Below are 57671 nucleotides of genomic sequence, written 5' to 3' on the forward strand. Positions count from 1 at the left end.
GTGGCGGCTTAGTGGTGTTGGGTGTTGGCGCGCCCTGCCCCCCGCGCCGGGGGGGGGGCGCGGGGAACTGCGCGACAAGCCCCCACCGGCCCGCGGCCGAAGAACTACGCCTCCGCCGCTTCGACAAGCTCCCGGGACTTCTTCACGTCGTCCGCCATGGCAACCAGCAGCGAATCGATCGAGTCGAACTTCGCCTGCCCCCGCACGAAGGCCAGGAAGTCCACGGCCACGTGCAACCCGTACAGGTCAAGGCCGACGCGGTCGATCGCGTACGCCTCGACGGTCCGCGCGGTCCCGTCGAACGTCGGATTCGTGCCGACGGAGATCGCCGCGGGCATGGCCTCGCCCTCGACGTGCAGCCACCCGGCGTAGACGCCGTCGGCGGGGATCGCGGTGTGCGGCAGCGTCTCCACGTTGGCGGTGGGGAAGCCCAGCTCGCGCCCGCGCTGGGCGCCGCGCACGACGACGCCCTCGACGCGGTGCGGACGGCCGAGGATCTCCGCGGCGCCCGTCACGTCGCCCTCGGCGACCAGGCGCCGGGTCAGGGTGGAGGAGAAGGGCTCGCCGCCGCCGGCCTCACCGCTGACGTACAGGTCGATGACGTCGACCTCGTAGTCGTACGTACGACCGAGCTCGGCAAGGAAGTCGACGTTACCCGCGGCCTTGTGACCGAAGCGGAAATTGGGGCCCTCCACGACCACACGCGCGTGCAGCTTGTCGACGAGGACCTTCACCACGAAATCGGCGGGCGACAGCTTCGAGAACTCGGTGGTGAAGGGGAGGATCAGGACCGCGTCGACGCCGAGCTCGGCCATCAGCTCGGCGCGGCGGTGGTGCGGGGCGAGCAGCGGCGGGTGGCTGCCGGGGCGCACGACCTCGCTGGGGTGGGGGTCGAAGGTGACGACCACGGCGGGCACGCCGAGCTCGCGTGCCCGCTCCACGGCACGCCCGATGATCAGCTGGTGACCGCGGTGCACACCGTCGTAGGAACCGATGGTGACGACGCTGCGCCCCCAGTCCTGGGGGATGTCCTCCAAGCCACGCCAGCGCTGCACTTCTTTGCTCCTCGCCGAACCCGTGTACGTCACGTACGTCTGTACGTTCCCATTGCCGATAACGCAGGACTAAGACTGCCATGCCGACGGGTCCCGGCTCGCATCGGAGGGGGTGGCGGGGGTCACTCCAGGCGTCGCTCCAGGCGTCACTCCTGGCTAGGCGGGGATCCGCACACCTCCCGCGAGGGACTCGATCGTGCGGCGGGCGCTGGGGCCGACCAGCGCGGCCCACTCCTGCGGGGCGCTCTCCAGCCAGCCGGCGACGAGCGCGGCGAAGCACGGCCTGGCGCCGGCGAGTTCGACCAGGCGGCGGTCGAAGCAGGACGCGCCCTCCGGGGTGCGCACGAGCAGCAGCCCGACGCGGTGCACGCGCTCGCGGGTACGGGCCTCGCCGCACTCCTCCGCGGCGTCTGCCACCGACCGCAGGACGCTCTCCAGGACGGCGGCGTCGCGCTCCTGGCTGAGCAGTACGTCGAGCAGCTCGCCCCGCAGGGCGCGCGAGGCGGCGGTGCCGGGGGCCGCGAGCACGGGCGCGAGGGCGGCCCGGACCCGCGCGGGACGGCTGTGCAGCAGCCCGGCCACCAGGGGGTAGAGGACGGCGCGCACTCCGGGGCCGTGTTCGAGCCGCCGGTCGATGTACGCGGCGGCGGGTTCCGCCGCTTCGGGGCGGGCCTCCAGGAGGTCGTGCACGAGGGTGGCGACGCGGCGCGCGAGGGCGGGCGTGGTCACGTCGGCGAGGCCGCACAGGACGTCGGAGGCGCCCGCACCCGGGTCGTGCAGCCGGGCCCGGAAGGCGGCGAGCACCGGCTCGGGGTGGGTGGTCAGGGCGGCGGCGAGCGCGCTCGCCGGCAGCTGCGGGTCGCCCGCGGCGAAGCGGCGCAAGGCATGGGGCAGGTGGCGGGAGCGGGTCTGCGGGTCGCGGACGAGCAGGGCGAGGGCGGCGCCGTGCAGGGTGTCGTCGGCGGGGCGGGCGAGCAGCGCGAAGGCGGCGTACCGCAGGAGCTCGCGGTCGGCCTCGGTGGTGGTGTGCGGGGCGGTGCGCAGGCCGTACGCCGCGGCGGCCACGCGCCGCCCCGGGCGCTCGTCGTGGGCCCAGCGATCGACGGCGCGGCAGATGGCGGAGGGCTCGTCCTCGCAGAGCGCGGCGAGCAGTTCGTCGGCGCGGGCGTGGGCGCAGTCGACCAGGGCCTCGGTGAGGTCGTCGATGGCGCGGTGCCGGTGGGTGTGGAGCAGCGCCTGCGCGGCGGAGGCGACGGTGGCGTCCGGGGCGGAGTCCAGCGGCCGCTCGTCGGTGAACCAGCGGGCCAGGTGCGGCTGCACGGCCGCGGGGTCGGCGGCGAGCAGCTCGGCCACGGCGTCGAGGCAGCGGTTCCCCGTCCCCGGCGGTCCGTCGTGCGCCACGAGGCGCCGCAGCAGCGGGAACCGCTCGGCCTCCCCGAGCGGCAGCCGCAGCCAGAACGCGGTCCCGAACTCCCCTCGCTCGGCGAGCGGTTCGAGCACCGCGAGGTAGGGGGTCGCGTCGGGCAGGCGCAGGAGCACTTCCCCCAGCAGGCGCGAGGCCCACCATGCGGCATCCGACACACCGGGCTCCACGCCCGGCCCTCCACCGCCCACAGCCTCCGGACACCCCACGGATACGGCCTCCGGGCACCCCTCCCCCGCCGCGGGATCCCCCCGCGAAGCCCACGCGGCATCGGACGCACCACGCCCCGGGCTCCGCCCTCCACCACCCGCAGCCTCCGCCTCCGGACACCCCTCACCCACCGCACGACCGCGGACACCGGGCCCCGCGGCACCGCCGCAGCCGTCGTCGGGCGCCCCCGGCCGACCGGTCGCCGCGAGGTCCGTCAGTGCGTCCATCAACTCCCCGAGCCGCGCAGCCAGTTCGGCCGCGCCCCGCTGGCGTCCCAGCAACAGCAGGGCCTGGACCACCGGGCCGATCCGGTGCCGGGGCACCGGCAGGGGGCGGCCTGTATCCGTGGCGGGGCGGCGTCGGCGCTGTTCGGGGACCGCCGGGACCCGGGACGCGTCGCGGTGCCGGTGGACCAGCGTGGCCAGCGCCCCGTCCACGTCCAGGTGCATTCCCTGGATCCAGTCGGCCAGTTCCTCGTGCGCGAAGCGGTAGCCCGCCCCGGCCGGCACGAGCAGCCCTTCGGTGAGCACGGCCGACGCCCATCCCGTGCAGCGGTGGAACTCCCGCCCGCCCCTCTGCACCGACAGCGCACCCCACGGGAACACCGCCTCGAAGGAAGCCCGGTCCAACTCTCCCTGTCCTGGCCCCAGACACCGCCGCGCGGCCTCGTGGACCTGCCCGGACACCTTCGCCGCCAGGCGGCGTACGGCATTCCCGCGCAGCCCGTTCGCCGCCGCGAGCCGCACCGCGACGCGCAGGCACAGCAGGTCCAGATAGGCGGCGAAGATCTCCTCCCGGCCCGGCGTGCCCGGCGGCGGCGCGTCCGGCCTGGCGGCCCGCACCTCGCAGAGCAGCCGCATCGCCAGCGGATGGCGCGCGTCGGCTCCGGTGAGCGCGGCGTCCGGAATCGCGTACCGCGCGCGGGCCCTGCGTGCCTGCGGCTCCGGCAGATCACCGAGGCGTACGCAGCCGGGGAGACCGGCGGCTGCGTCCGTGCCGTGCAGCGAGGCCGCGTCGAAGTACGCCCCCGCCTGCTCCCAGTACTCCGAGCGGCAGGCCACGACGAGCCGCGTCCCCGTGTCCCGCAGCCACTGATCGGTGCCGCCGCTCCACTCCGCGAGACGGTGCGCGAGCACGGGCGGCATCTCCTCGGGCCCGTCCAGCAGCAACAGCAGCGGCCGCCCCGCCCTCCGCACGACCCGCGCCACCCGGCCCGCCGAGATGTCCCCGAGGTCACGCCCCTCCAGCGCCGCTTCGGAAGGCGAGGAACCCGACTCCGCTTCCCCTGAAGCCGACGCCGACGCCGACGCCGCAAGAATCCGCCCCGCCCGGTCCAACGCCCGCTCCACCGCGTCGGCCACCGAGGCGTCCGTGGCCCACAGGTCGGCGCCGCGCAGCCACAGCGTGGGGACGGGTGCGGCCCCCCTGGCCCGCCGCGCGGCGAGCGCCGCCAGTTCCGTCGTCCGTCCGGTGCCGGGGTCTCCGACCAGCGCGAGCACCCGGGCGGGCCCCGCGGTGAAGGCGTCGAACTCCCTTGCCGCATCGGGCCGTTCGACCGGCTCGACCGGCTCGCGCGGCTCGGCGCACGGCCCGTCGGAGCCGGTCGACGTGGCCGTGAGGTGCAGGGCGCCCGCGAGGTTGAGGTCCGTGCCGTACGCGGGCACGGTCGCCCCATTGCGCGCGAGGAGCTCCGCGAGCGGCCCGTCCGGATCGGCGGCCGCCGCATCCCGCAGCGGCACCGCATAGCCGGCGGGGCGGTGTGCGAAGGGGGCCTGCCCCGCGGGGGCGGGGCCGAGGCTCTGGGGCAGCAGCGCGGTGCCGAGGACGGCGATGACGGCGCCGGACGAGGCGTCCACGACGGGACCGCCCGCGGCCCCGCCGCCGAGCCGCAGCGCGTCGGCGCCGTCCGTGCCGATCGCCAACTCCAGGGCGGCGCCCACCAGATGGAAGCGGTCCGTGGCCGTGTACGTCACCGGGGACGAGCCGAGGACGCGGGCCTCGCGCCAGCCGCGCGCGGCGATGCGCACATAGGCGCCGGTCGCCACCGAGTCCCGCTCCGCGATGGGCAGGGGGCGCAGGCCGAGCCCTTCGGTGCGGACGAGGGCGAGATCGGTGCCGGGCAGGGGCACCACGGCGTCGGCGGGCACCACGCAGGTGCGCTCGCCCGGTGCGTGCAGGACGATGCGGGCCAGGCCGTCGACCGCTTCATGGCTGGTGACGACCGTGCCGAGCTCGTCGGCGGCGAACCCCGTGCCCCTCGGGCGCCCCGCGAGGTCGCATATCCGCACCAGGGCCCGGTCGAGCACCGTGGGCCCGCTCCGCTCCCCCGTGTCCCCGGTGCCCCTGGCCCGCGGACCCCGTCCCGCCATGCTCGAACCTCCCCGGCGTGCCCCGTCCCTCCGACCGTAGGTCGGCGGTGATCAGCGGGACAGAACGCGGAGCGAACGCGCCCCCTTCCGCTCCCTCGGTTCACTCCGAGCGCCTGCTCGAAGGGGTGAATCGACGGGAGCCGATGGATACACCTTTGAGTGGGGGGATCGTGGAGCGGCGGACCTGGGTCCGCCGCTCCACGACGGGCGTCACGCGAACACGACGGGCGTCACGCGAAGACGGCCAGGCTCTTGGCCTTGCCCCTCGACTCCTCCGCCAGGACCAGGAAGCGGCCCTCCGGATCGAAGACGGCGACGGCGCCCTTGCCCGCGTACTCCTCGGGCATGTCGATCCGTACGCCGTTGAGGAGCAGCTTGCCGCGCTTCTCGTCCACGTCCCAGCGCGGGAAGGCCCGGCCCGCCGCCTCGGCCACGGGCATCACGGTCAGCTCCTCCTGGAGCTGGTCGAGGGTCTTGGCCGAGTCCAGCTTGTAGGGGCCGACGCGGGTGCGGCGCAGCGCGGTCAGATGACCGCCGACGCCCAGGTCAGCGCCGAGATCGCGGGCGAGCGCCCTGATGTACGTCCCCGAGGAGCAGACGACCGAGACGACCAGGTCCAGGACGGGCGTGCCGTCCTCGGCCACGGCGTCGCGGACGTCGTACACGGTGAAGGCGGAGATCGTCACGGGCCGGGCCGGAATCTCGAAGTCCTCGCCCTTGCGGGCGCGCGCGTACGAACGCTTGCCGTCGATCTTGATCGCGCTGACCTTCGACGGCACCTGCATGATGTCGCCGGAGAGCTTGGCGATGCCCGCGTCGATCGCCGTACGGGTGACCCGCGAGGCGTCCGCGGACGAGGTGATCTCGCCCTCGGCGTCGTCGGTGAGCGTGTTCTGCCCGAGGCGGATGGTCCCCAGATACTCCTTCTCGGTCAGCGCCAGATGGCCGAGAAGCTTGGTGGCGCGCTCCACGCCGAGCACGAGGACGCCCGTCGCCATGGGGTCGAGGGTGCCCGCGTGACCGACGCGGCGGGTCTTGGCGATCCCGCGCATCTTGGCCACCACGTCGTGCGAAGTGAAGCCGGACGGCTTGTCGACGATGACAAGTCCGTCCGGCGTGGTGCTGCTCTTGCTCATGCGGGGGCGTCGCCGTCCGTCTCATCGTCCTCGGGCTTCTTGTACGGGTCCGCGTCGCCCGCGAACTCGGCGCCCGCGGAGACCTCCCGCACCTTGGCGTCGTTGAGACGCGCCTTGTCGAGGAGGTCCTCGATGGCCCTGGCGTTGTCCGGCAGGGCGTCCGCGACGAAGGCCAGCGTCGGGGTGAACTTCACGCCCGCGGCCTGGCCGACCGCCGAACGGAGGACGCCCTTGGCGCTCTCCAGGCCCGCGGCGGCGGCCGCGCGGTCCTCGTCGTCGCCGTAGACCGTGTAGAAGACCGTGGCCTCCCGCAGGTCACCGGTCACCCGGGTGTCCGTGATCGTCACGTGCGTCCCGAGCCGCGGGTCCTTGATCCCGCGCTGCAGCTTCTGAGCAACCACCTCTCGGATGAGGTCCGCCAGCCTTTTCGCCCGCGCGTTGTCGGCCACTGCTCCGTCTCCCTTATCCCCGGGCATTCCCTGGGCTTGTCTTGCCTTGTTCAATCGTCGTCGCCGTGCAGCCGCCGCCGGACCGACAGCAGCTCCACTTCGGGCCGGGCGGCGACGAGACGCTCGCACCGGTCCAGTACGTCCGTGAGATGGCCCGCGTCACCGGACACCGCCGCGAGGCCGATCTCGGCCCTCCGGTGCAGGTTCTGACCGCCCACTTCCGCCGCGCTCACCGCGTATTTGCGCTGGAGTTCGGCGACGATCGGACGGACGACGGAGCGTTTCTCCTTCAGCGAATGTACGTCGCCGAGGAGCAGATCGAAGGACAGAGTCCCCACATACATGTGTGTCCGGATGTCCCGCCGGTACGGGGTCGAGGCCCCGCCAACCGCTTGGCAGGGACACAAGAACCGTACACGGAACGGCCGGGGCCGATCGACGGGATTTTCCCCGCCGACCGGCCCCGACACTCAACCGCGCAGATCGGACTGCTGTGGTGCAGCCGATCAGCCGCGCGGCTTCTCGCGCATCTCGTACGTCGCGATGACGTCGTCGACCTTGATGTCGTTGAAGTTGCCGAGGTTGATACCGCCCTCGAAGCCTTCGCGGATCTCGGTGACGTCGTCCTTGAAGCGGCGCAGGCCCTCGATGTTGAGGTTCTCCGCGATGACCTTGCCATCGCGAAGCAGACGGGCCTTGGTATTGCGCTTGACCTCGCCGGAGCGGATGAGCACACCCGCGATGTTGCCGAGCTTGGACGAGCGGAAGACCTCGCGGATCTCCGCGGTGCCGAGCTCGACCTCCTCGTACTCCGGCTTGAGCATGCCCTTGAGGGCCGCCTCGATCTCCTCGATGGCCTGGTAGATCACCGAGTAGTAGCGGACGTCGACGCCCTCGCGCTCCGCCATCTGCGCGGCACGACCGGCCGCACGGACGTTGAAGCCGATGACGATGGCGTCGGAGCCCATCGCCAGGTCGATGTCCGACTCGGTGACCGCACCCACACCGCGGTGCAGGACGCGGATGTCGACCTCTTCGCCGACGTCCAGCTGGAGCAGGGAGGACTCGAGGGCCTCGACGGAACCAGAAGCGTCACCCTTGATGATGAGGTTGAGCTGCTGGATCTCGCCGGCCTTGAGCACCTTGTCCAGGTCCTCGAGCGAGACACGGCGCACGCGCTTGGCGAACGCGGCGTTGCGCTCACGGGCGGCACGCTTCTCGGCGATCTGACGGGCCGTACGGTCCTCGTCGACGACCAGGAAGTTGTCGCCGGCGCCCGGGACGTTGGTGAGACCGAGCACGAGGACGGGGGTCGAGGGACCCGCTTCCTCGACGTTCTCGCCCTTGTCGTCGAGCATCGCGCGGACGCGGCCGTAGGCGTCACCGGCGACCATCGTGTCGCCGACGCGGAGGGTACCGCGCTGGACGAGGACGGTCGCGACGGCGCCGCGGCCCTTGTCGAGGTGGGCCTCGATGGCAATACCCTGCGCGTCCTGCTCCGGGTTGGCCCGCAGGTCGAGCGAGGCGTCCGCGGTCAGGACCACGGCCTCGAGCAGCTGCTCGATGTTCTGGCCCTGGCGCGCGGAGATGTCGACGAACATCGTGTCGCCGCCGTACTCCTCGGCCACCAGACCGAACTCGGTGAGCTGACCGCGCACCTTGGTCGGGTCGGCACCCTCGACGTCGATCTTGTTGACCGCGACCACGATCGGCACGTCGGCCGCCTTGGCGTGGTTCAGCGCCTCGATCGTCTGCGGCATCACACCGTCGTTGGCCGCGACCACGAGGATCGCGATGTCGGTGGACTTCGCACCACGGGCACGCATGGCGGTGAACGCCTCGTGACCGGGGGTGTCGATGAAGGTGATGGCGCGCTCTTCGCCGTTCACCTCGGTCGCGACCTGGTAGGCACCGATGTGCTGGGTGATGCCACCGGCCTCGCCCGCGACGACGTTCGTCTTGCGGATCGCGTCGAGGAGTCGGGTCTTACCGTGGTCGACGTGACCCATGACGGTCACTACCGGCGGACGGGCGATGAGGGCCTCTTCGCCGCCCTCGTCCTCGCCGAACTCGATGTCGAAGGACTCGAGCAGCTCGCGGTCCTCCTCCTCGGGGCTGACGATCTGAACCTGGTAGTTCATCTCGTCGCCGAGGAGCTGCAGCGTCTCGTCGGAGACGGACTGCGTGGCCGTGACCATCTCGCCGAGGTTCATCATGACCGCGACGAGCGACGCCGGGTTGGCGTTGATCTTCTCCGCGAAGTCGGTGAGGGAAGCACCGCGCGACAGGCGAACGGTCTCGCCGTTGCCGCGAGGCAGCATCACGCCGCCGACCGACGGGGCCTGCATGGCCTCGTACTCCTGGCGCCTCTGCCGCTTCGACTTGCGACCGCGACGCGCGGGACCGCCCGGACGACCGAAGGCGCCCTGCGTGCCACCGCGGCCACCCGGACCACCGGGACGGCCACCGAAGCCGGGACGACCGCCGAAGCCGCCGCCACCACCGGGACGACCGGCACCGCCGCCGCCACCGGGACCGCCGGGACGGCCGGCGAAGCCGCCGCCACCGCCACCGGGACGACCCGCGAAGCCGCCGCCACCGGGACGACCGCCGCCGCCCGGACGACCGCCGCCGCCGGGACCGCGGCCACCGCCGGGGCCACCACCGGGACGCGGGCCCGCAGCGGGACGCTGCGGCATCATGCCCGGGTTCGGACGGTTGCCGCCGGGGCCGCCGCCGGGACGCGGGGCCTGCGGACGAGGCATGCCGCCCGGGGTCGGACGGGCGCCGCCCTGGCCCTGCGGACGGGGAGCGCCACCGGGGCCGCCCTGGCCCTGCGGACGCGGGGCGCCACCGGGGCCACCCTGGCCGCCGGGACGCGGGGCACCGCCCGGACGGGGCGCCTGCGGGCGCGCCATGCCGGTGGAGCCACCAGAGGTGAAGGGGTTGTTGCCCGGACGCGGACCCGCGGGACGGGCACCGCCGGGACGGGGAGCACCCTGGCCACCGGGGCGCGGGGCACCACCCTGACGGTCACCACGACCGCCCTGGCCCTGGCCACCCTGACCCTGACCGGGGGCCGGACGGCCACCGGGCTTCGGGGCACCCGGGCGAGCGCCCGGACGGGGGGCCTGCGGCGCCGCGGGAGCGGCGGGCGCGGCCGGCGGAGCGGTGAACTCCGGGGCGGACGGCGCCGGGGATGCCGGGGCCGGCTTGGGCGCGGGCGGCTTCGGTCCCGGCGTCGGGCGCGGGCCGGGGGTCGCCGGGGCCGCGGGCTTCTCGGCCGCGGCGGGCTTGGGCGCCGGCGGCTTCGGGGCAGCCGGGCCCGGACGCGCGGCCTGCGCGGGAGAGGGTGCCGACGGGGTCGGCGGCTTGGGGGCGGCCTTGCGCGGCGCCCCGGGCTTGGCGGCGGACTTGCCGTTGCCGTTGCCCTGCTGGAATGCGTCAGTCAGTTTGCGTACCACGGGCGCCTCGATCGTCGAGGACGCCGAACGTACGAATTCACCGAGTTCTTGGAGCTTGGCCATGACGACCTTGCTCTCTACGCCGAACTCCTTGGCGAGTTCGTATACCCGGACCTTAGCCACTTCGCTCCTTTTAGGTCCGGGTTACGCCGGACCGTCGCTACTTCATGGGCGTACTCATCGCGTACTCATCGAGTGCTCATCGCAATCTCGACCTACTTCCAACTCGCGAGGTACCAGGGACGCACGGGGTTCCGTGCGACCACGTCTTACGGTGTTGCCTGCTGGGCAACTGTCTCGACAGACCGGCGCAACGCCTCCGTGTCGAGCGCACCCTGGGCGCGAAAGGCCCGCGGGAACGCCCGGCGGCGGACCGCCAGGTCTAGACAGACCAGGGCGGGGTGTACATAGGCACCCCGGCCAGGCAGCGTACCGCTTGGATCGGGGACGCAGGCGCCCTCTTTCGCCACGATGCGCAGCAGATCGCTCTTGGCCGCTCGCTCCCGGCACCCCACACAGGTGCGCTCAGGGCATGCGCGGGCATGCGTCCGGCCAGACACGCTTAAGTCTACCTCCCCGCACCGACCTCACCCCTTTGGGGCAAGAATCGAACGGCTACTCGCCACATACTGTCGTGATCCAAGCCATGGCCGCCCGGAATTTATTCCCGGCGGCCATGCCGCGGCCGCCGCGCTACTGGTCGGCGGGCTGCTCGGTGTCGGGCCTGATGTCGATGCGCCAGCCCGTGAGCCGCGCGGCCAGGCGGGCGTTCTGCCCCTCCTTGCCGATCGCGAGCGAGAGCTGGTAGTCCGGGACGGTCACCCGGGCCGAGCGGGCGGCGAGGTCGACGATCTCGACCTTGCTGACGCGGGCCGGGGAGAGCGCGTGGGCGACCATGTCCGCCGGGTCTTCCGACCAGTCGACGATGTCGATCTTCTCGCCGTTGAGCTCGGCCATGACATTGCGCACGCGGCTGCCCATCGGGCCGATGCAGGCGCCCTTGGCGTTCAGGCCCGAGCGGGTCGAGCGGACCGCGATCTTGGTGCGGTGGCCGGCCTCGCGGGCGATGGCCGAGATCTCGACGGAACCGTCGGCGATCTCCGGGACCTCCAGCGCGAAGAGCTTCTTCACCAGGTTCGGGTGCGTGCGCGACAGCGTCACGGACGGGCCGCGGACGCCCTTGGCCACCCGGACGACGTAGCTGCGAAGGCGCATCCCGTGGGGGTACTCCTCGCCCGGCACCTGCTCCTGCACGGGCAGGATCGCTTCCAGCTTGCCGATGTCGACCAGCACGTTCTTCGGGTCGCGGCCCTGCTGGACCACGCCGGTGACGATGTCGCCCTCGCGCCCGGCGTACTCGCCGAGGGTCGCGTCGTCCTCGGCGTCGCGCAGGCGCTGCAGGATGACCTGCTTCGCCGTCGTCGCGGCGATGCGACCGAAGTCGGACGGTGTGTCGTCGAACTCCTTGGGCTCCTGGCCCTCTTCGAGGTCGGCCGGGTCCTCCGTCGCCCACACCGTCACATGGCCGCTCTCGCGGTCCAGCTTCACGCGTGCGCGGCGGAAGCTGCCGTCGGTGCGGTGGTAGGCGATGAGGAGGGCCGACTCGATCGCCTCGATGAGGAGGTCGAGGGAGATCTCCTTCTCCCGGACCAGACCCCGCAGGGCACTCATGTCGATGTCCACGGCTACGCCTCCTCTTCCTTCTTGTCCTTGCGGTTGAACTCGACCTGGACGCGCGCCTTGGCGATCTCGTCGAAGGCGATGCGGCGCGAGGTGGGCTTGCGGCCCTTCACGCCGGGCACCTCGAGGTCGAGCCCTTCGTCGTCCACGGTGAGGATGCGGGCGGTCAGTTCGCCGCCCTCGGTCAGCTGGAACTTGACGAGACGGTCGACGGCGCGCACGTAGTGGCGGTGCTCGCTCAGGGCGCGCTCGGCGCCGGGCGAGCCGACCTCCAGGTCGTACTCCCCCTCGCCCATGGCGTCGGTCTCGTCGAGCTTCGCGGAGAGCACACGGCTCACGTCCGCGATCTGGTCCAGGTCCACGCCGTTCTCGGAGTCGACGACGACTCGCAGCACTCGCTTGCGCCCGACCGAGGCCACTTCGATCTCTTCGAGATCCAGCTCCTGGGAGGTGACGAGCGGTTCCAGTAGTTGCCGCAGCCTCTCGCTCTGGGTGGTGCTCATCCGGGTGACTCCTCGGCCGCGTGTGCTGTTGTGGGATCGTCGCGTGTCAGGTCAAAGGGTATCCGGTCCGGAGGGGTGTTGCCGCCCACAGGCGGGGCGATACAGGGCTCCGGTCCGAGCCGCTCGCGAGGAGCGGGACGGTCCGAAGGTACGGTGATCACCGGGCCCGCGCCCACCGATCTTCCTTCCTGTTCCTTTCTCGTTCACGCCTTTTGGCCTTCCTTACGAGGATGTCTGCCGTGCCGTCGTATCCCACCGCCCCGCGGTCCCGCCCGGGACCGCGTCGAAGGAGTCTGCTCGCCGGGGCCGCCGGCGTCGCGTCGGCCGCGCTGCTCGCGGGCTGTACGGACTCCGCCGACTCCGACGAACGCCCGTCCGCCGCCCGGCGCCTGCGGGCGAAGGCCGCCAAGGACAGCAGGGAGCTCCTCGGGCGCTACGACGCCGTGCTCGCGGCGCACCCCTCCCTCGCCGACCGGCTCCGGCCGCTGCGGCAGGAGGTGGCGCGGCACGCGGAGGCGTTCAGGGACGGCAGTCCCTCGCCGTCCCCCAGCGCGTCGTCCTCGTCGTCGGAGGGGCCAACGCCCGCGCCGTCCCCGTCGGTGCCCGCGGACGAGAAGGACGCCCTGCACGAGCTCGCCGAGGCCGAGCGCGCGCTGTCCGACCGCAGGGGCGAGGCCCTGCTCGACGCCCCGGCCGAACAGGCCAGGCTGCTCGCCTCGGTGGCCGCCGCGGGGGCGGCCCACGCGTATCTGCTGACGGAGGGGGACAAGTGAGCGGCTCGACGGACGATTCCGGGAACGGCTCCAAGAGCGGCTCCAAGGACGAGGAGCTGAAGGCCGTGCAGGCCGCCCTGGGCGCCGAGCACGCCGCCGTGTACGGCTACGGGGTCGTCGGCGGCCGGATCGGCGACAAGCGCAGGGCCGAGGCCCGTACGGCGTACGACGCACACCGCGCCCGGCGCGACGAACTGCAGCGCGCGGTCCGCGACCTGGGCGGCGAACCACAGCCCGCCGACGCGGCCTACGCCCTGCCCTTCCCCGTGCCGGACTCCGCCGCGGCCGAGCGCCTCGCCACGGAGCTGGAGGACCGGGTCGCGGGCGTCTACTCCGACCTCGTACGCGCCTCTTCGGGCACCCGGCGCCGCAGCGCGGCCGCCGCCCTGCGCGAGGCGGCGGTCCGGGCGGCGCGGTGGCGGGGCGGGAGCGTAGCCTTCCCTGGGCTCGCCGAGCGGTCCACCGCGTCCGGCACGTCGGCGCCGGCGACCCCCAAGGCGTAACCGTAGGGAAGTTCAGGAAGGAACGACTCGCGCATGGCTTTCGAACCGCCCCAGCGCCTCGTCACAGCACTCGGCGAGACGGCGCAGGACGGCGACGACTGGCTGGAGAAGCTGCCCGAGGCAGCCGAACAGGCCGTCGCTCTACGCGGGTTGACCGTCGAGCGGATGCATGTCCCCGGCGGGCGCAGCGGCCTCGTCCTGATGGTGCGGCAGTCCGACGGGACGCCCGCCGTGCTCAAGCTCGTGCCGCCCAGGTCCCGGCCGCGGAGCGAGCGTGCCGCCCTCGCCCACTGGGGCGGGCTCGGCGCCGCGCGGCTGCTCGACCCCGAGGCGTCGGACGGGGCGCTGCTCCTCGAACGGCTCCACCGCGACGTGTCCGTGCGCTCGCTGCCGGAGGCCAAGGCGCTGCTCGAAGCCGCGGGGACGCTGCGGCGGCTGTGGGTGGAGCCGCCCGCCGGGCACCGCTTCGAGACGGTCGCCGAGCGGACGGGGCGGCAGGCGGAGGCCATGCGGGCCTCCTCGGACGCGGAGGTCGCACCGCTGGTGGACGCGGCGCTGGCGGCCCGCGACGAGCTGCTCGCCGCCGAGGTGGAGCCCCGGCTCCTGCACGGCACCTTCCGGCAGAGCAAGGTCCTCGCCGGGGACCGGCTGCCGTGGCTGGCCGTGGGGCCCGACCCGGTGGTCGGCGAGCCCGCCTTCGACCTCGCGCGCCTGGTCCGTGACCGGGTGGAGGACCTGATCGCCTCGCCGTCCGGCGCCTCGATCACGCGGCGGCGCGTGAAGAAGCTTGCCGAGTCCCTGGAGGTCGAGCAGGAGCGGCTGCGGGGCTGGACGCTGTTCCGTGCGGTGGAGTCGGGCGTCAGGGCGCGTCGGGTGGGCCGCGTGCAGGACGCGGAGCTGTTGTTGGAGTTCGCGGGCTGGCTGTAGCGGTACGCGAGGAGGGCGCACCCCGTACGACGGGGTGCGCCCTCCTCGCGTAATGCCGTCAGGCGGTGAGGCGGGCGATCGCCTCGTCGACCGGGAGCTCCTCGCGCTCGCCGGTGCGGCGGTCCTTCAGCTCGACGACACCGTCGGCCGAGCGGCGGCCCGCGACCAGGATCTTCGGCACACCGATCAGCTCGGAGTCGGTGAACTTCACGCCCGGGGAGACGCCGGGACGGTCGTCGACCAGGACGCGGACACCGGCCGCGGCCAGCTTGTCCGAGACCTCCAGGGCCAGCTCGGTCTGCAGGGCCTTGCCCGCCGCGACGACGTGGACGTCGGCCGGTGCGATCTCCTCGGGCCAGACCAGGCCCTTGTCGTCGGCGTGCTGCTCGGCGAGGGCGGCCACCGCGCGGGAGACGCCGATGCCGTACGAGCCCATGGTCACGCGGACCGGCTTGCCGTTCTGGCCGAGGACGTCGAGCTGGAAGGCGTCGGCGTACTTGCGGCCCAGCTGGAAGATGTGGCCGATCTCGATGGCGCGGTCCAGCTTGAGGCCGGTGCCGCAGTTCGGGCAGGGGTCGCCCTCCTGGACGACCACGACGTCGACGTACGCGTCGACCTCGAAGTCGCGGCCCGCGACGACGTTCTTGGCGTGGACGCCGTCCTTGTTGGCGCCGGTGATCCAGGCGGTGCCGGGGGCGACGCGCGGGTCGGCGACGTACTGGACCTTCTCCAGGCCCTGCGGGCCGACGTAGCCGCGTACGAGGTCGTCGCGGCCCTCGAAGTCCTCGGCCGTGACCAGCTCGACGGCGGCCGGGGCGAAGTGGGCCTCGACCTTGTCCATGTCGACCTCGCGGTCGCCGGGGACGCCGACGGCGACGATCTCACCGTCGACCTTCACGAGGAGGTTCTTGAGGGTGGCCGACGCCGGGACGTCGAGGTGCGCGGCGAGCGTCTCGATGGTCGGGGTGTCGGGGGTCGGGATCTCCTCGGCGGCGGGCGCGTCGGCCGCGTCGACCGGCTTCAGGGCGAAGGAGACCGCCTCGGTGTTCGCCGCGTAGTCGCAGTTCGGGCAGTCGGCGAAGGTGTCCTCGCCGGCCGCGGCCGGGGCGAGGAACTCCTCCGACTTCGAGCCGCCCATGGCGCCCGCGGTGGCGGCGCAGATGCGGTAGTCGAGGCCGAGGCGCTGGAAGATCTTCTGGTACGCGGCGCGGTGCAGGGCGTACGACTGGGCGAGGCCCTCGTCCTCCAGGTCGAAGGAGTACGAGTCCTTCATCAGGAACTCGCGGCCGCGCAGGATGCCGGCGCGGGGGCGGGCCTCGTCGCGGTACTTGGTCTGGATCTGGTAGAGGGTCACCGGCAGGTCCTTGTAGGACGTGCACTGGTCCTTGACCAGGAGGGTGAAGATCTCCTCGTGGGTGGGGCCGAGGAGGTAGTCGCCGCCCTTGCGGTCGTTGAGGCGGAACAGCTCGGCGCCGTACTCGGTCCAGCGGCCCGTCGCCTCGTAGGGCTCCTTGGGCAGCAGGGCCGGCAGGGAGACCTCCTGGGCACCCATGGCGTCCATCTCCTCGCGCACCACGCGCTCCACGTTGGCGAGGACCTTCTTGCCCAGCGGCAGCCAGGACCAGACACCGGCGGCGGTGCGGCGCACGTAACCGGCGCGGACGAGGAGTTTGTGGCTCAGCACCTCGGCGTCCGCCGGGTCGTCGCGCAGGGTCTTCGCCATCAATCGGGACATGCGCTGGACCTGGGCCATGGTGAACTCCTGCTGCTTAAGGGTGGTGTCAGGAGGTTAGCCGGGGCCCCGGGGCGGGCGGAAATCGGTTACGGCTCAGACCCGTTTCGGCAGGGGCAGCGGGGCGCCCATCACGGCGTACGGCTTGGGGGCGCTGGGGAACAGGACGCGGCGGGCCAGGTCGGCGTATCCCAGGGAGCGGTACAGGCCGCGCGCCGGGCTCTCGACGTCGATGGCGGAGAGGATCGAGCGGGGCTCGGGGACGCCGTCCGTGATGGTGGTGATGAGGGTGCGGCCGATGCCGCGGTTCTGGTGACCGGGGTGCACGTGCAGTTCGGTGATGACGAAGGAGTCGTCCAGCCAGCCGTCCAGGTCCCGGCTGCGCAGATACGGCTCGACGACGGTCGACCACCAGTGGGCGCGGTCGTTGGGCATGCCGTAGACGAAACCGACGAGACGGTCGTCCGGGGTGGTCGCACCGAAGGCGCGGGCACCGGGGTAGGTCAGGTGCCGCAGGACGATCTGCCGCCGCACGGCCACCTCGTCGTCGCTGAGCCCGAAGGCGTGGGCCTGGACGCGCAGCGCCTCGTCCACCCGCGCGCCGAGGTCGAGCGGGCCGATCACGACGTGGTCAGTCATGGGGCGACCCTACTTCGCGGGGGTCGCGTTCAGAACAGCACGCTCATGAACGCGCCGACCTCCTGGAAGCCGACCCTTCGGTACGCCGCTCTGGCCGCGGTGTTGAAGTCGTTGACGTACAGGCTGACGACGGGGGCGACGTCCGCGAGGGCGTAGCGCAGGACGGCGGCCATGCCGGGGGCCGCGAGGCCGCGGCCGCGGTACTCGGGGGCGACCCAGACGCCCTGGATCTGGCAGGCCTGGGCGGTGGCGGCGCCGATCTCGGCCTTGAAGACGACCTTGCCGTCCTGGTCGAGGCGGGCGAACGAGCGGCCGGAGCCGACGAGTTCGGCGACGCGGGCCTGGTAGAGCAGTCCGCCGTCGCCGGCCAGCGGGGATACGCCGACCTCCTCGGTGAACATCGCCACGCACGCGGGCATGATCGTCTCCATCTCGTCCTTGCGGACGCGACGGACGTACGGATCGGGGACGACGTCGTCCGGGAGGCGGTCGGTGACCATCAGGGGCTGCTGGGCGCGGACCTCGCGGGCGGGGCCCCAGGAGGGTTCGAGGAGGCGCCACAGCTGGGCGGTGGACGTCGCGGGGCCGACGATGGAGGAGCAGCGGCGGCCTGCCCTGCGGGCGCGGTCGGCGAAGCCGCGGACCGCCCGGGGGGTGGCGCAGATGGGGACGAGGTTGGCGCCCGCGTAGCAGAGGGACTCCAGCATGCCGTCCTCGTACCAGCCCCACATCTCGCCGCCGAGGCGCCAGGGGTCGAGGCCTGCGACCTGGACGCGGGCGGTCACGAAGGCGTTCGCGACCGGCTCGCGGTCGAGCACGGCGAGCGCGGCGTCGAGGTCACTCGGTTCGAGGACCCGGGTAGTGGTCTGAGTCAACACGTGCGGGGGCCTCACCATACGGTCTGCTGATCTCCGCACTGTACCTGGCGGGGGCGGGTTGTGCGGGGGGTGCCTTTTGTCCGTGCGGGGCCGGGCGGTTCTTGGGGTGCGGGTTGGTGGGGGCGCTGGTCTTTTCGCCGCTTCGCGGCGGGGTCACCACCCACCCGTCCGTTGACCCGGCAGTGCTTCGGCAGGGCGGGGCGGGCGGGTGGGAGTTCCCGGCCCTGGATGCACGTGTGCCCCGGCGCTCTTCGAGCGGCGGGGCACCTGCGGTGTGTGGGCGTCAGCCCCGGTGGGTCAGCCCGCTACCGAGACCGTCGGCTCGCCCGACATCACGCCGTTCTTCTCCATCTCCTCGGCGATCTTCATCGCCTCGTCGATCAGCGTCTCGACGATCTTGGACTCGGGGACGGTCTTGATGACCTCGCCCTTCACGAAAATCTGGCCCTTGCCGTTGCCGGAGGCGACGCCGAGGTCGGCCTCGCGGGCCTCGCCCGGTCCGTTCACGACGCAGCCCATGACGGCGACGCGGAGCGGGACCTCCATGCCGTCCAGGCCCGCGGTGACCTCTTCGGCCAGCTTGTAGACGTCGACCTGGGCGCGGCCGCAGGACGGGCAGGAGACGATCTCCAGGCGGCGCTGGCGGAGGTTGAGGGACTCCAGGATCTGGATGCCGACCTTGATCTCCTCCGCGGGGGGCGCGGAGAGGGAGACGCGGATGGTGTCGCCGATGCCCTCGGAGAGCAGCGCGCCGAAGGCCACCGCCGACTTGATCGTGCCCTGGAAGGCCGGACCCGCCTCCGTGACGCCCAGGTGCAGCGGGTAGTCGCACTGGGCGGCCAGCTGGCGGTAGGCATTGACCATGACGACCGGGTCGTTGTGCTTGACCGAGATCTTGATGTCCCGGAAGCCGTGCTCCTCGAAGAGCGAGGCCTCCCAGAGGGCCGACTCGACCAGGGCCTCGGGCGTCGCCTTGCCGTACTTCTTCAGGAGGCGGGCGTCCAGGGAGCCGGCGTTGACGCCGATGCGGATCGGCGTGCCCGCGTCCTTGGCGGCCTTGGCGATCTCCTTGACCTTGTCGTCGAACTGCTTGATGTTGCCCGGGTTCACGCGGACCGCCGCGCACCCGGCGTCGATCGCCGCGAAGACGTACTTCGGCTGGAAGTGGATGTCCGCGATCACCGGGATCTGGGACTTCCGCGCGATCGTGGCGAGCGCGTCCGCGTCGTCCTGCGTCGGACACGCCACCCGCACGATCTGGCAGCCGGACGCGGTCAGCTCGGCGATCTGCTGCAGCGTGGCGCCGATGTCGGACGTACGCGTCGTGGTCATCGACTGCACCGAGACCGGTGCGTCCCCACCTACGGCGACCGAACCGACCTGGATCTTGCGGCTGACCCTGCGGTCGGCGAGCTTGGTCGGTACGGACGGGATTCCGAGCGATACGGCAGTCATCTGGCGAGCATCCCCAAGAGTGTGGATCACAAGGTGTGGAGCGAGTCCCGAGATCGGCGGGCTCCGGGCTTCGAGATTACGGCACCCCAAGGGGCCCGGGCACATCACGTCCTGAAGTCCACCCAATGGTGGGCGGCCCGCCACATAGAGTGCCGGGCCGCCGCAAACTTCTCGTAACCGGGACGTTCTTCGGGGAACGTCCCCTTCCGCCAGCGGGTTCTCAGGAGATTCTCACCGGGTTCACGACGTCCGCGATCAGCACCAGAATCGTGAAGCAGATGAAGATCCCCGCCACCACATAGGCGACCGGCATCAGCTTCGCGACGTCGAACGGGCCCGGGTCCGGGCGCCGCAGGACCTTCGCCGTGTTCCTGCGCACGGACTCCCACAGGGCGCCCGCGATGTGGCCGCCGTCGAGCGGGAGCAGCGGCAGCATGTTGAACAGGAACAGCGAGAGGTTGAAGCCCGCGATGAGGAACAGCATCATCGCGATCTGGTTCTCCGGCGGGATGTCCAGGGTGAACACGTCGCCGCCGACGCGTGCCGCGCCGACCACGCCCATCGGGGAGTCCTGCTTGCGCTCGCCGTCGCCGAACGCCGCGTCCCACAGGTCGGGGATCTTGGAGGGCAAGGCGATGATCGACTCGACGCCGTTCTCCATCATGTCGCCCATGCGCTCGACGGAGTCGCCGAAGGACTGCTGGACGATGCCGGTGGCGGGGGTGAAGCCGAGGAAGCCCGCGTACACGTACTTGCCCTCGACGTAGGCGCCGTCGCCGTCGGTCTTGGTGACCTGGTTCTTGATCAGGTTCGCGTGCAGGTCGAGCCGCTTGCCGTCGCGCTCGACCGTGATCGTGGCCGGGCCGATGGTGTCGCGGATCTTCGCCTGGAGCGTGGACCAGTCGTCGACGGAGTCGCCCTGGAAGGCGACGATCTTGTCGCCCGGCTTCAGGCCCGCCGCCTTGGCGGGCGCGGCCTGGTCGCCCTTCTCGCACTTGGAGCGGTTCTCGCTCTGCTGGATGACGCAGTCCGAGACCTTGCTGACCTGGGTCGTCTGGCTGCTGATGCCGAACGTCATCATCACGCCAAGGAAGATCGCCACGGCGAGGACCAGGTTCATGAAGGGGCCCGCGAACATGACGATCACGCGCTTCCACGGCTTGCGCGTGTAGAAGAGGCGGGTCTCGTCGCCCGGCTCGAGTTCCTCGAAGGCCGCCGAGCGGGCGTCCTCGATCATGCCGCGCCAGGGTGACGTCGAGCGTGCCTCTATGCGGCCGTCCGCGCCCGGCGGGAACATGCCGATCATGCGGATGTAGCCGCCGAGGGGGATCGCCTTGATGCCGTACTCGGTGTCGCCCTTCTTGCGCGAGAAGAGGGTCGGGCCGAAGCCGACCATGTACTGCGGCACGCGGATGCCGAACATCTTGGCGGTCGACAGGTGCCCCAGCTCGTGCCAGGCGATCGAGAAGAGCAGCCCGATCACGAAGACGACTATCCCGAGGATCATCATCAAGGTCGTCATGCACGAGCCTCCGCGGTCGTCTTGGCTGCCAGTTCACGCGCCCGAGCGCGCGCCCAGGTCTCCGCTTCGAGGACGTCCGCGACGGTCAGGGAAGTTCCCGCGGACGGTGTGCCGTGTTCCACGTGTTCCACGTGTTCCACGTGTTCCTCGACGGTCCTGGTCACCGTCTCCATGATGCCGTTGAAGGGCAGCGCGCCCTTCAGGAAGGCGTCCACGCACTCCTCGTTGGCGGCATTGAACACCGCCGGCGCCGTGCCCGCGAGCTCCCCGACGCGCCGGGCGAGCCCGACCGACGGGAACGCGTCGTTGTCGAGGGGGAAGAACTCCCAGCTCGACGCCTTCGTCCAGTCGAAGGCCGGGGCGGCGTCGGGGATGCGCTCGGGCCAGCCGATGCCGATGGCGATCGGACCGCGCATGTCGGGCGGGGTGGCCTGGGCCAGCGTCGAGCCGTCGGTGAACTCGACCATGGAGTGCACGTAGGACTGCGGGTGGACGACGACCTCGATGCGGTCGAAGGGGATGTCGTAGAGGAGGTGGGCCTCGATGACCTCCAGGCCCTTGTTGACCAGGGTCGCGGAGTTGACCGTGATCACCGGGCCCATGGCCCAGGTGGGGTGCGCGAGCGCGTCCTCGGGGGTGACGTTCGCCAGATCGGCCTTCGTACGTCCCCTGAAGGGGCCGCCGGAAGCGGTGACGACCAGCTTGCGCACGTCCGCGCGGGTGCCCGCGGCAAGGGCCTGGAAGAGCGCCGCGTGCTCGGAGTCGACCGGGATGATCTGTCCGGGCTTGGCGAGCGCCTTGACCAGGGAGCCGCCGACGATCAGGGATTCCTTGTTGGCGAGCGCCAGGGTGCGGCCGGCCTCCAGGGCGGCGAGCGTCGGAGCGAGGCCGATGGAGCCGGTGATGCCGTTGAGGACCGTGTGGCATTCGGAGGCGGCGACCTCGGTGGCGGCGTCGGGCCCCGCGAGGATCTCGGGGAGCTGCTCCCCCGCGGCGTACTGCCCCCGGAGGGCTTCGCGCAGCGCCGGCACGGCGTCCTCGCGGGCCACCGCGACGGCCTTCACCCGCAGCTGACGTGCCTGCTCGGCGAGGAGGCCGACGCGGCCGCCCGCGGCGGAGAGCGCCGTGACGCGGAAGCGGTCGGGGTTGCGCTGGACGAGGTCGATGGCCTGGGTGCCGACCGAACCCGTGGAGCCGAGGATCACGATGTCCCGCGGGCCGTCCCCGGCGTCGGCGTCGAAGACGAGGTGCGGGTCGGCGAGGGGTGATGGGCTGTCGCTCATCCCTCCATTGTGGCCGCAAGACCTGTCCGCCCCGACAGTGCGGCCCCCGATGTGGTGTACGTGGCGTGCGGCACGCGTCACCGGCGCCGGTCGCGGCGGTCGGCGGGGCCGTCGTCCGCGGCCTCGAAGTCGCCCTCCACGACGCCCTCCGCGGTGTCCATCGTGGGCGCCCTGAAGTGAAGTTGGCCGCCGTTCTGCCTGGGCTTCAGGCCCTTGGCGCTGATCTCCACGGCGTCCCGCACGGGCTGCTCCCGCTGCTCGACGCGGACCTCCAGGTTGAAGAGGTAACCGACGGACTCCTCCTTGATGGCGTCCATCATCGCGGCGAACATCTCGTACCCCTCGCGCTGGAATTCGAAGAGGGGGTCCCTGCCGAGGTAGGACCGCATCCAGATGCCCTCCTGGAGGTAGTCCATCTCGTACAGGTGCTCGCGCCATTTGCGGTCGAGGACGGAGAGCACCACGCGGCGCTCCAGTTCGCGCACGACGTCCTCGCCGAGCTCGCGCTCGCGTTCTTCATAGCGCGCGTGCATGTCGTCGGTCAGGGCCTCTCGGATGAGGTCGGCGCTCACGTCGGCTCGGGTGCCCGCCTCCACGTCGAGGTCCTCGACGGTGACGCGCATGGGGTAGAGCTGGCGGCAGGCGCTCCACAGCCGGTCCAGGTCCCACTCCTCGGCGAAGCCCTCGGCGGTGGCCGCGGCGACGTACCCCTCGACGGTGTCCTCCATGAAGTGGTGGATCTGCTCGCGGAGGTTCTCGCCCTCCAGGACGCGGCGGCGCTCCTTGTAGATGAGGCCGCGCTGGCGGTTGAGGACCTCGTCGTACTTGAGGACGTTCTTGCGGGTCTCGAAGTGCTGCTGCTCGACCTGGGACTGGGCGGAGGCGATGGCGCGGGTCACCATCTTGTTCTCGATGGGGACGTCGTCGGGGACGTTGGCCATCAGCATGACCCGCTCGACCAGCTCGGCGCGGAACAGCCGCATCAGGTCGTCGCCGAGCGAGAGGTAGAAGCGGGACTGGCCGGGGTCGCCCTGGCGGCCGCTGCGGCCGCGCAGCTGGTTGTCGATGCGGCGCGACTCGTGCCGCTCGGTGCCCAGCACGTAGAGGCCGCCGAGCTCCTTGACCTCGGCGTGCTCGGCCGCCGCTTCGTCGGCGATGCGCGCCAGGGCCTCGCGGTACGCGTCGGGCGCCTCGTCCGGGGTCAGTCCGCGCTCCTTGAGCTCGGCCTCGGCCATGGCCTCGGGGTTGCCGCCGAGCATGATGTCGGTGCCGCGGCCCGCCATGTTCGTGGCCACGGTGACGGCTCCCCTGCGCCCTGCCTGCGCGACGATCTGCGCCTCGCGCCGGTGGTTCTTGGCGTTGAGCACCTCGTGCCGGATGCCGCGCGCGGCCAGGAGCGCGGAGAGGTGCTCGGACTTCTCGACGGAGACGGTGCCGACGAGGATCGGCTGGCCCTCGTCGTGCCGTTCGATGATGTCGTCGACGACCGCCTCGAATTTCACGGACTCGTCGCGGTAGATGACATCGGCCCTGTCGGCGCGGACCATCGGCTTGTTGGTCGGAATGGGCACCACGTGGAGTTTGTAGATCTGATGGAACTCGGCGGCCTCGGTCATGGCCGTTCCGGTCATTCCGGAGAGCTTTTCGTAGAGGCGGAAGAAGTTCTGCAGGGTGATCGTGGCGAGCGTCTGGTTCTCGTCCTTGATCGTCACCCCTTCCTTCGCCTCGATCGCCTGGTGGACGCCTTCGTTGTAACGGCGTCCGGCGAGAATGCGTCCTGTGTGCTCGTCGACGATGAGGACCTCGCCGTCGGTGACGACGTAGTCCTTGTCCTTCTTGAAGTGCTCCTTGGCCTTGAGCGCGTTGTTCAGCTGGCCTATGAGGGACGTGTGGGCGGAGTCGTAGAAGTTGTCGATGCCGAGCTGGTTCTCCAGGAATTCCACTCCGCTGTCGAGGACGGCGACGGTGCGCTTCTTCGGGTCGTACTCGTAGTCGTACGCGGTGCGCAGCTCGGCCAGTTCGAGTTTGCGCTGCGGGGTCGTGAACTTCTCCTCCTGGATCGCGACGCCCTTCATCCGCCGCACGGCGTCGGCGAAGAATCCGTACCAGTGCGTGGGCTGGTCGGCGGGTCCCGAGATGATCAGCGGGGTGCGGGCCTCGTCGATGAGGATGGAGTCCGCCTCGTCGACGATCGCGAAGTGGTGCCCGCGCTGCACCAGTTCATCCTGTGACCAGGCCATGTTGTCGCGCAGGTAGTCGAAGCCGAATTCGTTGTTCGTGCCGTACGTGATGTCGCAGGCGTACGCCTCGCGGCGCTCGGCCGGGCTCATCTCGGCCTTGATCACGCCGACGGTCAGACCGAGGAACCGATAGGCGCGGCCCATCCACGCCGCGTCACGCGCGGCCAGGTAGTCGTTGACCGTGACGAGGTGGACGCCCTTGCCGGTGAGGGCGTTCAGATAGGCGGGCAGCGTCGCGGAGAGGGTCTTTCCCTCGCCCGTCTGCATTTCGGCGATGTTCCCGAGGTGGAGCGCCGCGCCGCCCATCACCTGGACGTCGAAATGCCGCATGCCGAGGGTGCGCCGGGCGGCCTCGCGGACGGTCGCGAAGGCCTCGGGGAGGAGATCGTCGAGGCTCTCCCCCTCGGCGTACCGCTCTTTGTACTCGTCGGTGAGGGCCCGCAGTTCGGTGTCGGAGAGCTGCTCGACGTCCTCCTCGACGGAGTTGACCAGATCCCTGATCCGTTCGAGCCTGCGCAGCATTCGGCCTTCGCCGGCGCGCATGATCTTTCCGGTGAGGCGCTCCAGTTTGAGGACGGACAACGGAATCCCCCCTGGGCTCGCAGGCCGGTCCGCCCATTGTGGGCGGGGCCGCAACTCACAGCAAGCGGACCGGTTTACGGGCGGGGCGGAATACCGCACGCGCGAAGGGAATCAGCGAATGGGGCGGTGGACGTTCTCGTGTTTCGAGGGGCCGGGGGCCGCTTCCGCGATCCACGGTCCGTCTCCGGAGGGGTCGATGATTCCCGATTCGAGCCAGGTGTACGTGCCCGAGAGGACGCCCTTGACGACCTTGCGGTCCAGTTCGTCGGTGTTGGTCCACAGCCGGTCGAAGAGCTCGTCGATCCGGATGCGGGACTGGCGGCAGAAGATGTCGGCCAGTTGGTACGCCTCGCGGCCGTACTCCTCGGTGGTGCGCAGGAGTTCGGCGCGCACGCACGCGGCACTCATCGCGAAGAGCTCGGCGCCGATGTCGACGACGCGGCCGAGGAAGCCCTGCTTGGTCTCCATCTTTCCCTGCCAGCGGGACATGGCGTAGAAGGTGGAGCGGGCCAGCTTGCGGGCGCCGCGTTCGACGTAGCGCAGGTGGCCGGAGAGGTCCGTGTGGCCCGCCGGGTGGAACTCGGCGTACGAGCGGGGGAGTTGGCCGGGTCCGGCGACCAGCTTCGGCAGCCAGCGGGCGTAGAAGCCGCCCGCCTTCGCGCCCGCCTTGGCCTTGTCGGAGAGCGACTTGTCGGGGTCGATGAGGTCGCCCGCGACCTTGAGGTGGGCGTCCACGGCCTCGCGGGCGATCAGCAGATGCATGATCTCCGTGGAGCCCTCGAAGATGCGGTTGATGCGCAGGTCGCGCAGGACCTGCTCGGCGGGGACGGCGCGCTCGCCGCGGGCGGCCAGGGACGCGGCGGTCTCGAAGCCGCGGCCGCCGCGGATCTGGACGAGCTCGTCCGCCATCAGACAGGCCATCTCCGAGCCGTACAGCTTGGCGAGGGCGGCCTCGATGCGGATGTCGTTGCGGTCCTCGTCGGCCATCTGCGAGGAGAGGTCGAGGACGGCCTCCAGCGCGAAGGTCGTCGCCGCGATGAAGGAGATCTTCGAGCCGACGGCCTCGTGGTACGCGACCGGCTTGCCCCACTGCTCCCTGGCGGCCGACCACTCGCGGGCGATCTTCAGACACCACTTGCCCGCGCCGACGCACATCGCGGGCAGCGAGAGCCGCCCGGTGTTGAGGGTGGTCAGGGCGATCTTCAGTCCCGCCCCCTCCGGGCCGATGCGGTTGGCCGCGGGAACCCGGACCTGGTGGAAGCGGGTCACGCCGTTCTCCAGGCCGCGCAGGCCCATGAACGCGTTGCGGTTCTCGACGGTGATGCCCTCGGACGCGGCCTCGACGACGAACGCCGTGATGCCGCCCTTGTGCCCTTCGGACTTCGGCACCCGCGCCATGACGACGAGCAGGTCCGCGACGACGCCGTTGGTGGTCCACAGCTTCACGCCGTCGAGGACGTAGTGGTCGCCGTCGGGCACCGCCATGGTGGCCAGGCGTGCCGGGTCGGAGCCGACGTCCGGCTCGGTGAGCAGGAACGCGGTGATGTCGGTGCGGGCGCACCGCGGCAGGAAGGCGTCCTTCTGCTCCTGCGTCCCGAAGATCTTCAGGGGCTGCGGCACGCCGATCGACTGGTGTGCCGAGAGCAGCGCGCCGATCGCGGGGTTCGCGGAGCCGACCAGGGCGAGGGCCTTGTTGTAGTAGACCTGTGTGAGGCCGAGCCCGCCGTACTTCGTGTCGATCTTCATGCCGAGCGCGCCGAGCTCCTTGAGGCCTTCGATCACCTCGTCGGGGATCTTCGCCTCGCGCTCGATGCGGGCCGAGTCGATCTTCGTCTCGCAGAAGTCGCGGAGCTTGGCGAGGAACTCCTCGCCGCGCTGCGCGTCCTCGTCGGGCGGCAGCGGATGCGGGTGGATCAGGTCGAGCCTGAAGCGGCCGAGGAAGAGTTCCTTGGCGAAGCTGGGCTTGCGCCAGTCCTGCTCGCGGGCGGCCTCGGCGACCTGCCGGGCCTCGCGTTCGCTCACGGACGGTTTGGAGGTTGGTGCGGACATGAGGAGCTCACCTCGCCGCGGAGTGGGGCCGTCGGACCGGTTGGCCCGATCTTGACCCGGTCGGTTACTGACTGGTGCTACTGGATCGTTGGTACCCGATTCGTCCCGGCCCCACCAGTCCTCGCGCAGCGTTCGGCGCACGCCGCTCCTCGCGCGGCGTTCGGCGCACGCCGTGCCGGCGCGCGGGCCGGCGCGCGTACGAGAACGGCCGGAACCCCCGCACAGTGGGCTCCGGCCGTCGTCCTTCGAGGACGCGGGTCCTACAGGGCGAGGCCCGTCAGGACCATGACCCGCTCGTAGGTGTAGTCGTCCATCGCGAAGCGGACGCCCTCGCGGCCCACGCCGGACTGCTTGACGCCGCCGTACGGCATCTGGTCGGCGCGGTAGGACGGGGCGTCGCCGATGACCACGCCGCCGACCTCCAGGGCGCGGTGCGCGCGGAAGGCGGCCTGCAGGTCGTGCGTGAACACGCCTGCCTGGAGGCCGTACTTGGAGTCGTTGACGGCGGCGAACGCCTCTTCCTCGCCGTTCACCTTCTTGAGGGTGAGGACAGGGCCGAAGACCTCTTCGCAGGCGATGGTCACGTCGGCCGGTACGTCGGCGAGCACGGTCGGCGCGTACGAGGCGCCGTCGCGCTTGCCGCCGGTGAGGACCTTGGCACCCGCCGCGGCCGCCTCGTCGACCCAGGACTCCACGCGCTTGGCGGCGTCCTCGCTGACCAGCGGGCCGACCTCGGTCGCCGGGTCGGACGGGTCGCCGGTGACCTGGGCCTCGACGGCCTTGATCACGCGCGGCACGAGCCGGTCGTACACGGAGGCGTCCGCGATGACCCGCTGCACGGAGATGCAGGACTGGCCGCCCTGGTAGTTGGAGAACGTCGCGATGCGCGAGGCGGCCCAGTCGAGGTCCTCGTCCGAGGAGTAGTCGCCGAGGACGACGGCCGCGCCGTTGCCGCCGAGCTCCAGCGTGCAGTGCTTGCGCGGCACCGAGTCCATGATCGCGTAACCGACCTTCTCGGAACCGGTGAAGGAGATGACCGGCATCCGCTCGTCCTGGACGAGGGCGGGCATCTTGTCGTTGGCGACCGGCAGGATGCTCCACGCACCGGCGGGCAGGTCGGTCTCGGCGAGCAGCTCGCCGAGGATCAGGCCGGAGAGCGGGGTGGCCGGGGCCGGCTTGAGGATGATCGGCGCGCCGACGGCGATGGCCGGGGCGATCTTGTGCGCGCAGAGGTTCAGCGGGAAGTTGAACGGCGCGATGCCGAGGACGACGCCCTTGGGGAAGCGGCGGGTCAGGGCGAGGCGGCCCTGGCCGCCCGCGTCGGTGTCCAGGCGCTGGGCCTCGCCGCCGTTGAAGCGGCGGGCCTCCTCCGCGGCGAACCGGAAGACGGAGATCGCGCGGCCGAGCTCGCCGCGGGCCCACTTGATCGGCTTGCCGTTCTCGGCGGAGATCAGCTGGGCGATCTCCTCGGTGCGCTCGACCAGGCGGTTCGACACGTGGGTGAGGGCGGCGGCACGGACGTGGGCCGGGGTCGCGGCGAACTCCTCGCGCACGGCGTACGCGGCGGCGACGGCCTCCTCGACCTGGGCGTCGGTCGGGACGGCGGCCTTGCCGACGAGCCGCCCGTCCCAGGGAGAGGTGACGTCGAAGGTGGTCTCGCCGGTGGTCTGGCGACCGGCGAGCCAGAAGGCGTGGATGGAAGTCATGTCGATTCCCGGCCCTTCCGCGGAGGTGTGTCTGGGGGTACGTCCCTCACCGTAGGGGCAGGGGAAGCGGCTGACGTTTGTCCGACGCGGAGTACTGGTCCCTGGGCCTGCACCGGTTTGTATGGGGCGGGGCGGGGGGGTGGTCTTGGGCTGCGGGCCGGTGGGGGCTGGTCCGGGGGACGTTCTTGAAACTGCGGGCCGGTGAGGACTGGTCCGGGGGACGTTCTTGAAGCTGCGGGCCGGTGAGGGCTGGTCGCGCAGTTCCCCGCGCCCCTTGCGGGGCGGCCCTTTCAGTGCGAGCCCATCGATTTCAGTCCGATCCCATCGACGTCGCCTTGAGCGACAGCCACAGCTCCATACGGACGTCCGGGTCGTCCAGGGAGCGGCCGAGGATCTCCTCGACCCTGCGCATGCGGTACCGCAGGGTGTGCCGGTGGACGCCGAGGTCCGCCGCCGCCGCGTCCCACTGGCCGTGCCGGGAGAGCCAGGCCCGCAGCGAGGCGACGAGGTCGCCGCGGCCGGTCGCGTCGTGCTCGTGCAGGGCCCGCAGGAGGCCGTCCGCGAACGCCCGCACCGCGTCGTCCGCGAGCAGCGGCAGGACGGATCCGGCGGCCAGTTCCTCGTGCTCGACCAGGGCACGGCCGCGCCGCCGCGCGACGGACAGCGCCTGTTCCGCCTGCTTGTACGCGCTGGCCGCGGCGATCGGCCCGGCCGGTGCGGACAGGCCCATGACCAGCTCGGCCTCCTCGCCGGACGCGGTGGCCTCGCGGGGCGCAGCTCCGCGACCCGCCTCCAGCGCGGCCGCGTACTCCGCGCAGGCCCGCACTCCGGCGCCGCCGTCCACCGCGAGCAGCACGAGCCGTTCTCCGTACGGGACCACGAGCAGGGCCTCGCCGGAGCGTGCGGCCGCGGCCTCGACGACGTCGACGAGCGCGGCCAGCGGATCGGTGCCGGTGGCGCCCGCCGCCGCCAGGACCACGGCCGCGGGCAGTGCCGCTTCCTCCGGCGCGTCGGCCTCGGGCACGGCGCCCTCGGCTCCCGCCCGCACCCGTGCCGCCGACGCGGACGCCACCTCGGCGACGACGAGACGGAAGGGGGCGTCCAGGAGCCCGCCGTACAGGTCCCCGGCGACGGTCCGCGCATGGTCGGGCTCCCCCGCGAGGAGCATCCGCAGCACGGCGGCGCCGATCCGCTGCTCGGCGGCGTGCAGCGAGCGGGACCGCTCCGTGGTCAGGGTCAGCAGGGCGACGGCGGAGTGCACCGCGTACCGCTCGGCGGTGCCGAGGGCCGCTGCCGTGCCGACGGCGAGCGCGGCCCGCGGCCTGCGTCCGGTGCCCAGCGAGTGCAGCTCCACGCGGTCCTCGGCGCCCGCGACGACGGAGCTCGCGGGGGCGGGCCGCTCCCTGAGGCGCTCGACGTCGGAGGTGAGGCGGGCGGCCCGGCGCGAGGCCCACTCGGGGGCGGTGGCGACGACGGCACCGGACGCGTCGTAGAGCGCGGCCCAGCCGTCGACCTGTCCGGCGAGGGCGAGCAGCAGCCCTTCGGGGCCGTCGCTCAGCGCCTGCTTGGTCAGCTCGCGCTGGGCGGCGAAGCCCGCGGTCACCGCGCGGTACTGCTCGGCGGCGATGGAGGCGGAGACGGCCTTGCTGATGGCGAGGAACGGCGTGCGCCGGGGCACCTCGATGAGCGGCAGGTCGGCGTCGGTGGCGGCGTCGAGCAGGGCCTGGGGGATGTCGGGGTAGTGCACGCCGACGGCGAAGCCGAGGCCGACGACGCCCGCGCCCGCGAGCCGCTTCACATAGCGGCGCATGGCCTCCGGGTCCTCCGCGTCCAGCTTGAGCGCGGTGATCAGGAGGAGCTCGCCGCCCTCCATGTAGGGCACGGGGTCGGCGAGTTCGCTGGCGTGTGCCCAGCGGACAGGGGTGTCCAGGCGTCCCTCGCCGGCCCGCACGGTCAGCTTGAGCGCGGAGTGGTGAACGAGCGAGGCGAGCGTGGGCGGCATGGGACCTTCAGGTCTGCGGCGGGCGGGCGGCGGGCGCCCGGCACCCCGGGGGTCCGGGCACCGGGATGTGGATCTTTTGGCCGGTCCGTATGAACGACCTGTGTCGATTCTGCCTCACCGTACGGTGCCGACACGACGGAAGGCGTCGTAATGAGCGGAAGGCACCGCACGTAGCCGCCCCTGGCGGGAAGGCACCGCAGATACCGCCCCTGGCGGGAAGGCGCCGCACGTACCGCCCGCACGTACCGCCCCTGATGCCCTTCCTCGCCGAAAGCCGCCTATCCCCGGAGATCCACCAGGAGCGGCGGCGCGTGCTCGCCGTCCACCGTGGTCAGCGAGAGCACGGCGTGGCCGGGCGGCAGGGAGTGGGCCAGGTCGGAGGCGGACCAGCGTTCGCGCTCGACCTTGCGGACGGTGACGGCGTCCGTCGTGACCGCCTTGCCGGTGACCAGCTTGCGCAGCGAGTGCAGCGCCCGGGTCATCGGCTGGTCGGCGAAGACGGTGTGCTGCGCGACTTCCTTGGTCTCGATCCACTCGGTGCCCCACGCCTCGGTGAAGCGGCGCCCGTCCCAGGTCGTCACGCCGGAGAACGCCATCCGGCAGCCGACCGCCGCGTACAGCGGGCCCTGGAGCGCCTCGGGCACCTCACCGATGGTGCGCAGGCCGAGCACGACGCCCGCGTTCAGCGACCGCAGCCGCTGGATGGCGCGCACGCTCTCCGCGGTGAGGGTGCGCGCGGCGTCGTCGAGGACCAGGCAGGCGAAGTGCGGCCGCCGGGCACGGCCGCGCGCCACGTACGCGAACTGGGCGAGCAGCAGCCGGGCGAGCAGCCGCGAGGCCTCCTCGTGGCCGTGCTCGGGCAGATCGATCCTGACCCGCAGCGGGTGGTGGGCGACGGCCCGCATCGAGAAGGGGCGCCCCTGGCCGCCCGGGTCGAAGAAGTCGGCGAAGGCGGGCCTGTCGAGGAGCGCGATCCGGTCGGCGAGCGCGGGGCCCGGGTCGTTGGGGGCGCCGGACTGGCGGACGCGGGCGTCCAGTTCGCGGCGCATGGCGGTGTGCTCGCCGGTGGCGAGGCCCGCCTGAAGGGTGGCGAGACCCGCGGGGTCCCCTTCGAGCAGTTCGCGCAGTACGGGGACGGAGGGGAAGCGTCCGTGGAGGGCGCGGTAGGGGCCGAGCAGTTGGGCGAGGGCGGTGGCGGCGCGCCGTGTGTCGACAGCCTCCAGGTCGCCGACCAGGCCTTCGGCGAGGAAGGCGGCCGCCTCGTCGGCGTCGGCGCAGTCCGCGTACAGGTCGATGTCGTGGACGGACGTCGGGTCGCCCGGCTTGACCACGACGTCGTACGCGTCGTCGGCGCCGAGGGCCGTGCCCGCCGCGCACACGGCGACGACCGCGCACCGCCCGGTGAGGGCGCCCAGGGCGAGGGACTCGGCGAGGGGGTGCATGAGCCGTCCGGTCTTGCCCGCGCCGGAAGGGCCCACGGCGAGCAGCGAGGTGCCGAGGACGGCGGGGTCGAGCGCGGCGTAGGAGCCGCGTACGGCATGGGGGTTGCGCTCGTCCTGGGCGTAGCGGCCGATCCTGACCTGGCTCACGAGCAGGTCGTGGGTGGCGGTGCGGGCGGGCAGGTCGCGCTGGCCGGAGGGGTGCGTCCAGGAGGCGGCGCCCTTCCTGGCGACGGTGTCCACGAAGGCGGCCAGGGCGCCCGGGTCGGGGGCCGCGGTGCGCCAGGCGTGGGAGACGCGGGCGCAGTCGACGTCGTTCATGCGCCCGCTGAGCAGTTCGGCGGAGAGCAGGTCGGCGGCCTTGTCGTGCCCCGCGGCGCGCAGTTCGGGCCAGTGGGCGCGGGTCGGGGCGTCGGCGGGGCGGGGCGGGGCGGCGGGCCGCCGTGCCGGGGCGGACCGGCTCTCGCGGATGGCCTGCCACCAGCCGCCGATCCGGGCGAAGGGCCACAGCACGGCGAGCGTGACCACCACGTACACGGTGTCGGTGAGCACGGGCGAGGTCAGGGCCTCGTATCCCCCCGCGACGAGGACGATCAGGGACAGGACGGGATCGACGACGGGCAACGGCCTGATGTCGAGCCCCAGGGCGCTCGGCCAGACGAAGAGCAGAACGGCGACCGCCCCGACGGAGGCGAGCACGGAACGGGCGGGCTGCGGTCGCCGCACCACGAAGTGCCGGATGGCTTCGGGCCAGGCGCCGAGCCGCCCCACGGCGTAGATCACGGCGCCGAAGACCACGCCGTCGTAGACGACCTTGACCTCCTTGCCCTGCCACCCCTTGGGCTGGGCGCTGCCCGCCCACCACCACTCCCCCGGCGTGAACAGCTTCAGCAGGGCCCACTGGTAGGGGATGCTGCCCTGCCGCCACAGCGACCAGAACACCAGGCCGAGCACGGTGGAGATCACCATGCCGACGACGAGGCGCCGGTCGGTGCCTTCGGGGGCGGGCGCGGCCGGGGGCCGGTAGTCGTAGCGCCAGATGCCGGGCCCGGTCTTCGGGCGGGGCGCGGCGAGCCAGTCGGCGACGGACGAGGAGAGTTCGGCGCCGGGCGGCTGCCGGGGCATCGGCGGTGTGGCGGGGGCGGCGGGGACAGCCGGCGGAGCCGGGCGCGGCACCGGCGCCGCCCGCCGCCCGTCGCGTGCCCCGTGCGTGCCCTCGGTGTCCATGGCCCTTGCCCCCTGACCTGCCGGTCCGTCCGTCGATCCGGGGTCAATCTAGTGCCCCCGGGAGGGGAGTTCACCGGTTACGCGCCCGGTCGGTACGGACGGCGGGGCACCGACATGTGTCCAAGTCGGACAACGCCACGGAACAACCCCACCCCGATGGAGCATGACCGGCTCCGCGCCCCGCCCCTAATCTGCGAGGAAACCCCCCCGAAGAACCAGGCGAAACCGGAATCAGCCCCGGGGTAGCCGTCCAACCCCAGAATCAGGAGCCCCGCATGAGCGAGATCCCGCAGGAGCGCCGCGTCGTCACCGCCATCCCCGGTCCGAAGTCGCAGGAGCTGCAGGCCCGCCGTACCGCCGTGGTCGCCGGTGGCGTGGGCTCCGTGCTGCCCGTCTTCGCGGCGCGCGCCGGTGGCGGCATCATCGAGGACGTCGACGGCAACCGTCTGATCGACTTCGGCTCCGGCATCGCCGTGACCTCCGTCGGCGCCTCCGCCGAGGCCGTGGTGCGCCGCGCCTCCGCGCAGCTGGCGGACTTCACCCACACCTGTTTCATGGTCACGCCGTACGAGGGCTACGTCGCCGTCGCCGAGGCGCTGGCCGAGCTCACGCCGGGTGACCACGAGAAGAAGTCGGCGCTGTTCAACTCGGGCGCCGAGGCCGTCGAGAACGCCGTCAAGATCGCCCGCGCGCACACCAAGCGCCAGGCCGTCGTCGTCTTCGACCACGGCTACCACGGCCGCACCAACCTCACGATGGCGCTGACCGCCAAGAACATGCCGTACAAGCACGGCTTCGGCCCGTTCGCGCCCGAGGTCTACCGCGTCCCGGTCGCCTACGGCTACCGCTGGCCGACCGGCGCCGAGAACGCCGGGCCCGAGGCCGCCAAGCAGGCCATCGACATGATCAACAAGCAGGTCGGCGCCGACAACGTCGCCGCGATCATCATCGAGCCGGTGCTCGGCGAGGGCGGCTTCATCGAGCCCGCCAAGGGCTTCCTGCCCGAGATCGTGAAGTACGCGAACGACAACGGCATCGTCTTCGTCGCCGACGAGATCCAGTCCGGCTTCTGCCGCACCGGCCAGTGGTTCGCCTGCGAGGACGAGGGCATCGTCCCCGACCTGATCACGACGGCCAAGGGCATCGCGGGCGGTCTGCCGCTCGCCGCCGTGACGGGCCGCGCCGAGATCATGGACGCCGCGCACGCGGGCGGCCTCGGCGGCACCTACGGCGGCAACCCGGTGGCCTGCGCCGGTGCGCTCGGCGCCATCGAGACCATGAAGGAGCTCGACCTCAACGCCAAGGCGAAGGCGATCGAGTCGACGATGAAGGCCCGGCTGACCGCCATGGCCGAGAAGTTCGACATCATCGGCGACATCCGCGGCCGCGGCGCCATGATCGCCATCGAGCTGGTCAAGGACCGCACGGCCAAGGAGCCGAACCCGGAGGCCACCGCGGCCCTCGCCAAGGCCTGCCACGCGGAGGGCCTGCTCGTCCTCACCTGCGGCACGTACGGCAACGTCCTGCGCTTCCTGCCGCCGCTGGTCATCGGCGACGACCTGCTGAACGAGGGCCTGGACATCATCGAGGGCGCCTTCGCCCGCGTCTGATTCACCCGCGTCCGACTCACCCGCGTCTGGACTCGCCCGCGTCCGGATTCGCCGCGTCCGACCGGCCGAACACGCCTCGGGGCGGGCTCCGCATCGGCGGAACCCGCCCTGACGTGTGTGGACCGCGCGCGGTGATGGAACCGTGACCTGGGGTGACCGTCGGGGCGTGTGAAGAAGGTGTGCGGGCCCCATGTCGGGATGCCCTTCCGCCTGTCGGCCCGCAACCACCTGACGTACGGTTTCTGCAGATGAGAGAAACACCCCGCCCACAGGGGACTGTGGGCGACACCACGGCGGAGCCTCCCCAGCCCCGCCCTGGTCGTGCCCTGGTGCACGCACCCGGAGCTCTTGGCTCCGGAACTCCTCACCGATCGGATGGCCGCCCGCCCCAAACCCCCCGGGGCGCGCGGCAACCCGGTCAGTTCGGCCGCCCCGGAACCACCCCCCCTGTTCCGGGGCGGCCGACCCTTTCCCTCTCCTTGTGTGCGCTCTTCCTCGCGCTTCTCACCTGGCAGGTCGTCGCCGACGGCCCGCTGCGCCGCGCCGACGAACGGCTCGGCCGCGCCCTGGCGGGCAGCCGCATCCCCGACCGCGCCGCGGAGTTCCTCGCCGACCTCGGCAACATCACGGTCGCCGTGCCGGTGCTCGCCGCCGTCCTCGCGTACGTCGCCTGGCGCGGACGCCGCGCCGACGCGTACCGCTGGTGGCTGCCCCCGGTGGCCGCCGCGGTGACAATGGCCCTGGTCCCCGCCCTTGTCGCCCCGCTCAAGGCAGCCGTCGCCCGCCCCGGCCCACCGGGCATGTCGGGCGACGGCTTCTACCCCTCGGGCCACGCGGCCACGGCGGCGATGGCGTACGGCGCGGCGGCACTGCTTCTGCTGCCGCTCCTGCGCGGCGCGTACGGCCGCCGCGAACTGGCCATCGGCTGCGCCCTGTTGAACACCGCGATCGGCTTCGGCCTGGTACGCCGCGGCTACCACTGGCCCCTGGACGTACTGGCCTCGTGGCTGCTGTGCGGGATGCTGTTGCAGGGCATGGTGCTGGTGATCGCGCGGTACGGACGCGTCAGCCGAAGTACGCGTCGAAGTTCTTCGAGAACTCCCAGTTGTTGAAGCGGTCCCAGTTGATGGACCACGTCATCAGGCCGCGCAGGTCCGGCCATGTGCCGTGCGTCTTGTAGGAGCCGCAGTTCGTGGCCTTGGTCAGGCAGTCCAGGGCCTTGTTGACCTCCGTCATGGGCACGTGGCCGTTGCCCGCGTTGACCGAGGCGGGCATGCCGATCGCGACCTTCTGCGGGGGCAGGGGCGGGAAGACGTTGTTCTTGTCGCCCGCCACGGGGAAGCCGGTGAGCAGCATGTCCGTCATCGCTATGTGGAAGTCCGCGCCGCCCATCGAGTGGTACTGGTTGTCCAGGCCCATGATCGGGCCGGAGTTGTAGTCCTGGACGTGCAGCAGCGTGAGGTCGTCGCGCAGGGCGTGGATGACCGGGAGGTAGGCGCCGGCGCGCGGGTCCTGGCCGCCCCATTTGCCGGTGCCGTAGTACTGGTGGCCCAGCTGCACGAAGAAGGTCTCCGGGGCCATCGTGAGCGTGAAGCCGCTGCCGTACTTGGCCTTGAGGGTCTTCACCGCCGCGATGAGGTTCACGATCGACGGGGTCTTCGGGTTCTTGAAGTCCGTGTCGTCGGCGTTCAGCGAGAGGGAGTGGCCCTCGAAGTCGATGTCCAGGCCGTCGAGTCCGTACTCGTCGATGATCGCGGAGACGGACCTCACGAAGGTGTCGCGGGCCTGCGTGGTGGTGAGCCGCACCTGGCCGTTCTGGCCGCCGATGGAGATCAGGACCTTCTTGCCCGCCGCCTGCTTGGCCTTGATCGCGGCCTTGAACTCGTCCTTGGTCTCGACGTTCGGACACTCGGTCTTGGGACAGAGGCCGAAGCGGATGTCCCCGGAGGTCGCGGAGGTCGGTTCGCCGAAGGCGAGGTCGATGATGTCCCAGCTGTCGGGGGTGTCCGCGAGGCGGGTGTAGCCGGAGCCGTTGGCGAAGCTGGTGTGCAGATAGCCGACGAGGCTGTGGTCGGCGGGGGCCTGCGGCGCGGCGTCGGCCGCCGTCCGAGCGGTCGCCGAGGTCACCGCGGGCGCGGTGAGCGCGAGGGCCGCGGCCAGGGCGAGGGTCGTACGTCTGATGCGGGTTGTCAGCGAGCGGTCCACAACTGCCTCCGGGCATGGGGGGATTGGAGGGTGGCGCGCGCCCAACTTGGTCCAGACCAATTAAGTTGTCAAGGGTTCACGCAGTTCACTCCCGCCCTTCGTCCTGGGTGTCGTGCGCGTCCCGTGCCAGGCCCGCCGCCGCCTCGTGCATCGCGAGTTCGAGCAGCGCCGGGTCCGTCAGCGTGCCGGATCCGTCCGGCGGGACGAGCCAGCGGACGCCGCCGGTGGCCCGGCCCGGGTAGGGCACGACGATCCAGGTGCCGCGGCCCGCGCCGCGCACACCCGTGCCGAGCCAGCGGGCGACCGTGCCCGCCGGCACGAAGAACCCCATGCGCGAGTCCCCGAAGTCGGCGAGGACGGGACCGGGGCGGTCGATGCAGCGGGTCAGCACGTCGAGCGTGGGATAGCCGAGCTCGCCGGGCAGGATCAGCACGTCCCAGCGCCGCCCGGCAGGCAGGAGCGCGACCCCGAGCGGATTGCGCTCCCACTCCCAACGGCAGGCCTCCGGGTCCGGTGCCACCGATACGAGCCACTCGACCGCCGACTTCGCCCCTGGGCCACCCGAGACATTCATGGCGGGACCTCCCTTTCCTGTGCACCATCTGTGCGTGTCACAGGAGAGAGAGGTCCATGGGTCGAGCATTACGCGGGTTCGACTACTTGTTGGTGGTGAAGCGGCTCACAGCGGTTCTGAGGGCGTGCGCCGGTTCCAGCGCGTACGCCTGTTCAGCTGTCGAAGCCCAGGCCCAGCTTGTCCATCGTCTTGAGCCAGAGGTTCCGCCTGCCGCCGTTGGCATCGGAGCGGGCGAGCGACCACTTCGTCAGTGCGACGCCGGTCCAGGCGAACGGCTCCGGCGGGAACGGCAGCGGCTTCGTCCGCACCATTTCCAGGCTCGTACGCTCCGTGCGCTCGCCGGAGAGCAGGTCCAGCATGACATCGGCGCCGAACCGGGTGGCCCCGACACCTAGGCCCGTGTAGCCCGCCGCGTACGCGACGCGGCCCTTGTGGGCCGTGCCGAAGAACGCCGAGAAGCGCGAGCACGTGTCGATCGCGCCGCCCCACGCGTGCGTGAAGCGCACCCCCTCCAACTGCGGGAAACAGGTGAAGAAGTGGCCCGCGAGCTTCGCGTACGTCTCGGGCCGGTCGTCGTACTCGGCGCGCACCTTCCCGCCGAACGGATAGATCGCGTCGTAACCGCCCCACAGGATGCGGTTGTCGGCGGAGAGCCGGAAGTAGTGGAACTGGTTGGCGCTGTCGCCGAGCCCCTGGCGGTTCTTCCAGCCGATCGACGCCAGCTGGTCGTCGGTCAGCGGCTCCGTCATGAGCGCGTAGTCGTAGACCGGCACGGTGTACGAGCGGATGCGCTTGACCAGCGAGGGGAAGATGTTCGTGGCGAGCGCGACCTGGCGGGCAAAGACCCTGCCGTACGGCGTGCGGATCACCATCCCCGCGCCTGCGGAGGCCAGTTGGAGGGCAGGCGTGTGCTCGTAGACGCGTACGCCCTTCTCCAGACAGGCCCGCTTCAGACCCCACGCGAGCTTCGCCGGATGCAGCATGGCGACGCCCTCGCGGTCCCACAGGCCGCCGAGGAAGGTGGGCGAGTCGACCTGCTCGCGCAGCGCGTCCGCGTCGAGCAGCTCGGAGCCGCCCGCGAGGCCGTGCTCCGCCATCTCCTCGTACATCTCGTGGAGTTCGGCCAGCTGGTGCGGCTCGGTGGCCACGTCGATCTCGCCGGTGCGCTCGAAGTCGCAGTCGATGGAGTAGCGCTTGACGGCCGCCTCGATCTCGTCGAGGTTGCGGGCGCCGAGCTCCTCCAGCTTCTCGATCTCGCCGGGCCAGCGGGACAGGCCGTTGGAGATGCCGTGCGTGAGCGACGCGGCGCAGAAACCGCCGTTGCGGCCGGAGGCGGCCCAGCCCGCCTCGCGGCCCTCGACCAGGACCACCTCGCGGCGCGGATCGCGCTCCTTGGCGATGAGCGCGGTCCACAGTCCGCTGTACCCGCCGCCGACGACGAGGAGGTCGCACCGGTCGTCGCCGGTCAGGGCGGGCTCGGGGGCGGGCCTGCCGGGGTCGTCCAGCCAGTACGAGACCGGCTGGGCATCGGAGAGAGACTTGGTCCAACGGGTCATGGCGCTTGGGGCCATGATTTCCACTCCTTCGGAAACAGTAGAAGCGAGCGCTATTTCGCTTGCTTGTTGCGGCGCTTGCCTATCAGCATTCCGGCGAGCACCAGAAGCACGGCCACGAGGAACATCGCCGTACCGATCACATTGATTTGAACGGGCGTGCCCCGCTGCGCGGATCCCCAGACGAACATGGGGAAGGTCACAGTCGAGCCCGCGTTGAAATTCGTGATGATGAAGTCGTCGAAGGAGAGCGCGAAGGCGAGCAGCGCGCCCGCCGCAATGCCTGGTGCGGCGATCGGCAGCGTGACCCTCAAGAACGTCTGCACGGGACCGGCGTAAAGGTCCTGCGCGGCCTGTTCCAGGCGCGGGTCCATCGACATGACGCGCGCCTTGACGGCGGTCACCACGAAGCTGAGACAGAACATGATGTGGGCGATCAGGACCGTCCAGAAGCCCAGCTGCGCGCCCATGTTGAGGAAGAGCGTGAGCAGCGAGGCGGCCATGACGACCTCGGGCATCGCCATCGGCAGGAAGATCAGCGAGTTCACGGCGCCGCGCGCCCGGAAGCGGTAGCGCACGAGCGCGAAGGCGATCATCGTGCCGAGCACGGTCGCGCCGATCGTCGCCCAGGTGGCGATCTGCAGGCTCAGCGAGAGCGACCCGCACATGTCGGCGACGCCGCACGGGTCCTTCCAGGCGTCGAGCGAGAACTCCTGCCAGGAGTAATTGAAGCGCCCCTTCGGCTTGTTGAAGGAGAAGACCGTCACGATCACGTTCGGCAGGAGGAGATAGGCGAGCGTGCAGAGGCCGGCCATGACGACGAGATTGCGGCGCAGCCAACGGAAGAAAGTGGCCATCAGACGAGATCCTCCGTCCCCGACTTGCGGATGTAGAAGGTCACCATGAACAGAATGGCGGCCATGAGGATGAAGGAGAGCGCCGCGGCCGTCGGGTAATCCAGAATGCGCAGGAACTGCGTCTGAATGACGTTTCCGACCATGCGGGTGTCGGTCGAGCCGAGCAGATCCGCGTTCACGTAGTCGCCCGCCGCCGGGATGAAGGTGAGCAGCGTGCCGGAGACGACGCCCGGCATCGAGAGCGGGAAGGTCACCTTGCGGAAGGTCGTGGACGGCTTGGCGTAGAGGTCGCCCGCGGCCTCGTGCAGCCGCCCGTCGATGCGCTCCAGCGAGGTGTAGAGCGGCAGGATCATGAACGGCAGGAAGTTGTACGTGAGTCCGCAGATCACCGCGAGCGGTGTGGCGAGGACCCGGTCGCCCGCCGTGATCCCCAGCCAGCTGGTGACGTCGAGGACGTGCAGCGAGTTCAGGGCGCCCACGACGGGGCCGCCGTCCGCGAGGATCGTCTTCCACGCCAGCGTACGGATGAGGAAGCTGGTGAAGAAGGGCGCGATGACCAGGACGAGGATGACATTGCGCCAGCGGCCCGCGCGGAACGCGATCAGATACGCGAGCGGATAGCCGAGCAGCAGACACAGGATCGTGGCGGCGCCCGCGTAGAGCACCGAACGCAGGAACTGCGGCCAGTAGTCGGTGAGCGCGTCCCAGTACGTGGCGAAGTGCCAGGTGACCTTGAAGCCCTCTTCGAGCGACCCCGTCTGCACGGAGGTCGAGGCCTGGTAGACCAGCGGCAGCGCGAAGAAGACGACGAGCCAGAGGATGCCGGGGAGCAGCAGCCAGTACGGGACGAGGCGGCCGCGCTTGCGGACCTTGCGCGGCGGCGCGTCCTCGGGGACGGGCAGCGGTTTCGGGGACGGAGGCGGAGGCGGTGGTGCGTCGGTCACGGTCGTCATGCTCAGGCGTCCTCCTCGACCTTTTCGACGCCCGCCGAGCCCTCTTTCCCGGCAAGCAGGGACTGGGCGGCGTCGAGGCCGAAGGTGTGCGCCGGGTTCCAGTGCAGGACGACCTCGGCGCCCGGGGTGAGGCGGCTGTCGCGCTCGATGTTCTGCGCGTACACCTCGAAGGAGTCGCAGACCCGGTTGTCGACGACGTACTGCGTGGAGACGCCGATGAAACTGCTGTCGGCGATGCGGCCCGTGATGCGGTTGCGGCCCTCGGGGATCTGCCCCGCGTCGTCGGCGTGCGTGAGGGAGATCTTCTCCGGGCGTACGCCGAGCAGGACCTTGCCGCCGGTCGTGGTGGGGGCTGTACATCGCGCGGCGGGCATCGTGAGCTTGCCGTCGCCCGCCTTGAGGACGATGTCCTTGCCGCTGGTGCCGCCGATCTCGGCCTCGATGAAGTTCGAGGTGCCGAGGAAGTTGGCGACGAAGGTGGTGCGCGGGTTCTCGTAGAGGTCGGCGGGGGCGCCGAGCTGCTCGACGCGGCCGCCGTTCATCACGGCCACGGTGTCGGCCATCGTCATGGCCTCCTCCTGGTCGTGCGTGACGTGTACGAAGGTGATGCCGACCTCGGTCTGGATACGCTTGAGCTCCAGCTGCATCTGGCGGCGCAGCTTCAGGTCGAGGGCGCCGAGGGGCTCGTCGAGCAGAAGCACCTTGGGGTGGTTGATGAGCGCGCGGGCGACGGCGACGCGCTGCTGCTGGCCGCCGGAGAGCTGGTGCGGCTTCTTGCGGGCCTGCTCGCCGAGCTGGACGAGGTCGAGCATCTCGCCGACCTGCTTCTTCACGGACTTGATGCCGCGGCGGCGCAGTCCGAAGGCGACGTTCTCGAAGATGTCCAGGTGCGGGAAGAGCGCGTACGACTGGAAGACGGTGTTCACCGGCCGCTTGTACGGGGGCAGGTCCGTGACGTCCTGATCGCCGAGCCGGACCGTGCCGGAGCTGGGCTCCTCTAGCCCCGCGATCATGCGGAGGGTGGTGGTTTTGCCGCAGCCGGACGCCCCGAGCAGCGCGAAGAACGAGCCCTGCGGCACGGTGAGGTCGAGCGGATGCACGGCGGTGAAGGAGCCGTACGTCTTGCTGATCCCGCTGAGGCGAACGTCGCCGCCGGGTTCTTGGGCAGAGGTCATGATGGGGTCCAGGGGAAGTCGAGGGGAAGTCGAGGGGAGGAACGGAGGCGCCCCTTCAGGGGCGCGGGGAACTGCGCGATCAACCACGGCGAACCCGCGGACGAAGTCCGCACCGTCCAGCGGAGTGCCTACGCGCCGGTGAGCTTCGCGAACTTCTCTTCGTACGCGGTCTCTTCCTTCGGCGTCAGCGAACGGAACGCCCGGGACTTCGCCTTCATCTCCTTGTCGGGAATGATCAGCGGATTCGACGCGGCATCCTTGTCGATCTTCGCGAGCGCTTCCTGTACGCCGTCCACCGGGCAGACGTAGTTGATGTACGCCGCCAGTCGGGCCGCCGGCTCCGGCTCGTAGTAGTAGTCGATGAGGCGCTCGGCGTTGCGCTTGTGGCGTGCCTTGTTCGGGACGAGCAGGTTGTCCGTCGACGTGATGTAGCCCTGGTCCGGGATGTGGAAGTCGACGTCGGGGTTGTCGGCCTGGAGCTGCACGATGTCGCCGGCCCAGCCGATGCAGGCGGCGATGTCGCCCTTGTCGAGGTCCGAGGTGTAGTCGTTGCCCGTGAAGCGGCGGATCTGCTTCTTGTCGACGGCCTTCTGGAGGCGGGCGATCGCCGCGTCGAAGTCGTCGTCGGTGAAGTCCGCGGGGTCCTTGCCCATGTCGATGAGCGTCATGCCGACGGTGTCGCGCATCTCGGAGAGGAACCCGACGCGCCCCCTCAGCTTCGGGTCGTCGAGCAACTGCGAGACGGAGGTGATCGCCTTCCCGCCGGTCGCCTTCTTGTTGTACGCGATCACCGTGGAGATGCCGGTCCAGGGGTAGGAGTACGCACGGCCCGGGTCCCAGTCGGGGGCGCGGAACTGGGTGGAGAGATGGGCGTACGCGTGCGGCAGGTTGGCCGGGTCCAGTTTCTGGACCCACCCGAAGCGGATGAGCCTGGCCGCCAGCCAGTCCGTGACGCAGATGAGGTCGCGTCCGGTCTCGTCGCCCTGCGCGAGCTGCGGCTTGATCCTCCCGAAGAACTCGACGTTGTCGTTGATGTCCTCGGTGTACTTGACCGTGATCCCGGTGCGTTTGGTGAACGCCTCCAGGGTCGGCCGCCGGTTCTTGTCCTTCTCGTCGACGTCCATGTACTCGGTCCAGTTGGAGAAGGCGATCCGCTTCTCCGTGGCCGAGTGGTCGTCGGACGAGACCTCGCCCTGCCCCTTGCCCGCCGCGGGGATACCGCAGGCGCTCAGCGCCCCGAGTCCACCGACGGCGAGCGCGCCGCCGGTGGAGGCGCGCAGCAGGGAACGGCGGGTCAGGGAGCCCCTGCCGTTCCTCAGGCTGCGGTGCATGGCGGCCAGTTGGGCCGGGGAGAGGGGGTCCCTCCCTGCTCGAACGGAGTTGAGAGCTTGGGGGATGTCGGGCTCGTACTGCTCCATGCGCGTGGTTGCCCTTTCGGATCTCCCTGTGGGAGGGAGGCGGCCGCTGGTCGCGCGACCTGCTGACTGCTGGTTATCGGTCCCCGAAGATCGTGCGGTGCCAGTCCTTGCGGACCACCGCGGTGTTGTCGAACATGACGTGCTTGACCTGGGTGTACTCCTCAAACGAGTACGCGGACATGTCCTTGCCGTAGCCGGACGCCTTGTAGCCGCCGTGCGGCATCTCGCTGAGGATCGGGATGTGGTCGTTGACCCACACGCACCCGGCCTTGATCTCGCGCGTCGCGCGGTTCGCGCGGAACACGTCGCGGCTCCAGGCGGAGGCGGCGAGGCCGTAGGGGGTGTCGTTGGCGAGCCGGATGCCCTCGTCGTCGGAGTCGAAGGGCAGCACCACGAGGACGGGGCCGAAGATCTCGGACTGCACGATCTCGCTGTCCTGCGCGGCGTCCGCGATCAGCGTGGGCCGGTAGTACGCGCCGGGGTGGTCGAGCGCCTCGCCACCGGTGACCACGCGCGCGTAGGAGCGGGCCCGGTCGACGAAACCGGCGACGCGGTCGCGGTGCACGTGCGAGATGAGCGGCCCCATGTCGGTGCTCGCGTCGAAGGGGTCGCCGAGCCGCACGGTCCGCATCAGGTCGGCGACGCCCGCCACGAAGGCGTCGTACAGGGGGCGTTGGACGTACGCGCGCGTGGCGGCGGTGCAGTCCTGTCCCGAGTTGATGAGCGCGCCTGCGACCGCGCCGTGCACGGCGGCGTCGAGGTCGGCGTCGTCGAAGACCACGAAGGGCGCCTTGCCGCCGAGCTCCAGGTGGAGGCGCTTGACGGTGGCGGTGGCGATCTCGGCGACGCGCTTGCCGACGCCGGTGGACCCGGTGAAGGAGGTCATGGCGACGTCGGGGTGCCCGACGAGGTGCTCACCGGCGTCCTTCCCGGCCCCCGTGACGATGTTGACGACACCGTCGGGGATGCCGGCCTCGGTGGCGGCCTGCGCGAAGAGGAGCGAGGTGAGGGGGGTGAGCTCGGCGGGCTTGAGGACGATGGTGTTGCCGGCCGCGATCGCCGGGAGCACCTTCCAGGCGGCCATCTGGAGGGGGTAGTTCCAGGGGGCGATGGACCCGACGACACCGATGGGCTCACGGCGTACGTACGAGGTGTGGTCCCCGGTGTACTCCCCCGCCGACTGGCCCTGCAGGTGCCGGGCCGCGCCCGCGAAGAAGGCGGTGTTGTCGACGGTGCCGGGGACGTCGAACTCGCGGCTCAGCTTGATCGGCTTGCCGCACTGCAGCGACTCGGCCTGCGCGAACTCCTCGGCGCGGTCGGCCAGGACGCCCGCGAAGCGGTGCATGGCGTCGGAGCGCTCGCCGGGGGTGGCGCCCGCCCAGCCGGGGAACGCCTCGGCGGCCGAGGCGACGGCGGCGTCGACGTCGTCGCTTCCGGCCAGTTCGTACGTGTAGACCTCGTCGCCGGTGGCGGGGTCGACGACCGCGTGGGTCCGGCCCGAGGTTCCCTTGGTCAGTCGCCCGGCGATGTACTGCGCGCCGTCCGCGAAGTGGTCCTGCGCCTGGAAGTTGTGCATGACGCTCTCCTCCGCCGTTCTCCCCGTGCGGCGGGGGTCGGCGTAGCTCCAGATCGATTTGAGTGCCGATCCTGACAGAGCAGTGGTAGTCCAACAAGTGATTCCGTAGTTGCCTTTTGGTTACGCGACGGAATCTGTCGACCAGGTGTCGAGTCGTCCTGGAAAACCCCGGACGGAATGTCAGTGGTGCGTGCCAGACTCGCGTGCATGACGAAGATCGACTCGGTCCGCTCGGTGGAGGAGCTGCTCGGGGCGGTGCGGGCGGGGGAACGGGTCAAGTACCTGCACTTCTGGGGGCACACGCCGCGGCGTGACGGCACGCTGGGGGCGAGCTGCCTCAGCCAGTGGTGGCCTTCGCCCTTCACGGTGGACGGCGTGGCGTACGCGACTGCGGAGCACTGGATGATGGCGGCCAAGGCCCGCCTCTTCGACGACGCGGAGGCCGAGGGGACGGTCCTCGCGGCGCGGACACCGGCGGAGGCGAAGAACGCGGGGCGGCTGGTGCGGGGCTTCGACGAGGCGGTGTGGGCGCGGGAGCGGTTCGGGATCGTGGTCGCGGGCAGCGTCCACAAGTTCGCGTCGGACGCGGGCCTGCGGGATTTCCTGCTGGGGACGGGTCGGCGGGTCCTGGTCGAGGCGAGCCCGCTGGACCGGGTGTGGGGCGTGGGCCTCGCGGCGGACAACCCTCGCGTCGAGGACCCGGAGAAGTGGCGGGGCCCGAACCTGCTGGGCTTCGCGCTGATGGAGGCGCGGGGGGTGTTGGCGGGGGCGGTTTGAGGGGTGCGGGGGCGCTGCGCGGCGGTTGGCTGTCCCACCCGCCCGCCCGATTGCCCCGCGTCGAGCAGGGACACAGGAGGCGCGGGCTCGGGGCGCCTTCGCACAGCGGGCGCCCAGTTCCCCCGGACCACGGGCGTCTCCCACCCACCCGCCCGATTACCCCGCGTCGAGCCGAAACCTAGGAACCCAGGGGCGGCTCGGCGCCTTCGCGGGGCGGGGCGGGACGAGGCGGCCGCTGGCCCACCCCACCGCTGCTACCTCGCGGGGGGCTGCGGGGTGAACGGGCGGGCGGGAGACATCCGCCGCGAAGCGGCGGCCTAGGCCGACCCCACGAGCAGCATCAGCGGGCGGGCCACCGCTGGCCCACCCCACCGCTGCTACCTCGCGGGGGGGGGCTGCGGGGTGAACGGGCGGGCGGGAGACATCCGCCGCGAAGCGGCGGCCTAGGACCGCCCCACCACCACCGTCGCTGAAAACCCCGGGTCGCCCCGCGAGGTCCCCACATCCGTCTCCTCATCCGGCACCACCAACAGCAGCACCAGCACCCCGACGCCCAGCGCGATGCCGACCGCGCCGCAGATGATTCCGGCCAGGGCCTGGCCCCCGTTCGTCGCCTCGCCCCGTCGCGCCTTGCCGCGCCCCACCGCGCCGAAGACGACCCCGAGGATGCCGAGGACGATCGCCAGCGGCCACAGACAGAAGCCGGCCGCCGCGATGATCCCGAGGACGAGCCCGGCCACGCCCATGCCGTTCGCGGGCGCCATCGGCATGGCGGGCCAGCCGTAGCCGGGCGCCCCGTGGCCCTGGTAGCCCGCGTATCCCGGATGGCTCGGGTAGCCGGGGTACCCGGGATAACCGGGCCGACCCTGGTACCCGTACGGCATCTGACCGGGACCCTCCGGCGACAGCGGAGGCGGCGGCACGGGCTCACCGGGCGCCGCGAAGGGGTTGCCGTCACCCGACGGCACGGGCGGCGGCGTCCCCGCGCCCGGCATCGACGTGACGGTCCACTGGTCGTGCGCCGAAGGCCCCGGCGCGGCAGGCGCACCCGAAGCCCCGGGCCCTGCCCAACCGGGCGCCCCCGAAGCCCCGGGCCCCGCAGAATCCCAAGGCCCCGCAGCACTCGCAGGCCCCGCAGGTCCCGCAGGCCCTCCAGAACCGGAACCCTCAGAACCCACTGACCCCGTAGGCCCCACTGGTCCCACTGACCCCGTAGGCCCCACTGGTCCCACTGGCCCCGTAGGACCCACCGGCGGAGCCCACGGCCCCGCACCCCGTTTGTCCAGGCTCACCCGGTCCTCCGGTGGCGGAGCCCACGGGTCCCGTTCCTCCGGAGGATGCGGTGCGTCCGCGTCCCGCGCGGCATCGTCCTCGGGCTTGGCGGACATGACGGGTCACCTCTTTCGTACGTTCCGTCATGCTACGGCCCCCGCTTTCCCCGCGCCGACCGCCGCCTACGATGATCCCGACCCACCGATCAGCCGATCAAGCCCGTTCCTGGGGAGGAATCCGTGACCGAGCAGCAGAACGCCGCAGCGACAGCCAGAGACCCGCACGCCTTCATCGCAGGACTGCCCAAGGCGGAACTGCACGTGCACCACGTCGGCTCGGCCTCCCCCCGCATCGTCTCCGAGCTGGCGGCCCGGCACCCCGACTCCGCGGTGCCGACCGACCCCGAGGCGCTGGCCGATTACTTCACGTTCACGGACTTCGCGCACTTCATCCAGGTCTACCTCTCCGTCGTGGACCTGATCCGCACCCCGGACGACGTCCGCCTCCTCACCTACGAGGTGGCCCGCGACATGGCCCGGCAGAACGTCCGCTACGCCGAGCTGACCATCACCCCGTACTCCTCCGTGCGCCGCGGCATCGACGACCGCGCCTTCATGGACGCCATCGAGGACGCCCGCAAGGCCGCGGAGGACGAGTTCGGCACCGTACTGCGCTGGTGCTTCGACATCCCCGGCGAGGCCGGGCTCGTGTCGGCCGAGGAGACGCTCCGCCTCGCCACCACCGACAAGCTGCGCCCCGAGGGCCTGGTCTCCTTCGGCCTCGGCGGGCCCGAGATCGGCGTACCGCGCCCGCAGTTCAAGCCCTACTTCGACCAGGCGATCGCCGCGGGCCTGCACTCCGTCCCGCACGCCGGCGAGACCACGGGCCCCGAGACCGTCTGGGACGCCCTGAACCACCTCGGCGCCGAGCGCATCGGCCACGGCACCACCTCCGCGCAGGACCCGAAGCTGCTCGCCCACCTCGCCGAGCACCGCATCCCGCTGGAGGTCTGCCCGACCTCGAACATCGCGACCCGCGCCGTCCGCACCCTCGACGAGCACCCCGTCAAGCAGTTCGTCGAGGCCGGGGTGATCGTGACGATCAACTCCGACGACCCGCCGATGTTCGGCACCGACCTCAACAACGAGTACGCGGTCGCGGCCCGCCTCCTCGACCTCGACGAGCGCGGCATCGCCGCCCTCGCCAAGAACGCCGTCGAGGTCTCCTTCCTCGACCGGGCGGGCAAGGACCGCATCGCCGCCGAGATCGACACGTACACGCAGACCTGGCTCGCCCCGTAAGGACGGCACCACAATGGGCCCATGCGCACCGTGACTGCTGTGGCCCACCGAGGCGATCCCTACCGCGTCCGCGAGAACACGATCCCCTCCCTGCGCTCCGCGCTCGAACAGGGCGCGGACGCGGTGGAGATCGACGTCCGACTGAGCCGCGACGGCGTACCCGTCCTGCTCCACGACAAGGACCTCAAGCGCCTGTGGGGGTACGAACGCCCGCTCGCCGCCCTGTCGTCCGCCGAGCTCGACGGCCTCACCGAAGGCGGCGTACCGACCCTCGAAGCGGCGCTGGAGGCCACGGAGGGGCACCGGGTGATGGTCGATCTGCCGGGCGCGACGCCCGATTCGGTGCGCACGGTCGTCGGGACCGTCACGGACTGCGGGGCCGCCGAGCGCGCGTACTACTGCGCGGGCGCCCAGGCGATGCTCGCGGTGCGCGCCGCGGACCCCGCCGCCGAGATCGCCCTGACCTGGACGAGCCTGGCGCCGCCGCGCCACGCCCTGCTCGACGCGATCAAGCCGCGCTGGCTCAACTACCGCTTCCCCCTGATCGACCGCGAACTCGCCTTCCAGGTGCACCGCGAGGGATTCCTGATCTCCGCCTGGACCCCGGACACCCGCCGCTCGATGCGCCGCCTGCTGGACGTGGGCGTCGACTCGATCACCACCAACCGAATCGACGTCCTCACCGGGCTGCGCACCGCCGCCTGAAGGGACAGCGCACCGCCACCCCCTAGGGGGCATCCCCCTCACCGTCCCTGAATCTGCCGCCCCTTGACCCCGACGGCTTCCCGGGACCGTGCCCTCCCCACCGACGATCCGTGGCCTGTGCGCGATCACCAGGATGGGACTCCACAGCCCAGCAGCAGCCCCTGGAGTCACCGTGAAGGTTCGCGCCCGCGCCGCTCTCGCCGCCGCCCTCGTCCTCGGCCTGACCGGCGCCGCGGCCGCCCCCGCCATCGCCCGCGACCACCCGCCGGCCTCGTCCGTCACCACCGTCGACACCCCGTCGAACAGACCCGACGGCAAGGCCCTGCGCGACGCCGTCAAGGGCCTGCCGAACGCGGACGCGACCGCCGCCCTCGTCCGCGTCGGCGGCACCGACGGGACCTGGCGGGGCAGTTCAGGCGTGCACGACCTGGTCACGCACCGCAAGGCCGACCCGCACGGCCGCTTCCGCGCCGGGTCCACCACGAAGATCGTGACCGCGGCGGTGGCACTGCAGCTCGTCGCCGAGGGCAGGCTCGATCCGGACAGGCCCGTGCAGGACTACATGCCCGGCCTGTTCGCCAAGGCGTCGGCGAAGAAGTTCGACCCCATCCCCGTACGCAGCCTGCTGAACTACACGAGCGGGCTGAAGCCGGGCGACGGCTTCGACGACGAATTCGCCCACCGCTACGACACGTTGGACCCGCGCACCGTCGTCGCCTCCGCCATCGCCAAGGGCCCCGAGCACGACCCGGGCGACGAGCAGCACTACCGCAACATCGGCTACACCGTGCTCGGCCTGCTGATCGAGAAGGTCACCGGGGATTCGTACGCCCATCAGGCGGCCCTGCGGATCTTCGAGCCGCTGCACATGCGCGACACGTACTTCCCCGGCACCGATCCCCGCATCCGCGGCCCGCACAACCGCGGCTACCAGCAGATGGAGCAGGCCGACGGCACAACCCGCCTCGTCGACGTGACCGAGTGGAACCAGTACGACCGCTTCGCCGCCGGCGACATGATCTCCTCAACGGCCGACCTGGAGCGGTTCACGCAGGCCCTGTTCGGCGGAGAGCTGCTGCCGCGCGCCCAGCTGAAGGAGATGCTCACCCGGCCACGCCTCGCGCCGGGCGTCCCCGAGGCCACCTTCGGCGCGGGACCGCAGCGCGCGAAGGTCGGCGACAAGGTGGTCTGGCTGAAGACCGGCGCCCGCTACGGCTACACGAACATCATCGCCGCCACCGAGGACGGCTCCCGCACCCTCATCTACTCGGTCAACGCGACCGACGCCAAGGGCAAGGACGCGAACCCGGTGGCCGGACGCATCGTGGAGGCCGCACTCCGCTGAGGGGCCGCCGTCTTCGTCGAGTTTCCGCCGAAGAGCCGCGCCTTGTACACGACTTCGCCGATGACGTCGGCAAGGTGCTGCGGGACATCAAGGGGATGGTGGGCGAGAACGCGATCCCGCGGTGGGCGGGCCGGGCCGCGGCAACCTTCACCGAGAAGACCGAGAAGAAGCCAGGCATGATCGACACCGTGCAGAAGCAGCGGGTGCAGCCGCCCCCGCCCCGTGCGACAGCTGAGAGACGGCGATGACACCCGAGCCCGACCACGACTGGCAGACCGGCGAGCGCCTGATCCGCATCGCCGATCCCGCCGAGGTCGACGCGGCCTTCGAACGCGGCGAGGACCATCTCGGCACGGCGGTGATCGGCCTGGCGCACAACTGCCCGCTAGCCGATTCGGCGCCGCGGATCCTGTGGGCGATGCGGCTGCCGGACATCGAGCAGCGCCGGTTCGCGTTCACCGCGGCCGGCGCCGCGGCCCGGATCAACGGCGAACTGACTCCGGAGCTGTACGCGGCCCTGCGCGCCGAGGGCCATCGCGGCATCGCCGAGAACGCCGTCGACGACGTCCTGACCTTCGTCCCGTTCCGCGGCCTGCCCCCCTGGTTCAAGTGGCGCCGGCTCCTGACCACGGTCCGCGACAAGCTGGACGGCTGGCGCCTGAGCGCGGTGGACATGGCGGAGGAGGCGTGGAAGAAGGTGCGCCGACGTCGCTGACTCACCCCGGGCCGCGCGTGAACTGCCCACCTACACTCGGGACATGGTCGATCACCGCACCGTGGACCTCGCAGACATACAGCTCGCCTGTCGGGTGTCCGGGCCGCCGCAGGGGCCGCCGCTCGTCCTTCTGCACTCCATGGGGGAGCATGCCGGCACGTGGGACGCGGTGGCCCCCTTGCTGGCCCGGCGCCGTCGTGTGTACGCCTTCGATCTGCGCGGGCACGGGCGGAGCGACTGGCCGGGGACGTATTCGCTCGAGTCGATGAAGGGCGACGTGCTCGCGTCCCTGGACGCGTTGGAGCTCGGCCGCATCGATCTGATCGGGCACTCCATGGGCGGCATCGTGGCCTATCTGCTCGCGCAGGAGCGCCCCGGGCAGGTGGGCCGGCTCGTCCTGGAGGAGGCGCCGCTTCCGCTCCCCCGCGAGCCCTTTCCCGCGACCCGGCCGGAAGGCGAGCTGGACTTCGACTGGGATCTGGTGGGCGCCGTCAGGAGTCAGATCGACACCCCCGATCCGCGGTGGCTGGACGGGCTCGGGCTGATCACGGCCAGGACCCTCGTCGTGGCGGGCGGCCCGGACAGCCACGTGCCCCAGGAAGGCCTTGCCGAGCTTGCCCGGCGCGTTCCTGACGGGCGTCTGGTCACCTTCCCGGTGGGGCACCTGGTCCACCAGGCCGTGCCGGAGGCGTTCGTCCGGGCCGTGGAGGAGTTCCTGGCGTAGGCGGCACCGGGGCCGGGCGCTACAGCCCCGCCAACGCGTTCCACCGCTTCGCGAACTCCGTGCGCTCCTTCGACGTGATGTCCCGCGCGATCACGAGGCGCTTGCGCATCGCGTCGTCGGGGAAGATCAGCGGGTCCTCGGCGAGGGCGGCGAGCTCCTTGTCCTTGGAGGAGGCGAGGACGTCGCGGGCCGCGGGGACGGGACAGACGTAGTTGACCCAGGCGGCCAGCTCGGCGGCCACCTCGGGCTCGTAGTAGTAGTCGACGAGCCGCTCGGCGTTCCGCTTGTGGTGGGCCAGGTTGGGGACCATCAGGGACTCGGCCCACAGTTCGGCGCCCTCCTCGGGCACGACGAACTCGATGTCCGGGTTGTCGGCCTGGAGTTGGATGACGTCACCGCTGTAGGCCTGGCAGGCGAGCACGTCGCCGCTGGACAGGTCCTTGATGTAGTCGTTGCCGGTGAAGCGGCGGATGTGGTGGCTGTTCACCAGCTTCTCGACCTTGTCGCACATGCGGTGGAAGTCGTCGGCCCGCCACTTGGTGATGTCGACGCCGTCGCCCTGCAGCAGCAGCGCGAACGCCTCGTCGAGGCCGGAGAGCAGCGTGACATGGCCCTTGAGGTCGTCGGCCCACAGGTCGGAGACGCGCTTGATCTCGCGGCCGACCTTGCGCTTGTTGTACGCGATGCCGGTGATGCCGGACTGCCAGGGCACGGTGAACTTCCTGCCCGGGTCGAAGTGCGGTGAACGCAGCAGCGGGTCGAGGTACTTGGTGACGTTGGGCTGCCTGGCCCGGTCCATCTCCTGCACCCAGCCGAGCCGTACGAAGCGGGCGCACATCCAGTCGCTGATGACGATGAGGTCGCGGCCGGTCTCCTGGTGGTTCATCAGGGACGGGCTGATCTTGCCGAAGAACTCGTCGTTGTCGTTGATCTCCTCCGTGTAGCGGACGTCGATCCCGGTCCGCTTCTCGAAGGCGTCCAGCGAGGGCCGCTTCGTCTTGTCGTCGTCATCGGTGTCGATGTAGAGCGGCCAGTTGGCGAAGACGAGCCGCCTGTCCCGCTCGGAGCGGTCGGCCGCCGCGCGGTCGCCGGAGTTCACATAGGCGGCGGGCACCCCGCAGCCCGCGAGACCGCCGAGTGCGGCGGCGCCGCCCAGGGCGCGCAGGAGGGTCCGGCGGGAGGGGCGGGAAGTGGCTCGGTTGACTGGCACCTGGGCAGGATGCCCCGGCGGCCCGGCACGGACAATGGACGAGGCGTCGAGTGACCGGTCCATGATCCGACACCCTGTCCAGGGGACGGGCGAAACAGCCGCGAACGACGCGGCCCCGCACGGGAGTTCCCGTGCGGGGCCGCGATACCGCGTGCGTTCGGTCAGCCGATCGACGTCATCACGTGCTTGATGCGCGTGTAGTCGTCGAAGCCGTACGCCGAGAGGTCCTTGCCGTAGCCGGACTTCTTGAAGCCGCCGTGCGGCATCTCCGCGACCAGCGGGATGTGCGTGTTGATCCAGACGCAGCCGAAGTCCAGGACCTTGGACATCCGCATCGCGCGCGCGTGGTCCTTCGTCCACACGGACGAGGCCAGCGCGTACTCCACGCCGTTCGCGTACTCGACGGCCTGCGCCTCGTCCGTGAAGGACTGGACGGTGATGACCGGGCCGAAGACCTCGTTCTGGATGATCTCGTCGTCCTGCTTGAGGCCCGAGACGACGGTCGGGGCGTAGAAGTAGCCCTTCTCGCCGACCCGGTGGCCGCCCGCCTCGACCTTGGCGTGCGCGGGCAGCCGGTCGATGAAGCCGGAGACCTGCTTCAGCTGGTTGGCGTTGTTGAGCGGGCCGTAGAGCACGTCCTCGTCGTCCGGCTGCCCGGTCTTCGTGTCGGACGCGGCCTTGGCGAGCGCCGTCACGAACTCGTCGTGGATGGACTCGTGGACGAGCACGCGCGTGGCGGCCGTACAGTCCTGGCCCGCGTTGAAGAAGCCCGCCTCGGAGATGCCCGAGACGGCGCCTGCGATGTCGGTGTCCTCGAAGACGACGACCGGGGCCTTGCCGCCGAGCTCCAGGTGGACCCGCTTGAGGTCCTTGGACGCGGACTCGGCGACCTGCATGCCGGCGCGCACGGAGCCGGTGATCGAGGCCATCGCCGGGGTCGGGTGCTCGACCATGGCGCGGCCGGTGTCGCGGTCGCCGGTGACGACGTTGAAGACGCCGGGCGGCACGATGGAGCCGATGATCTCGGCCATCAGGACGGTCGACGCGGGGGTCGTGTCCGACGGCTTGAGGACGACCGTGTTGCCCGCGGCGAGCGCCGGGGCGAACTTCCACACGGCCATCATCATCGGGTAGTTCCACGGCGCGACCTGCGCGCAGACGCCGACCGGCTCGCGGCGGATGATGGAGGTCAGGCCCTCCATGTACTCGCCGGCCGCGCGGCCTTCGAGCATCCGGGCCGCGCCCGCGAAGAAGCGGATCTGGTCGACCATGGGCGGGATCTCCTCGGACCGCGTGAGTCCGATCGGCTTGCCCGTGTTCTCGACCTCGGCGGCGATGAGGTCCTCGGCGCGCTCCTCGAACGCGTCGGCGATCTTGAGCAGGGCCTTCTGCCGCTCGGCGGGCGTCAGGTCGCGCCAGGCGGGGAACGCGTCGGCCGCGGCCTTCATGGCGGCGTCGACGTCGGCCTGACCCGACAGCGGCGCGGTGGCGTAGGCCTCGCCGGTCGCCGGATTGATCACCTCGGTGGTCCGTCCGGCGGCCGCGTCCCGGAATTCTCCGTTGATGTAGTTGCGCAGACGGCGCAGCTCGGTGGTCACTGCCGGCCCTCCTGTCAGATTCCCGGTGCCCGACGGTTCCCCGGGCCCCGATGTCCAGTGGATGAGACACCCACCCTAGTCGCTGCACCGACGCTTTCAACATACCCAGCTGCCCAGAACTGCGGAATCCGTGACGATTGAAGTCGCAGACAACGAATTTCATCGATCTAGCCTTGCGGAAGTGACGAGACGTCGTGCACAGTGAGGTCGTGGCCAGTCGCAGCGCAGACCCCAGCAACCCCCGCGGCTCTCGGACCGGGAACCCCGGCGGGAGCGGCAGTGGGAACGGCACCCCGCCCGTGGACGCCGTCTCTTTGGCGATCATCGAGCAGCTCCAGGAGGACGGACGCCGTCCGTACGCCGCCATCGGCAAGGCCGTGGGCCTGTCCGAGGCCGCCGTGCGCCAGCGCGTCCAGAAGCTGCTCGACCAGGGCGTGATGCAGATCGTCGCCGTCACGGACCCGCTCACCGTGGGTTTCCGCAGGCAGGCGATGGTCGGGATCAACGTCGAGGGCGACGTGGACCCGGTGGCGGACGCAGTGGCCGCCATGCCGGAGGCCGAGTACGTGGTGATGACCGCGGGCTCGCACGACCTCCTGGTGGAGATCGTCTGCGAGGACGACGACCACCTGCTCGAAGTCATCAACAAGCGCATCCGCGCCCTCCCCGGCGTGCGCTCCACCGAGAGCTTCGTCTACCTCAAGCTCAAGAAGCAGACCTATATGTGGGGAACCCGATAGCCGTGAGCAAGGACCTCAGCCAGACCGCCTACGACCACCTGTGGATGCACTTCACCCGCATGTCGTCGTACGAGAACGCGCCCGTCCCCACCATCGTGCGTGGCGAGGGCACCTACATCTACGACGACAAGGGCAAGAAGTACCTGGACGGCCTCTCCGGCCTCTTCGTCGTCAACGCGGGCCACGGCCGTCACGAGCTCGCCGAGACCGCCTACAAGCAGGCGCAGGAGCTGGCCTTCTTCCCCGTGTGGTCGTACGCCCACCCGAAGGCCGTCGAACTCGCCGAGCGCCTCGCGAACTACGCGCCGGGCGACCTCAACAAGGTCTTCTTCACCACCGGTGGCGGCGAGGCCGTCGAGACCGCGTGGAAGCTGGCGAAGCAGTACCACAAGCTCAACGGCAACCACACGAAGTACAAGGTCATCTCGCGCGCGGTCGCTTACCACGGCACCCCGCAGGGCGCCCTGTCCATCACCGGACTCCCGGCCCTGAAGGCCCCCTTCGAGCCGCTGGTCCCCGGCGCGCACAAGGTTCCGAACACCAACATCTACCGCGCCCCGAGCCACGCTCACGCCGATGATCCTGTGGCCTTCGGCCGCTGGGCCGCCGACCAGATCGAGCAGGAGATCCTCTTCGAGGGCCCGGAGACGGTCGCCGCCGTCTTCCTGGAGCCGGTGCAGAACGCGGGCGGCTGCTTCCCGCCCCCGCCCGGCTACTTCCAGCGGGTGCGCGAGATCTGCGACAAGTACGACGTGCTGCTCGTCTCCGACGAGGTCATCTGCGCCTTCGGCCGCCTCGGCACGATGTTCGCCTGCGACAAGTTCGACTACGTACCGGACATGATCACCTGCGCCAAGGGCATGACATCGGGCTACTCCCCGATCGGCGCGTGCATCGTCTCGGACCGCATCGCCGAGCCGTTCTACAAGGGCGAGAACACCTTCCTGCACGGCTACACCTTCGGCGGCCACCCCGTCTCCGCCGCGGTCGGCCTCGCCAACCTCGACATCTTCGAGAAGGAGGGCCTGAACCAGCACGTGCTCGACAACGAGGACGCGTTCTACCAGACCCTCCGCAAGCTCCTCGACCTGCCGATCGTCGGCGACGTCCGCGGCAACGGCTTCTTCTACGGCATCGAGCTGGTGAAGGACAAGGACACCAAGGAGACGTTCAACGACGAGGAGACCGAGCGCGTCCTGTACGGCTTCCTCTCCAAGGCGCTGTACGACAACGGCCTGTACTGCCGTGCGGATGACCGCGGCGACCCGGTCGTCCAGCTGGCCCCGCCGCTGATCTCCGACCAGGACACCTTCGACGAGATCGAGGGCATCCTGCGGCAGGTCCTCACGGAGGCCTGGACGAAGCTCTGATCGGCTTCTGCCTGATCAACACCGGCCCCGGGGGCGCCCGTTCGAGTGAGAACGGGCGCCCCCGGGCCGCGTCCTTTCCGGGCAAGTCCACCCGAATCCCTAGCGTGCCCAGTGACCGATCGGCCCCGCCTTCGTTCCCCCGTACGGGGGAGGCAAACTGATCTGAACCGAGGTGTACGCCATGGTGGCCCCGCCGGACAACGACGTGCTGTGGGCACGCGCCCTGCACGTCAAACACAACGGCTCCCCCGCCCTCACCGGCGTCTCGCTCGGTGTCCGCGAGGGCGAGATCCTCGCCGTGAACGGCCCCCGCGGCTGCGGCAAGACGACGCTCCTGCAGTGCCTGTCGGGTCAACTCCTGCCCCAGCAGGGCGAGGTGTGGTTCAACAGCACGCCCGTCCACACGATGGGCCCGCTCGTGCGCGAGCGGCTCCGCCGCGACCGCTTCGGCTGGATCGACCCCGAGCCGCAGCTCGTCCCGGAACTCACCGCCTGGGAGAACGTCGCCCTGCCGCTGATGCTGCGTGGCGCCTCGCACCGCGTCTCCAAGCCCGCCGCCCAGGAGTGGCTGGAGCGGCTCGACATCGGCACCTGTGCCCGCAAGCGCCCGCACGCCCTCCTCCAGGCCGAGCGCCAGCGCGTCGCCATCGCCCGCGCCCTGGTCACCACGCCGTCCGTGCTCTTCGCCGACGAGCCCACCGCTCCCCTGCACCGCGCCGACCGCGCGCACGTGCTGCGCACCCTCAC

Annotated in this window: 43 protein-coding genes and 2 pseudogenes (1 of these 45 running past the window's edge); 14 read left to right on the forward strand and 31 right to left on the reverse strand. The window is 71.2% G+C overall.

Annotated elements, in window-relative coordinates:
* Positions 1 to 104 precede the first annotated feature (104 nt).
* From AB0B50_RS35355 to rimP, 9 genes are all read right to left on the reverse strand, one after another.
* Entirely contained in the window at positions 105 to 1055 is a 951-nt protein-coding gene (locus AB0B50_RS35355) for a bifunctional riboflavin kinase/FAD synthetase (protein ID WP_362339929.1), read from the reverse strand.
* Positions 1056 to 1211: 156 nt separating this feature from the next.
* Entirely contained in the window at positions 1212 to 5057 is a 3846-nt protein-coding gene (locus tag AB0B50_RS35360; protein ID WP_362339930.1) for a trypsin-like peptidase domain-containing protein, read from the reverse strand.
* A 230-nt stretch (positions 5058 to 5287) separates the two neighbouring features.
* A complete protein-coding gene (truB, locus tag AB0B50_RS35365; RefSeq protein WP_362339931.1) occupies positions 5288 to 6193 on the reverse strand; it encodes a tRNA pseudouridine(55) synthase TruB in 906 nt (301 codons plus the stop codon).
* Positions 6190 to 6642: a 30S ribosome-binding factor RbfA gene (gene rbfA / locus AB0B50_RS35370; RefSeq protein ID WP_362339932.1), complete on the reverse strand. Its 453-nt coding sequence runs from the start codon at positions 6640 to 6642 to the stop codon at positions 6190 to 6192. Before rbfA ends, truB begins: the two co-directional genes overlap by 4 nt.
* A 50-nt stretch (positions 6643 to 6692) precedes the next feature.
* A complete protein-coding gene (locus AB0B50_RS35375) occupies positions 6693 to 6986 on the reverse strand; it encodes a DUF503 domain-containing protein (RefSeq protein WP_055701494.1) in 294 nt (97 codons plus the stop codon).
* A gap of 162 nt (positions 6987 to 7148) precedes the next feature.
* The gene (infB, locus tag AB0B50_RS35380; protein ID WP_362339933.1) at positions 7149 to 10229 is read right to left on the reverse strand and encodes a translation initiation factor IF-2; all 3081 of its coding nucleotides are present in this window, start codon (positions 10227 to 10229) and stop codon (positions 7149 to 7151) included.
* 146 nt (positions 10230 to 10375) lie between these two features.
* A complete protein-coding gene (locus AB0B50_RS35385) occupies positions 10376 to 10666 on the reverse strand; it encodes a YlxR family protein (RefSeq protein WP_362339934.1) in 291 nt (96 codons plus the stop codon).
* Positions 10667 to 10799: 133 nt separating this feature from the next.
* Positions 10800 to 11789 (reverse strand): transcription termination factor NusA, encoded by a 990-nt coding sequence (gene nusA / locus AB0B50_RS35390; RefSeq protein WP_362339935.1) that lies wholly within the window; start codon positions 11787 to 11789, stop codon positions 10800 to 10802.
* Between the two features lie 2 nt (positions 11790 to 11791).
* Positions 11792 to 12289 carry a ribosome maturation factor RimP gene (rimP, locus tag AB0B50_RS35395; protein ID WP_362339936.1) on the reverse strand — a complete coding sequence of 166 codons (498 nt, stop codon included), beginning with the start codon at positions 12287 to 12289 and terminating at the stop codon, positions 11792 to 11794.
* 230 nt (positions 12290 to 12519) lie between these two features.
* On the opposite strand from rimP, the gene AB0B50_RS35400 reads away from it, so the two are divergent.
* From AB0B50_RS35400 to AB0B50_RS35410, 3 genes are read left to right on the forward strand one after another with little or no spacing between them, the layout of a single operon-like run.
* Positions 12520 to 13062 (forward strand): hypothetical protein, encoded by a 543-nt coding sequence (locus tag AB0B50_RS35400; RefSeq protein ID WP_362339937.1) that lies wholly within the window; start codon positions 12520 to 12522, stop codon positions 13060 to 13062.
* The gene (locus tag AB0B50_RS35405) at positions 13059 to 13565 is read left to right on the forward strand and encodes a ferritin-like domain-containing protein (RefSeq protein WP_362339938.1); all 507 of its coding nucleotides are present in this window, start codon (positions 13059 to 13061) and stop codon (positions 13563 to 13565) included. Before AB0B50_RS35400 ends, AB0B50_RS35405 begins: the two co-directional genes overlap by 4 nt.
* 33 nt (positions 13566 to 13598) lie before the next feature.
* Positions 13599 to 14492, forward strand: coding sequence for an aminoglycoside phosphotransferase family protein (locus tag AB0B50_RS35410; RefSeq protein WP_362339939.1), 894 nt, complete (start codon positions 13599 to 13601; stop codon positions 14490 to 14492).
* 58 nt (positions 14493 to 14550) lie between these two features.
* Here the strand turns inward: AB0B50_RS35410 and AB0B50_RS35415 are convergent, their stop codons facing one another.
* The 11 genes from AB0B50_RS35415 to AB0B50_RS35465 all read right to left on the reverse strand — a co-directional run bounded on the left by AB0B50_RS35415 (position 14551) and on the right by AB0B50_RS35465 (position 33246).
* The gene (locus AB0B50_RS35415; RefSeq protein WP_362339940.1) at positions 14551 to 16245 is read right to left on the reverse strand and encodes a proline--tRNA ligase; all 1695 of its coding nucleotides are present in this window, start codon (positions 16243 to 16245) and stop codon (positions 14551 to 14553) included.
* A 75-nt stretch (positions 16246 to 16320) separates the two neighbouring features.
* The gene (locus AB0B50_RS35420; RefSeq protein ID WP_362339941.1) at positions 16321 to 16863 is read right to left on the reverse strand and encodes a GNAT family N-acetyltransferase; all 543 of its coding nucleotides are present in this window, start codon (positions 16861 to 16863) and stop codon (positions 16321 to 16323) included.
* A gap of 29 nt (positions 16864 to 16892) precedes the next feature.
* Positions 16893 to 17741, reverse strand: coding sequence for a GNAT family N-acetyltransferase (locus AB0B50_RS35425; RefSeq protein WP_362339942.1), 849 nt, complete (start codon positions 17739 to 17741; stop codon positions 16893 to 16895).
* A 297-nt stretch (positions 17742 to 18038) separates the two neighbouring features.
* The gene (gene ispG, locus AB0B50_RS35430; protein ID WP_362339943.1) at positions 18039 to 19196 is read right to left on the reverse strand and encodes a flavodoxin-dependent (E)-4-hydroxy-3-methylbut-2-enyl-diphosphate synthase; all 1158 of its coding nucleotides are present in this window, start codon (positions 19194 to 19196) and stop codon (positions 18039 to 18041) included.
* Positions 19197 to 19416: 220 nt separating this feature from the next.
* Positions 19417 to 20718 carry a site-2 protease family protein gene (locus tag AB0B50_RS35435; protein ID WP_362339944.1) on the reverse strand — a complete coding sequence of 434 codons (1302 nt, stop codon included), beginning with the start codon at positions 20716 to 20718 and terminating at the stop codon, positions 19417 to 19419.
* A complete protein-coding gene (dxr, locus tag AB0B50_RS35440) occupies positions 20715 to 22001 on the reverse strand; it encodes a 1-deoxy-D-xylulose-5-phosphate reductoisomerase (protein WP_362339945.1) in 1287 nt (428 codons plus the stop codon). The genes AB0B50_RS35435 and dxr overlap by 4 nt, the downstream gene beginning before the upstream one ends.
* Positions 22002 to 22078: 77 nt before the next feature.
* Positions 22079 to 24784, reverse strand: a complete 2706-nt coding sequence (gene secA / locus AB0B50_RS35445; RefSeq protein WP_362340084.1) for a preprotein translocase subunit SecA — start codon at positions 24782 to 24784, stop codon at positions 22079 to 22081.
* A 150-nt stretch (positions 24785 to 24934) separates the two neighbouring features.
* Positions 24935 to 26872, reverse strand: coding sequence for an acyl-CoA dehydrogenase family protein (locus tag AB0B50_RS35450; protein WP_362339946.1), 1938 nt, complete (start codon positions 26870 to 26872; stop codon positions 24935 to 24937).
* Positions 26873 to 27132: 260 nt separating this feature from the next.
* Complete coding sequence (locus AB0B50_RS35455; RefSeq protein ID WP_362339947.1) at positions 27133 to 28578, reverse strand: aldehyde dehydrogenase family protein; 1446 nt, start codon at positions 28576 to 28578, stop codon at positions 27133 to 27135.
* Positions 28579 to 28888: 310 nt separating this feature from the next.
* The gene (locus tag AB0B50_RS35460; protein ID WP_362339948.1) at positions 28889 to 30580 is read right to left on the reverse strand and encodes a PucR family transcriptional regulator; all 1692 of its coding nucleotides are present in this window, start codon (positions 30578 to 30580) and stop codon (positions 28889 to 28891) included.
* A gap of 278 nt (positions 30581 to 30858) precedes the next feature.
* The gene (locus AB0B50_RS35465; protein ID WP_362339949.1) at positions 30859 to 33246 is read right to left on the reverse strand and encodes an ATP/GTP-binding protein; all 2388 of its coding nucleotides are present in this window, start codon (positions 33244 to 33246) and stop codon (positions 30859 to 30861) included.
* A gap of 275 nt (positions 33247 to 33521) precedes the next feature.
* Between AB0B50_RS35465 and gabT the strand changes: the two genes are divergently transcribed.
* Both gabT and AB0B50_RS35475 read left to right on the forward strand, forming a co-directional pair.
* The gene (gabT, locus tag AB0B50_RS35470) at positions 33522 to 34856 is read left to right on the forward strand and encodes a 4-aminobutyrate--2-oxoglutarate transaminase (protein WP_362339950.1); all 1335 of its coding nucleotides are present in this window, start codon (positions 33522 to 33524) and stop codon (positions 34854 to 34856) included.
* Between the two features lie 479 nt (positions 34857 to 35335).
* Positions 35336 to 35968 carry a phosphatase PAP2 family protein gene (locus tag AB0B50_RS35475; protein ID WP_362339951.1) on the forward strand — a complete coding sequence of 211 codons (633 nt, stop codon included), beginning with the start codon at positions 35336 to 35338 and terminating at the stop codon, positions 35966 to 35968.
* Here the strand turns inward: AB0B50_RS35475 and AB0B50_RS35480 are convergent.
* The 8 genes and pseudogenes from AB0B50_RS35480 to AB0B50_RS35515 form a co-directional block, all read right to left on the reverse strand.
* A pseudogene (locus AB0B50_RS35480) lies at positions 35922 to 36926 on the reverse strand (chitinase); the annotation flags it as partial. The gene AB0B50_RS35475 and the pseudogene AB0B50_RS35480 overlap by 47 nt on opposite strands.
* Before the next feature lie 220 nt (positions 36927 to 37146).
* Entirely contained in the window at positions 37147 to 37635 is a 489-nt protein-coding gene (locus AB0B50_RS35485; protein ID WP_362339952.1) for a hypothetical protein, read from the reverse strand.
* Positions 37636 to 37787: 152 nt separating this feature from the next.
* Positions 37788 to 39206 (reverse strand): FAD-dependent oxidoreductase, encoded by a 1419-nt coding sequence (locus AB0B50_RS35490; protein ID WP_362339953.1) that lies wholly within the window; start codon positions 39204 to 39206, stop codon positions 37788 to 37790.
* Positions 39207 to 39241: 35 nt separating this feature from the next.
* Entirely contained in the window at positions 39242 to 40045 is an 804-nt protein-coding gene (locus tag AB0B50_RS35495) for an ABC transporter permease (RefSeq protein WP_362339954.1), read from the reverse strand.
* A complete protein-coding gene (locus AB0B50_RS35500) occupies positions 40045 to 40998 on the reverse strand; it encodes an ABC transporter permease (protein ID WP_362339955.1) in 954 nt (317 codons plus the stop codon). The genes AB0B50_RS35495 and AB0B50_RS35500 overlap by 1 nt, the downstream gene beginning before the upstream one ends.
* A 2-nt stretch (positions 40999 to 41000) precedes the next feature.
* Complete coding sequence (locus AB0B50_RS35505; RefSeq protein ID WP_362339956.1) at positions 41001 to 42173, reverse strand: ABC transporter ATP-binding protein; 1173 nt, start codon at positions 42171 to 42173, stop codon at positions 41001 to 41003.
* A 128-nt stretch (positions 42174 to 42301) separates the two neighbouring features.
* A complete protein-coding gene (locus AB0B50_RS35510; RefSeq protein ID WP_362340085.1) occupies positions 42302 to 43504 on the reverse strand; it encodes a spermidine/putrescine ABC transporter substrate-binding protein in 1203 nt (400 codons plus the stop codon).
* 160 nt (positions 43505 to 43664) lie between these two features.
* A complete protein-coding gene (locus AB0B50_RS35515; protein WP_362339957.1) occupies positions 43665 to 45167 on the reverse strand; it encodes a gamma-aminobutyraldehyde dehydrogenase in 1503 nt (500 codons plus the stop codon).
* A 177-nt stretch (positions 45168 to 45344) separates the two neighbouring features.
* Between AB0B50_RS35515 and AB0B50_RS35520 the strand changes: the two genes are divergently transcribed.
* Positions 45345 to 45944 carry an NADAR family protein gene (locus AB0B50_RS35520; RefSeq protein WP_362339958.1) on the forward strand — a complete coding sequence of 200 codons (600 nt, stop codon included), beginning with the start codon at positions 45345 to 45347 and terminating at the stop codon, positions 45942 to 45944.
* Between the two features lie 443 nt (positions 45945 to 46387).
* Here the strand turns inward: AB0B50_RS35520 and AB0B50_RS35525 are convergent, their stop codons facing one another.
* Positions 46388 to 46939 carry a DUF4190 domain-containing protein gene (locus tag AB0B50_RS35525; RefSeq protein WP_362339959.1) on the reverse strand — a complete coding sequence of 184 codons (552 nt, stop codon included), beginning with the start codon at positions 46937 to 46939 and terminating at the stop codon, positions 46388 to 46390.
* 516 nt (positions 46940 to 47455) lie between these two features.
* Between AB0B50_RS35525 and AB0B50_RS35530 the strand changes: the two genes are divergently transcribed.
* From AB0B50_RS35530 to AB0B50_RS35550, 5 genes are all read left to right on the forward strand, one after another.
* Entirely contained in the window at positions 47456 to 48517 is a 1062-nt protein-coding gene (locus AB0B50_RS35530; RefSeq protein ID WP_362339960.1) for an adenosine deaminase, read from the forward strand.
* Positions 48518 to 48538: 21 nt separating this feature from the next.
* Positions 48539 to 49222 (forward strand): glycerophosphodiester phosphodiesterase, encoded by a 684-nt coding sequence (locus tag AB0B50_RS35535; protein WP_362339961.1) that lies wholly within the window; start codon positions 48539 to 48541, stop codon positions 49220 to 49222.
* Positions 49223 to 49394: 172 nt separating this feature from the next.
* Positions 49395 to 50567 (forward strand): serine hydrolase domain-containing protein, encoded by a 1173-nt coding sequence (locus AB0B50_RS35540; protein WP_362339962.1) that lies wholly within the window; start codon positions 49395 to 49397, stop codon positions 50565 to 50567.
* Between the two features lie 244 nt (positions 50568 to 50811).
* Complete coding sequence (locus AB0B50_RS35545; RefSeq protein WP_362339963.1) at positions 50812 to 51282, forward strand: hypothetical protein; 471 nt, start codon at positions 50812 to 50814, stop codon at positions 51280 to 51282.
* A 43-nt stretch (positions 51283 to 51325) separates the two neighbouring features.
* Entirely contained in the window at positions 51326 to 52006 is a 681-nt protein-coding gene (locus AB0B50_RS35550) for an alpha/beta fold hydrolase (RefSeq protein WP_362339964.1), read from the forward strand.
* 19 nt (positions 52007 to 52025) lie between these two features.
* Here AB0B50_RS35550 and AB0B50_RS35555 read toward each other — a convergent pair whose 3' ends face one another.
* Both AB0B50_RS35555 and AB0B50_RS35560 read right to left on the reverse strand, forming a co-directional pair.
* Positions 52026 to 53216, reverse strand: a complete 1191-nt coding sequence (locus AB0B50_RS35555; protein ID WP_362339965.1) for a spermidine/putrescine ABC transporter substrate-binding protein — start codon at positions 53214 to 53216, stop codon at positions 52026 to 52028.
* A 161-nt stretch (positions 53217 to 53377) separates the two neighbouring features.
* On the reverse strand, positions 53378 to 54814 hold the full coding sequence (locus tag AB0B50_RS35560) for a gamma-aminobutyraldehyde dehydrogenase (RefSeq protein ID WP_362339966.1): 1437 nt from the start codon (positions 54812 to 54814) through the stop codon (positions 53378 to 53380).
* Positions 54815 to 55008: 194 nt separating this feature from the next.
* On the opposite strand from AB0B50_RS35560, the gene AB0B50_RS35565 reads away from it, so the two are divergent.
* From AB0B50_RS35565 to AB0B50_RS35575, 3 genes and pseudogenes are all read left to right on the forward strand, one after another.
* Positions 55009 to 55554 carry an Lrp/AsnC family transcriptional regulator gene (locus AB0B50_RS35565; protein ID WP_362339967.1) on the forward strand — a complete coding sequence of 182 codons (546 nt, stop codon included), beginning with the start codon at positions 55009 to 55011 and terminating at the stop codon, positions 55552 to 55554.
* Positions 55539 to 56924 carry an aspartate aminotransferase family protein gene (locus AB0B50_RS35570; protein WP_362339968.1) on the forward strand — a complete coding sequence of 462 codons (1386 nt, stop codon included), beginning with the start codon at positions 55539 to 55541 and terminating at the stop codon, positions 56922 to 56924. Before AB0B50_RS35565 ends, AB0B50_RS35570 begins: the two co-directional genes overlap by 16 nt.
* Before the next feature lie 181 nt (positions 56925 to 57105).
* Positions 57106 to 57671, forward strand: a pseudogene (locus AB0B50_RS35575) (ATP-binding cassette domain-containing protein); its annotated part runs 124 nt beyond the window's last position; the annotation flags it as partial.

It is taken from the genome of Streptomyces sp. NPDC041068, assembly GCF_040647455.1.
Lineage (GTDB): Bacteria > Actinomycetota > Actinomycetes > Streptomycetales > Streptomycetaceae > Streptomyces.

Coding starts and splice junctions, on each gene's coding strand:
- AB0B50_RS35360 (WP_362339930.1), bottom strand. CDS start 5,057: ATGGCGGGACGGGGTCCGCGGGCCAGGGGCACCGGGGACACGGGGGAG.
- truB (WP_362339931.1), bottom strand. CDS start 6,193: ATGAGCAAGAGCAGCACCACGCCGGACGGACTTGTCATCGTCGACAAG.
- AB0B50_RS35375 (WP_055701494.1), bottom strand. CDS start 6,986: ATGTATGTGGGGACTCTGTCCTTCGATCTGCTCCTCGGCGACGTACAT.
- rimP (WP_362339936.1), bottom strand. CDS start 12,289: ATGAGCACCACCCAGAGCGAGAGGCTGCGGCAACTACTGGAACCGCTC.
- AB0B50_RS35400 (WP_362339937.1), top strand. CDS start 12,520: ATGTCTGCCGTGCCGTCGTATCCCACCGCCCCGCGGTCCCGCCCGGGA.
- AB0B50_RS35410 (WP_362339939.1), top strand. CDS start 13,599: ATGGCTTTCGAACCGCCCCAGCGCCTCGTCACAGCACTCGGCGAGACG.
- AB0B50_RS35415 (WP_362339940.1), bottom strand. CDS start 16,245: ATGGCCCAGGTCCAGCGCATGTCCCGATTGATGGCGAAGACCCTGCGC.
- AB0B50_RS35420 (WP_362339941.1), bottom strand. CDS start 16,863: ATGACTGACCACGTCGTGATCGGCCCGCTCGACCTCGGCGCGCGGGTG.
- ispG (WP_362339943.1), bottom strand. CDS start 19,196: ATGACTGCCGTATCGCTCGGAATCCCGTCCGTACCGACCAAGCTCGCC.
- AB0B50_RS35435 (WP_362339944.1), bottom strand. CDS start 20,718: ATGACGACCTTGATGATGATCCTCGGGATAGTCGTCTTCGTGATCGGG.
- dxr (WP_362339945.1), bottom strand. CDS start 22,001: ATGAGCGACAGCCCATCACCCCTCGCCGACCCGCACCTCGTCTTCGAC.
- secA (WP_362340084.1), bottom strand. CDS start 24,784: ATGCGCGCCGGCGAAGGCCGAATGCTGCGCAGGCTCGAACGGATCAGG.
- AB0B50_RS35450 (WP_362339946.1), bottom strand. CDS start 26,872: ATGTCCGCACCAACCTCCAAACCGTCCGTGAGCGAACGCGAGGCCCGG.
- AB0B50_RS35455 (WP_362339947.1), bottom strand. CDS start 28,578: ATGACTTCCATCCACGCCTTCTGGCTCGCCGGTCGCCAGACCACCGGC.
- AB0B50_RS35460 (WP_362339948.1), bottom strand. CDS start 30,580: ATGCCGCCCACGCTCGCCTCGCTCGTTCACCACTCCGCGCTCAAGCTG.
- AB0B50_RS35465 (WP_362339949.1), bottom strand. CDS start 33,246: ATGGACACCGAGGGCACGCACGGGGCACGCGACGGGCGGCGGGCGGCG.
- gabT (WP_362339950.1), top strand. CDS start 33,522: ATGAGCGAGATCCCGCAGGAGCGCCGCGTCGTCACCGCCATCCCCGGT.
- AB0B50_RS35485 (WP_362339952.1), bottom strand. CDS start 37,635: ATGAATGTCTCGGGTGGCCCAGGGGCGAAGTCGGCGGTCGAGTGGCTC.
- AB0B50_RS35490 (WP_362339953.1), bottom strand. CDS start 39,206: ATGGCCCCAAGCGCCATGACCCGTTGGACCAAGTCTCTCTCCGATGCC.
- AB0B50_RS35495 (WP_362339954.1), bottom strand. CDS start 40,045: ATGGCCACTTTCTTCCGTTGGCTGCGCCGCAATCTCGTCGTCATGGCC.
- AB0B50_RS35500 (WP_362339955.1), bottom strand. CDS start 40,998: ATGACGACCGTGACCGACGCACCACCGCCTCCGCCTCCGTCCCCGAAA.
- AB0B50_RS35505 (WP_362339956.1), bottom strand. CDS start 42,173: ATGACCTCTGCCCAAGAACCCGGCGGCGACGTTCGCCTCAGCGGGATC.
- AB0B50_RS35510 (WP_362340085.1), bottom strand. CDS start 43,504: ATGCACCGCAGCCTGAGGAACGGCAGGGGCTCCCTGACCCGCCGTTCC.
- AB0B50_RS35515 (WP_362339957.1), bottom strand. CDS start 45,167: ATGCACAACTTCCAGGCGCAGGACCACTTCGCGGACGGCGCGCAGTAC.
- AB0B50_RS35520 (WP_362339958.1), top strand. CDS start 45,345: ATGTCAGTGGTGCGTGCCAGACTCGCGTGCATGACGAAGATCGACTCG.
- AB0B50_RS35525 (WP_362339959.1), bottom strand. CDS start 46,939: ATGCCGGGCGCGGGGACGCCGCCGCCCGTGCCGTCGGGTGACGGCAAC.
- AB0B50_RS35535 (WP_362339961.1), top strand. CDS start 48,539: ATGCGCACCGTGACTGCTGTGGCCCACCGAGGCGATCCCTACCGCGTC.
- AB0B50_RS35545 (WP_362339963.1), top strand. CDS start 50,812: ATGACACCCGAGCCCGACCACGACTGGCAGACCGGCGAGCGCCTGATC.
- AB0B50_RS35550 (WP_362339964.1), top strand. CDS start 51,326: ATGGTCGATCACCGCACCGTGGACCTCGCAGACATACAGCTCGCCTGT.